Raw genomic sequence first — 57,671 nt, 5'->3', positions numbered from 1 at the left:
CATCATGATTTCGCCGGCGAAGATGAACAAGGGAATGGCGATCAGTGAAGCCGAGCCGGTACCGGCGGAAATCTGCTGGACCAGCACCAGCGTCGGCAGATCCAGGTACCACAGCGTGGCCAGAGCGGCGGCGGCCAGCGCGAACGCAACCGGCACACCGAGCAGCAACAGCACCGCGAACACGGTGAAAAGAATGGTAATACCCATGACTCAGCGATCTCCCTCGGCAACGGCATCGGCCGGCCGTACAGCCAGCGCCATCTGGTTCACGGCGAAGATCGCCATCAAGGCGCCACCGATCGACAGGGGCAGGTAGTTGATGCTCTGCGGCAGGTGGGCGCCGGCGGCCTTGATATCCAGGCCGTCCATCAGCAGCACCGCCGCCCACCAGGCGATGACCACGCCCAGCACGGCCACCACCAGCGCGGTGAACACATCGACGGCGCGGCGCAGGCCCGGGCGCATGTGCGCGGCCAGCAGGAAGAAGCCGAAGTGGCGGCGGGTATGCACACCGGTGGCCGCACCCAGGCTCATCGCCGTGGCCAGCAGCAGCAGCGTGACCGGCTCGGTCCAGCTGGGCGAATCATTGATCACATAGCGGGCGAACACCTGCCAGCCCTGCACCACCACCAGGCCCAGCAGGGCGATGACGGCAATGTAGATCGCCACATCGGCGATGACGTTGAGCAGGCGCTGCGGCGCGGTGGGGGTGATGACGGTTTCGGAAGTCGAGTCGGACATCGCGTCGGGGCCTCAGGCGAAGTCGCGGATGCGACGGGTGAGGGCGGCCAGCTCCGGCTGCTGCAGGTAACGCTGCAGGAGCGGATCGGCGGCCTTGCGGAAGGCCGGCATGTCGACCTCGTTGAATTTGATGCCGAAATCGGCCACCGCCTGGCGGGCGGTGTTTTCCGAGGCATCCCACTGCTCGCGCATCACCTGCACCGATTCACGCGCGGTCTCGATCACCAACGTGCGGTCGGCCGGGCTCAGCGCATCGAAGCTCTGCCGCGACATCAGCAGCACGTCCGGTGCGTAGGAGTGATCGCTCTGCGACCAGTAGTGCGCGGCCTCGAAATGACGGCTGGAGTGGAAGCTGCGCATGTTGTTTTCCGCACCGTCGATCATGTGCGTTTCCATGCCCGAGAAGGTGTCACCCAGCGACATCGGCGTCGGGTTGGCACCGAGCAGGCGCATCAGCTGGATGAAGATGTCCGAGGACGCCACGCGCAGCTTGAGGCCGTGCAGGTCCTTGGGTTCCACGATCGGGTGCTTGGTGTTGTAGAAACAGCGCGCGCCGGAATCGTAGATCGCCAGGCCGACCAGATCGCGGGTTTCAAAGCCCTGCAGAACCGTATCGGCGACGCCGCCATCGAGTGCGCGGCGCATGTGCGCCACCGACTCGAACACGTACGGCAGGCACAGGCCCTGGGTCAGCGGAAACGCGTTGTTGAGCGCGCCGGAGTAGACGCGGGTGATATCGATGGCGCCGAAGCGGGCCATGTCGATCGCCTCGGACTCGCGGCCCAGTTGGCCGGAGTGGTACTGGCGCAGCCGCAGCCGGCCGCCGGTTTTTTCTTCCAGGGTCTGCCCGATCCATTTCACCGCGGTGACGGTGGGGTAATCGGCGACGTGGACATCGGTGGCGGTCAACAGCTGCGCACCGGCCGGTGCGGCGTTGGACGACCGCGAACAGGCTGTCAGCGCGGGCGCGGCAAGCGCGCCCAGACTGGTAGCCAGGAAACTTCTGCGAGTGAACATCTGCGCCCTCCCAAGCGTGCTCGCCATGTCCGCGCGGTTATCCGGCGGCGATGGCCTTGCAGGTAATGTCGCCGTAGCCGACGAAACGGATCAATGCTTGCTGGCCCACGGCGATGTCGTGGATGCCGGTCGCGTTCCCACTGGCGATCAGATCGCCGGCCTTCAACGGCCGCCCACGCTGCGCCGAGCGGCCCAGGGCGAACGCATAGGCGGTGCGCAGGCCACCGGGCAGCAGGGTCGCGCCACCGGTGCCGACCACCTGGCCTTCGATGCGGGTTTCCGCACGCAGGTCGGCGTCATCCAGGCGCGTCCAGTCCGGGATCTCCGGGCCGAGCACCAGGCCGTTGTTGTTGCCGAAGTCCGACACCACCACGCGCGGGCCGAGCTTGTTGATCGTCGCCAGCGGGCTGCTGGCCACTTCAACGCCGATGAAAAGCTTGGCGGCCAGCGCCTCGGCTTCTTCCGGGGTCCAGTGCAGCTTGTCCGCCGGGGCGTCTTCCTGCAGCTGGATCACGTACTCGGCCTCGACCGCGCCGAACCCGCCGACAAACACCGGAATCTCTACTGTTCCACCGGTAGCATTCCAGAGATGACGCGAGAAGATCGGCCCCAGCAGACGGTCGTCGCCGGAGACATCGCGGCGCTCGGCAGCGATGTAGCCGACCTTCCAGCCCACCACCTGGTCGTCCCACAGCGCGATGGCCTGGTCCTGTACCTGGTAGGCGGTAACGAGATCTTCCGGGATGTTTCCCGGGAAGTCCGGCAGGGATTGGCCTTGTTGGCGGGCGCTGACGAAGTGGCGGGCGATCTCGCCCAAACCCTGGTCTGGCAGGTCCTGTTTGCCGTGTTCGTTGCTCAAGCGGGTCTCCCGGAAAAATTGTTGCACTGCCAATCGACAGTGGCTGGATGAGCTGTATATGGTAAACCGGTGTCATTGGCAATGTGCAGCGCATCAGAACGGCTGCCGGTCAGGCACGATGCCTGTTCCCCTGCCCGAAGGACGTACCCGGATGCGCCGCTTCCTCGCGTTGCCCATGCTGACTCTCCTGCTGCTGGCCAGCGGTCTGGTCCACGCCGCCGATCGCCCCGTGCCGGAGACCGAACCGGCCGCGGGCGCCTCCGACCGCATCGCGCTGTGGCCGAACGGCCAGGTGCCCGGCGAAGCCGGCCCGGCCAACGTGCCCAACGTGATCGAGCGCAGCCGCGATCCGGCGCTGCCGGACCGCTACATCGACAACGTCAGTGCGCCCTACCTGGTCGTGTACCGGCCGGCACGCCCGAATGGCAGCGCCCTGCTGGTGGTGCCGGGCGGCGGCTATCAGCGCATCGTGCTGGACAAGGAAGGCACCGCCCTGGTGCCGGCCTTCGTGGAGCAGGGCGGCGTGACCCTGTTCGTGCTGCGTTATCGGCTGCCTGCCGGTCGCAGCGATCGGCAAGCCGCACTGGCCGACGCGCAACGCGCGATGCGGGTGATCCGCGCGGATGCCGCCCGCTGGCAGATTGATCCGGCACGCGTCGGGGTGATGGGGTTCTCGGCCGGCGGGCACGTTGCCGCGCGGTTGAGCAACGGCTTCGATGCACCGGCCTACCCGCATCGCGACGCCATCGATGCGCTCAGCGCGCGGCCGGATGTCGCGCTGCTGATCTACCCGGTGATCGACATGGGCACGCATGCGCATACCGGCTCGCGTACCCGTCTGCTCGGGCCGCATCCGGATGCGGCGCTGCAACGGCAGTTTTCCATGCAGGATCAGGTCCGCGCCGATACGCCGCCGACCTTCCTGGTGCATGCGCAGGACGACAACGTGGTCTCGGTCCACAACAGCCTGGTCTATTACCAGGCGCTGCTGCGCGCCGGTGTCACCACTGAAATGCATCTGTTCCCGTTCGGCGGCCACGGCTTCGGCGTGCGCATCCCGGCCGGTCTGACCGTCGCGCAGTGGCCCGAGCTGGCGCTGCGCTGGATTTCTTCGCGCCACACGGAGCCTGCGCGCCATGACTGATTCCCCCGCCGATCTGCAGCGGCGCCGTTTCCTGCGCGACAGCGCGCGCTATGCGCTGATGCTCGGTGCGACCAGCCTGCCGCTGCTGCCCGCCTTCGCCGGTGTGCCCGGCCCGCGCCACGATGCCGCGCCGCTGGCGCGCGTGCGCAGTGGCCGCGTGCGCGGGCAACTGGAGCAGGGCATCCACGTGTTCCGCGGCCTTCCCTACGGCGCCGATACCGCCGCCCGGCGCTTCCAGCCGGCCGTGCAGGAAGCGGCCTGGCGCGGGGTGCGTGATGCGCTGGCGTACGGCAATGCCGCGCCGCAGGGCGGCAGCGAAGGGCCGGGCAGCGAAGACTGCCTCTACCTCAACGTGTGGACCCCGGCGCTGCGCGATGGCGGCAAGCGCCCGATCGTGTTCTACATCCACGGCGGTGCCTACAACAACGGCTCGGGCAGCGATCCGCTGTACGACGGCAGCGCGTTGTGCCGGCGCGGCGACGTGGTGGTGGTCACGGTCAACCATCGTCTCAACGTGTTCGGCTATCTGTACCTCGCGCAGCTGGGCGATGCGCGTTTCGCCGATTCCGGCAACGTCGGCCAGCTCGATCTGGTCCAGGCGCTGCAGTGGGTTCGCCAGCATGCACACGAGTTCGGCGGCGATGCGGGCAACATCACCGTGGTGGGGCAATCCGGCGGTGGCGCGAAGATCGCCACGCTGATGGCCATGCCCGCCGCGCGTGGCCTGTTCCAGCGCGCGTGGACCATGAGCGGGCAGCAGGTCACCGCCGCCGGCCCGCGGGCGGCCACCCAGCGCGCGCAGATCGCGATGCAGGCGGTCGGGGCGGCCGATGCCGAGGCGCTGCGCACGATGCCAATGGAAGCACTGCTGGCCGCCACCCGTGCGCGCGACCCTTCGCGCGTGGAAAACAGCAGCCTGTATGTCGGGCCGGTGCTGGACGGGCGTTCGTTGCCGGTGCATCCGTTCTGGCCGGAGGCGCCCGCGCAGTCCGCCGGGATTCCGATGGTGATCGGCAACACCCACGATGAAACCCGCGCCTTCCTCGGCAACGACCCGGCCAACTTCGCGCTGACCTGGCAGACGCTGCCGGCCAAGCTGGAAAAAGAACAGTACGTGGACCTGCTGCCCTCGGTGGTGATCGCCGAGTACCGCCGCCTGTATCCGCACTACACGCCTTCGGAGGTGTTCTTCGCGGCCACCACCGCCGGTCGTTCATGGCGCGGTGCGGTGGAGGAACTGGAGGCGCGTGCGCGCCAGGGCGCACCCACCTGGGCCTATCAACTCGATTGGGGCTCGCCGCTGGACGGCGGCAAGTTCGGCGCGTTCCACACGCTGGATATCCCGCTGGTGTTCGATACGACTGATCGCCCCGGCTCACGCACCGGTGACGGCGAAGCCGCGACCCGCGTGGCGGCCACGATGAGCGAGGCCTTGATCGCCTTCGCCCGCCATGGCGATCCGAATCATGGCGGACTGCCTCGCTGGCAGACCTATTCGCTGGCCCGCCGCGAAACGATGCTGTTCGATAGCACCTCGCAGCAGGCTGACGACCCCCGCGGTGGCGAGCGTCGCCTCTATCAGCAGGCCCCCTTCATTCAACGAGGTACGTTCTGATGCGGTGTACGTCCTGGCTGCTGGGCAGCGTGCTGTTCGGCCTGATGAGCGCGGCGCAGGGCGCCGGGGATCCGGCGGTGCTGGATCGCCCGGCACCGCCCCCGATCCGGGCCAGCAAGATCGTGCTGGTCGGCGATTCCACCACGGCCGTGCAGGGCGGCTGGGGCCCGGCGTTCTGCGCCCGGCACGTGACCTCGTTCCTGACCTGCACCAACCTGGCCCGTGGCGGCCGCAGTACCTACAACTACCGCGCCGAAGGCTCGTGGGCGCTGGCCCAGGCGGAGATGCGCACACCCGGCTACGCGCGCACGTGGGTGCTGGTCCAGTTCGGCCACAACGACCAGCCCGGCAAGCCGGGCCGCTCCACCGATCTGCAGCGCGAGTTCCCGGACAACCTGCGCCGCTATGTACGTGAGATCCGGGCCGCCGGTGCGCAGCCGGTGCTGCTGACCCCGTTGACCCGCCGCCAGTTCGCCGATGGCGTGCTGATCGATGACCTGGCGCCGTGGGCCGAGGCGGTGCGCACGGTCGCGCGCGAGATGGAGGTGCCGTTGGTCGATCTGCACGCGCGCAGCCGCGCGGTGGTGCAGGCGCTGGGGCCGGTGGCTTCGATGCCGCTGGCGCAGGCGGCCGCTACGCCCGCCCAGGTCAGCGCGGCGCTGGGCGGGACCACCGTGGGCGCCGCCCCCATGGCCGGCGCACCGGCCGCGCAGAACAACGCCCTCACCGAGCCCATGGGGCAGGCCAAGGTCGCCTTCGATTACACCCATCTGGGCCCGGACGGCGCAGCGTTGTTCGCCACGCTGGTCACCGAGGAACTGGCCCGGCAGGTCCCGTCGTTGCGACCGCTGCTGATTCCCTGATCGATAGGCAGACCCTTCGAATTCTTTCGAATGGATCGCTACGTCGGGGATTGTGGGTCGATTGGATGTGATTCAGGTCAAACACGCTGTTCACCGGGATCGCCTAGACTCGGGGTATGCAAGACCAATGCAACCCGTTTCCTCCGTTCCATGGCCGTGATCGATTGATCGCCGCCGTCGACCATGCCGTCCAGCACGAGCACGCGCACCAGATCGCCGCAACGCTGCGCGCGGCGTTGCGCGAAGCGATCGCCGACAGCCGCATCCAGCTGCCGGCCTGCGTGCATCACCCGATCGAGGATCACTACGCCCGCCGCGAGCTGTACCGCAGCCCGGTGCACGGCTACAGCATCGTCGCGATGAGCTGGGGGCCGGGGCAGGGCACGCCGCTGCACGACCACAGCGGGCTGTGGTGCGTGGAGGGGGTCTGGCTGGGCCAGCTGGAGATCACCCAGTACCAGCTGCTGGAGCGCGACGGCGAGCGTTTTCGTTTCCGCCCGGAGCCACCCGTGCTGGGCGACTGCGGCAGTGCCGGCAGCCTGATCCCGCCGCACGAGTACCACACCATCCGCAACACCAGCGACGATGCGCTGGCGATCTCGGTGCACGTCTACCAGGGCGAGATGACCCGCAGCGCCATCTTCGAGCCCGAGGCCGACGGCTGGTACCAGCGCCGCGTGCAGGTGATGGAAACCGACGCGGCCTAGCGCCGGCGGGGTGCCGGCGCCGAAGCAGCCCTGCATGGCATGGCGCTACTGGTCGAGCGCCACCACGTTGTTGCGCTGGGTCACTTCCGCCGCACCATCGGCCTGCATGACACGCACGCGCAGGCCACCGCGATCCCCGGCCGGCAACGGCAGATTGACGATCGTGGTCTTCGGCAGCAGGTCGCTCGGCGCGGCCAGGCTCGGAATCTCGACGCGGGCCAGCTCACGGCCCTTGGCATCTTCCAGCACTGCCACGCCCACACCGGTGGCGACATGGCCCAGGCTGTGCACGGTCACCTGCACCTGACGCCCGTCCACGCGCACATCGCCCCGCCCGATGCCGAGGTCGGCGCGCTGTTCGACCGGCGTGCCGGCCTGCACCAGCTCGAACTCGAACACCTGGCTCTGGCCCGGCACGAACCGCAGCGTGGTCGAGGCACTGCGCTCCAGGGTGAGATCGCGCGTGGTGGCCTTGCCATCGATCGTGTCATCGCCGTCGCGGTCCACGCCGCTGGTCATCCGCCATTGCCCGGCGGTGACGTTCCAGGTGCTCATCTCCGCATCCACTGCGTGCTTGCCTAGGTTGTAGGCGATCACCTTGAAGCGGTCCGGCGAGGGTGCATGTACCAGCAGCGCGACCTGCTCGGCCGCCTGCGGCTGGGCGAAGCGCCAGCTCACGGTGTGGCCCGGCCAGCTCTGGTTGCGCTTGAGCGCGATGCCGCCCAGGCGTGCACGCTGCAGGAATTCGCTTGGCGCTTCGACACGGTCGGACCACCAGTGGCCTTCGGTGTTCATGTATTCGCGCTGCGCCTTGGCCTGGATGCCATCGGCATGCAGCGCCTCCAGGTACTTCTTGTCGCCGGTGGCCTGCCACGCCATCAGGCTGGCGAAGCCGGTGCTGCCGCTGTCGGCATCGCTGATGAAGCGCGGGTTCCACTCGGCGCCGCGGCCGAGGACCTCGACATAGTTCTCGCCCAGGTTGGACAGCGCCCCCGGCCCCCCACGCTCGACGCGGTAGTCCAGGGCCTTGAGGTATTTGTCATCGCCGGTCCAGCGCCATGCCGCCCAGAAGGTGTGCATGATGTCGCCGCTGCCCGAGCCATTGTTGAGCTCACCGCCGCGGGTTTTGCCAGTTGCCCAGTTGATCTCGTTCGGCAGTGCCCAGCGGCCCTTGTCGTCGGTGTAGGCGTGGGCGAGGTAGCCATCGGCCAGCCCGGTAACCAGCTTGCGGCCGGTCGGATCGGCGTTGTACTGGCCGATCAGGAACGCCGGGTGCAGGACCGGAAAGGAATACGGCTTCTGCCATTGCCAGTTCGGTTCGCGGTAGACCTTGTTGCCGCCGAACCAGTTGCTGGAGAACAGCAGATGGCCCTGCGGGTTGGGCAGGATGATGCGCTCGTCGAACGCCTTCACCGTTTCCATCAGGCGCTCGACGGTGAGCGGATCGCCCCAGTTGAGGTAGAGCATCGCGCTGTTGGTGTTGATGCCTTCCTCGTACGCGTGCAGCTCATCGGTTTCGATGGTGCTCAAGCCGTTGCTGAACATGCCATTGCGGTACACCGCATCGGACAGCGCGATCAGCGAGGCATTGAGCTTGTCCGGCTGCACGCCCATCAAAGCGAGGCCCGGCCACTGCTGGGTCAGATCGGAATCGTCGGAGATGCCGCCGCCGAAATCGCCGTAGGCGATCTGGCGGTTGTCGATCCACCACTCGATGAAGCGGCGCACGTAGGTGAGGTCTTCGGTTTGCCGGAACGCCCACAGCGGCACGCCCTTGGGCGCCTCGGGCTGGGTGAACGGCGGCTTGCCCTGGCTGTTGTAGCTGATGTAGTTCCAGTACAGGCGGCCGAGCTCGTGGTCCGGGTCCACCCGCAGCAGGTCGCTGAGATCGGCGTACACGCGCGCGTACAGGCGCTGGCGCTTGGAGGTGGTGTGCTCTTCGACCAGGAAGCCCCAGTTGTCGCGCACCTGGTTGAAGCGGTCGGCGATGTGTTCTTTCTTCGCCTCCTCGCGGTCCTTGTAGACCATGCGGATTTCCGCACCGTCCAGCGAGGTGGCGTTGAACCCCGGTGCGGCCGACGCGACGGAGATCCACAGGCTGTCGGCGGTCAGGATGCGATCGCGCAGGTCCAGCCACAGCGTGCGCTTCTGGCCCGGCTTGACCGAGACCGACACGTCGATCATGTCGCGCGCCGGCCAGAGCGGGTCCTTGATGCGGATGTTGAGCGGGATCAGGCCGTCATGGGTCGCCGGCAGGTCCAGCTTGGGCAGATCGATCGCGATGCCGTCCAGTCCGTCATGCATGTTCTCCCAGCTGTGCGCCCAGCTGCGGATCAGCGGCTGTGCAGCCGGTGCGTCGCTCACGCCGGAGGGAATCAGTACGTGCACGATCGGCAACGGCTGCGCGGGCAGTGTGTCGGCCGTGCGCTTGCGTGAGCCGGCGCCCTTGGGCAGCGCCATCACCGTGCTGCGTTCGGCCGCCGGGTAGCGGCCGTCGATGTACTCGCGCAGCGCAGCGATGTTGGTGTAGTCCGGCAGGGCCTGGCTGTCGATCAGGTAGCGCTGCTTGACCGTGCCCTCCGGCTCGGCGGCATCGCTCACCTGGTAGGCCCAGATCTCCTGGATCGGGGTTTCCTGCGCCGTGTTGCGGAAGTGCAGCACGCCACCGTCCTGCGCGGGAATCGGGTTGACGCTGCGGACCACGCCCTGCGGACGCTCGAACAGCGCCTGCGCGGGCTGGCCGTCCACGCTGTGGCTCAACCCGCCGAAGGCGGCGCCGCGTACTTCGATGCGGTTGACGGTCTCACCGGCCGGCAAGGTCAGGTCGAGCTGCTGGCCACCATCGACGTACGTGTTCCAGTCGGGCAGCTGGAAGCAATCATCGCGCCCGGCCAGCCGCGAGCGGTTGTACACGCCCGGCCAGGTGGTCTCGGCGATGCCGTCGGTCGCCTTCCACATCCATTGCTTGTGGTCCTTGGTATCGGCGAACTCGATCTTGCGGATCGTGGTGGTCGGCACGGTCAGCGCCGGCGGCGGCGCAGCGTCCCAGCCGTGGCGATGGCGCCAGGCGCGCATCGGGTCCGGTTCGGCTACTGCAGTGCGGGGGGCGGCATTGCGGGCCAGCGCGGCCATGCCGGCCGGGTCGAGCAGGCGGTCATAGACGCGGATCTCGTCAAAATCGCTGCCCCGCAGGAAGTTGTAGCGGCTCTGCACCTGGTAGGGCGCCATCACGCGACCGGCCAGGCCGAGCTGATCCAGTGCGGCGTCGTAGTCGGCGGTGGTCTCCTGGCGGGCGACCTCCTTGCCATCCACGTACAGCCGCACGCCGTGGTTCTCATCCCAGCCGAAGGCGATGTGCTGCCACTGTTGGGGCGAGGGGTTCTGGTCGAGTTTGAACGACACGCGCGTGCGCGCCAGGTTGGCATCGGTGACAAAGGCATCGAAGCCGTGGCCGTTCCAATCGATGCGCAGCCAGGCCATGTCCCAGCTGCTGTGGTCGGCATAGCCGACCCGGAAGATCACGAACGGCGCTTCCCCCACCGCATAGCGCGAGCGCCAGAAGAAGCCGAGCGTGCCACGCTGGGCCTGGATGTTGCCCGGGGCGTTCCACGACAACACGCCATCATCCGCCCATTCGATCGCGCTGCCATGTGCCCCGTTGGGCACCCGCGTCACCTTGTCCACGAAGTTGGGGACCGGGTCGCCCGCGGCGGTATCGGCCTGCAGGCCCTGGTCGGCCGAGACGTGGAACAGCAGCTGCGGCGCGGTCTGCGCCCAGGCGGTGCCACTGCCCGCGAGCAGCAGCGCCAGCAGGCTGGCGGACAGGCGGGAGGGGCGGATCGAGGGGGCGACAACGCGATGCATGAGACCTTCCTTTCGACAGCAGAAACAGTACAGCGGAACCAGCAGCGGGGGTCAGCCGCTCACGGTGGCCTTCCGCCCCGGCACCGCGCCCGCCATCCCGGAGAGAAGGACGGGGACGGGCGCGATAGCGGTGGCGGAAGACGCAGCACGGTCAGAACTTGTAGCGCAGGCCGAGGTAGTACTGGCGGCCGGTGTGGGTGTAGCGGTCCGGCAGCGACAACGCCGAATCGACATAGCGCTCATCGGCGGTGTCGAGCAGGTTGATCGCCTCGAAGGTCAGCGAGAGATTCTTGTTGACCTTGTAGGACATGTTGAAATCCACGTTCTCCACGCTGTACTTGCCCTGCACATCGGCCGTAGCGAACTGGTTACCGTCCAGGTCCCACACGTTCTCCTGCGACAGGATGGTGCTGATGTACGCGTCGCGGTAGCTGGTGGAGACGCGGGCGCTGAAGCGGCCGTCGTCGTAGTACAGCGTGGCGTTGTACGAGTTCGGCGAGAGGTTCAGCAGGTCGTTCTCGGTGTACGTGGTGACGATCGTGCTGCCGGTGCCGGAGCTGAACATGTACTTGATCTTGGACTCGACGTGCGTGTAGTTCAGCTGCACGCCGAAGTTCTTCCAGACGCCGGGCAGGAAGCTGAAAGGCTGCTGGTAAGACACTTCATAGCCCTTGAGCGGGCCGCCCGGGGTGTTGAAGTAGCTCTGCACGTTGAACACCGTGTCCGGGCTGAAGCCGGTCGGCAGCAGATCCAGCGAGTAGCCCATGTCCGCCCACGTGGTGAGCAGGCGGGTGCGCTGCACGTAGCTCTCGATGTCCTTGTAGAACACCGCGGCCGACAGCAGCGCGCCTTCGTCGAAGTACCACTCCGCGCTCAGGTCGTAGTTGGTCGAGCGGAACGGATCCAGCTTGGGGTTGCCCAGGTTGATCGAGTAGCTGCGGTCGTCATCGAAGTACGCGGTGGGACCACCGCTGACGCTCGGCGACAGGTTGGACAGGGTCGGGCGGGCCATGGTCTTGGCCGCGCCGAAGCGCAGCACGAAGGTGTCGCTCAGGTCCCAGGCCAGGTTCAACGAGGGCAGCCAGTCGTCGTACTTGTGGCCGACCCGGGTGCCGACCTGCAGGCGCTCGCCCGGATCGGCGGTGGCGCTGGCCACGCCGAAGAACGGCTCGCAGGCCGAGGACAGATCGTTCGCGTTGGTGGCCGTACACGGCGCATAGCCATCGGCAGTGATGCGGGTCTGCACGTAGCGCACGCCCAGGTTGCCGCGGAACGCGCGGCCCAGCAGGTCGGTGTTGAAGTCCAGCTGCAGGTAGCTGCCGTAGCTCTTCTCGTTGACGTCGAAGTTGTTGTTCGATGCCCCGAAGTGACCGACGCTGGCCAGGCGGTAATCACCGCCGAGCGTGCCGGTGTTGCAGTTGCAGTAGATGTCCAGCAGCTTGGCGATCTGGTTGAAGTCCGGCACCAGCCAGGCGTTGGGCAGGTTGCCGTCCATGCCCTTGCCGAAGCCGCTCAGCGTGTTGCTCAGGTCGCCCACGCCCACACCGGCCGGCAGCGCCTGCGACAGGCGCCCGTAGCTGATGTTGCGGAACTCCTGCGTGCTCATGTCGTAGTCCTTGTAGGCCAGACCGCCGCGCAGGGTGAAGGTGGGGTTGATGTTGAACGTGAGGTCGACCTTGGCCGTATCGAAGGCGTTGTCGACGTACTGCGGGTTCAGACGCACTTCGCTGATGTTGCCGCCGCGCGCGGTGCCGTTGGCATTGACCGGCGTGCTGCCGTAGCCCAGCCACTTCCAGTTATCCACGGCGTTGAGATCGAACGGGAAGGACATCGCCGGCACCTTGCCGTTGCGCATGTCCAGCACGAAGCCATCCAGGTTGCTGTTGTCGAAGCTGACCATGGAGAAGACGGGCCGCGCGTAGTTGGATTCGGAGTGGCCGATCACCGCATCCAGGCGCACCGCGTCGTTGAAGCGATGTTCCAGGTTCAGGCTGAACTGCTTGAACTCGGTGCTCTCTTCGATCGCGGTGGATTCAGTGCGGAAATCCACGTTGTCGAACACGCCGTAGGTCAGGCGGTTCTGCTCATCGGCCTGCGCTTCGCGGACCACGATCTGGGTCTTGCCGCCGTACTGCGCGGTGCGGTGCAGGTTGGCGCCGATGGAATCTTCGCGCACGTTCTTGTCGAGCTTGGAGTACAGCATGTCCAGGTTCAGCTGCGTATCGTCGCTGACCTTGAACTGCAGCGCGCCGGTGACGCCGAGGCGCTCGATCTCGTGTTCGGTGCGGATGTAGCGCGGGTAACGCGGGATCCAGGCGTTGGTCGCGGTCTCGTAGGCGGCGATGTTCTCGGCCGTCGCAGCGGGGCGGTCCAGGCCGGGGCCGCAGTGGGTGGCATCGATGCCGTAGCTGCCCCAGCCATTGCTGCGCGCCTGGTTGGCGGCGCTGCCGACACCGGCGGCGGTCTCATTGGCCAGCGGATTGCGCGGCGTCTGCGGGTTGTAGCCGGCCGGACTGCAGAAGCCGTAGGTGCCGTTGTTGGCCGCGGTGCTCTGGTTGGAGTTGCGGTAGTTGCCGTGCTCCCAGCGGACCGGGTTGTAGCCTTCTTCGAAGATGGTGCGCTTGCTGTAGGCCACCGACATCAACGCACCCACCCGGCCATCGGCCCAGGTGTTGCTGATCAGGCCGGAGATGCGCGGATCCTTGTTCTTGGACAGCTCGTTGTAGCCGTACTGGCCACCGAGCGAGGCCTGGAAGCCCTCGAAATCGAACGGGCGCGAACCGCGCAGATCGACCGTGGCACCGAGCGAGCCCTCGTCGGTCTGCGCCGACTGGGTCTTGTTGATCTTGACCCGGCTGAACAGCTCCGAGGCGAAGGTATTGAAGTCGAAGCCGCGGCTGCGGTTGACGCCGGTGGTGCCGCTGCCGGCGGTGGACAGCGCTTCCAGACCGTTGATGCGCACGCGGGTGAAATCCGAGCCCAGGCCGCGCACGGAGATCTGCTGGCCTTCGCCGCCTTCGCGGTCGATCGAGACGCCGGCGATGCGCTGCATCGACTCGGCCAGGTTCAGATCCGGGAATTTGCCGATGTCTTCGGCGTAGATCGCATCGACCTGTTCAACGCTGTAGCGCTTTTCATCCAGCGACTGCTGCAGGCTTTCGCGGTAGGTCGCCTTGACCTCCACTTTGTCCAGATCCACTGCATTGAGCGAGGCGGCCGCTTCGGGCGTCTGCTGCGCCGCGGCGATGCCGGCCACGCTCTGCAGCGCGAACGCGATCGAGACCGCAAGCAAGGTAACCGGTGTCTTTTTACGGGTGTCGAGTCGATCCATCGTGTGTAACCCCCTCCCAGGGTGCGCCGCCATGCGACTTTGATATTGATGAGTCATGACGTCCGGCCTCCCCCGGAGCGTCTGTCGCGCATTACCGCGTGACACCGCTGGTCATCCGAAACGTAACAAACCCTTCACGGGGCGGCATCTTGCGCCGCAGCAGCGTGCGTGTGCTGGCGAGGGTCGGGGATGGCAACGATGGCGGCGTGCGCGCAGCCGGCGGCGTGATCGCTCACGCCGCCGGTGGGTACTGCCGTTGAATCAGAACTTGTAGCGCACGCCCAGCAGGAACTGGCGGCCGGTTTCGGTGTACTGCAGCGGCAGCTGACCGGTGGCCGGCGAGTAGACCCACTCGTCGGAGGCTTCGTTGGTCAGGTTGATGCCTTCCAGGCTCAGTTCAAGCTGGTCGCTGATCGTGTAGCGGATCGAGGCATCGAGGACCGTGGTGCCGGTCATCCCGTGGTAACCGTCGAGGTTGAAGCCGGTTTCCGTACCCGGTGCCTGGGTCAGGTAGTCATCGCGGTTGGTCGCCGAGACGCGGCCGGAGAAGACCTTGCCTTCGTAGAACAGCGTGGCGTTCCAGGAGGACTTGGACAGACCGGTCAGGTCGGTCTTCATCACCGGCTGGCCCGCGGCGTTGAGGTACTGGATCTGCGATTCCACCCAGGTGTAGTTCAACTGCACGCCGAGGTTGGACCACTTGCCCGGCAGGAAGGTGAACGGCTGGGTGTAGTTCGCTTCCACGCCGTGCAGTTCACCACCCGGGGTGTTGACCGGGCGGCTGTAGGTGAAGTCGTCGGCGGGCGAGGCACCGGTGCCGATCAGCAGCGAGGCAGGCAGGCCGCTGTCGGAGTACGGACGCACTTCGCGGGTGGTCTGCACAAAGCTCTCGATGTCCTTGTAGAACAGGCCGATACCGGCCATCGCGCCTTCGGCGAAGTACCACTCGAAGCCGAGGTCGACGTTGGTCGCGCGGATCGGCTCCAGGTCCGGGTTGCCGCTGGAGATGGTGCGTGCACCACCGGCCACGGCCACCGTCGCGCCCGGGGTCAGGCTGCCCAGACCCGGGCGGCTCATCACCTTGGCCGCGCCGAGGCGGATCAGGAAATCCGGGGTGACTTCGGCCACCAGGTTGAACGAGGGCAGGGTGTCGTTGTAGGTGCGGTTCTCGGTGGTGGAGACCGTACCGGTGGCCAGCGTGGACAGGCCGGTGGAGCTCTGCTTGGTGCGCACGTAGCGCACACCCACGTTACCCGACAACGGCAGGCTGCCCAGTTCGGTGGAGAACTCGCCCATCAGGTAGGCACCACGGTCCTTCTCTTCGACGCTGCGCACGTTGTTGGCGCGCGGGGCGACGGCGAAGATGCCGCTGTTGCTGTAGATATCGAACTGATCGGCAATCGCGTTCAGATCCGGAACCACCCAGTTGGACGGGCTGCCGTTGATGCCCTTCAGCCCGGCCTGCGCGGTCATGTCCACCGGCACGATCTTGGTGCCATCGGCGAAGTTGGGCACGGCCAGTTCGCTGGCACGGCGCAGCTCGGTGGTCTTGAAGGTGTAGTCCTTGGCGAGCACGCCGCCCTTCAGGCGGAAGCCGGGGCTGATGTTCCAGTTGAAATCCAGCTGGCCGGTATCGAAGTCGTTGTCCACGTACTGCGGGCGCAGACGGATCTCGGCCAGCTCCCAGCCCGCCGGGTTGGTCGGGTCGATGCCGTAGTTCAGCGTCGGGAACCGGCTGTTGCCCCGGTAGTCGTAGCTGTAATTGTCGACGTCGTACTTGTCCATGATGATCGTGGTCTGCACCGGGTTCTCGTGCTTGGAGCGCGAGATGCCGACCTTGCCGGACAAGGTGAAGTCATCACCGAAGCGGTGCTGGCCGTTGAGGCTGAGCTGCTTGAACTCGGTGCTCCACTCGTCATGGCGGTTCTCGGTGCGGATATCGACATTGTCGAACTCGCCGTAGACCAGCGCGTTGTTCTCGATCACGCCGTTCTTGACGATCATCGCCGGCTTGCCGACCAGGCGCGGCGTGGTGCTGGTGCCACGGCTGAAGGAGATCGCCTCGATGTAATGCTCGTCGCGGGTGGCGTCGATCTTGGAGTACAGCGCATCCAGCGAGAACTCGGTGGCGTCGCTCGGCTTCCACTGCAGGGTACCGGTCACGCCCAGGCGCTTCTGCTCATGTTCCATCTGCACGTAGCGCGGGAAGCGCGGGTGGTAGACGTTGGCCGAACGCGCCGCAGCGAACGGCGAGGCCGCATTGAAGTTGCCGTTGCTCGGGCCGTTGGCCCAGCGGCCGGTGTTGGAGCCCTCTTCCATCGCCTGGCGCTCGGAATAGGCCACCGACAACAAGGCACCGAAGGTGCCGTCGGCGAAGGTGTTGGAGATCAGCGCGGCCATGCGCGGGTCGGCCTTTTCGGCCATCGCGTTGTAGCCGGCCTGGCCGCTGGCGGCGAAGGTGAAGCCGTCATAGTCGAACGGGCGCGCGGTGCGCAGGTCGACCGTGGCACCCAGCGAGCCTTCCTCGACGTCCGCCGAGGCGGTCTTGCGCACCAGCAGCTGCGAGAACAGGTCCGAGGCGAACACATTGAAATCGAAGCCACGGCCACGGTTGGTGCCGCCGCTCTGGTCACCGGCGCCGACGGTGGTCAGCGCTTCCATGCCGTTGATGCGCACGCGGGTGAAATCCGGGCCCAGGCCACGCACCGAGATGTTGCGGCCTTCGCCGGCTTCACGGGTGATGACCACGCCCGGGATGCGCTGCAGCGACTCGGCCAGGTTCAGATCCGGGAACTTGCCGATATCCTCGGCGACGATGGCATCGACCACGCCGGCTTCGCCGCGCTTGATGTCCAGCGCCTTCTCGACACTGGCGCGGTAGCCGGTGACGGTGACGGTATCCAGGTCGGTGGGGTTGGTGCCCGCATCCTGGGCCAGCGCGGTACCACTCAGCGCCAGGCCGATCGACAATGCGAGCAAGGTAACCGGTGTCTTTTTCTGCGTGTTCTGGACTTGCATGTTTTCCCTCTCCCAAGGTGCTACATGAAACAGCTATCCAACGACATGTCAGTGCAATGACACCGCTGGTCAGGGCGGACGTTAACAGCCCGTTACTGATCCGGCATCTTGCACCGCAGCAGACTTTCAATGTCCCGCAGACGCTTGCAGGACAATGGTTCCGACATTCGGGACAGGTGGACGGGGCGGCGTCCATCGCTAGAATGACACCGCTAGCCATTGCTGCTGGGCGTCCCTGCGGCGTTTGCGGCCCTCACAAGGATCCAGGACCATGAGTCGTGTTGTCTGTTTCGGAGAGTTGTTGCTGCGCATGAGCGCGCCCGGCCGTGAGCTGCTGCTGCAGCAGCCACAGCTGGTGGTCCACGCCGGTGGCGCGGAAGCCAATGTCGGTGTCTCGCTGGCCCACCTCGGGCATGCGGTGGCGGCGGTCAGCACGGTGCCGGCGAACCCGCTGGGCGAGTTCGCGCTGGGCGAGCTGCGCCGCCACGGCGTGGACACCACCGCCGTGCGACGCACCGAGGGCCGGATGGGCCTGTACTTCCTGACCACCGGCGCCGTACAGCGTGCCAGCGAAGTGGTCTACGACCGCGCCGACTCGGCCTTCGCCAACAGCAGCGCCTCCGACTACGACTGGGACACGCTGCTGGCCGGCGCCGACTGGCTGCACCTGTCCGGGGTCAGCCCGGCGCTCAACCCGGCCATGGCCCAGGCCACGCTGGCCGCGGCCCGTGCGGCGTGCGCGCGCGGCGTGAAGGTGTCCTTCGACGGCAACTTCCGCCCGTCGCTGTGGGCGCGCTGGCAGGGCGATGCGCCCGGCATCCTGCGCGAGCTGTTCGCCTGCGCCGATCTCGTCTTCGCTGACTACCGCGATATCGGCGTGGTGCTCGGGGGTGAGTTCAAGCAGGCCGAGGTGCGTGAGCGCGTCGATGCGGCCGCCGCGCAGGCCTTCGCCGCGTTCCCGCGGTTGCAGTGGATGGCCTGCACCCAGCGCACGCCGCACAGTGTGGACAACCACGCCCTCGGGGCGATGCTGATCGGCCGCGATGGCACCCGCGCGGTGGCGCCGACCCGCGAGATGCTCGGCATCGTGGACCGCATCGGCGGCGGTGATGCCTTCGCCGCCGGCATCCTGCATGGCATGATGCGCGGCTTCGCGCCGGACGCGATCGTGCGTTTCGGCCTCGCCGCAGGCTGCCTGAAGCACTCGATCCCCGGCGACTTCAACCCTGTCAGCGAGGCTGACATCATGGCCCTGACGGGCGAGGAGCGATTCGATGTCCGGCGCTGATCCGCGCGTACGCGCAGTCCTGAAACTGGCCCCGGTGATTCCGGTGTTCACCCCGGAAAACGTCGAGGATGCCGTCGAGGTCGCGCGCGCACTGTTCAACGGCGGCCTGCCGGTGATCGAAGTGACGCTGCGCACCCCGATGGCGATGGACGCGATCCAGGCGATGGTCGAAGCGGTGCCCGATGCCGTGGTCGGCGCCGGCACCGTGCTGACCGCCGCGCAGATGGAGAAGGTCAAGCAGGTGGGCGGGCGCTTTGCGGTATCGCCGGGCGCGACCCCGCGGCTGTACGCCGCCGCGCGCGATACCGATCTGCCGTTCCTGCCGGGCGTGGCGACCTCCTCCGAGCTGATGCTCGGTCTGGAGCACGGCCTGGATACCTTCAAGTTCTTCCCGGCGGTGCAGGCCGGCGGCGCGGCCATGCTGTCGGCATGGAATGGCCCGTTCGGCGATGTGCGCTTCTGCCCGACCGGCGGGATCAGCGCGCAGACCGCGCGCGATTTCCTGCACCTGCCCAACGTACTGTGCGTGGGCGGGTCCTGGCTCACCACGCGGGCGCTGCTGCAGGCCAAGGACTGGACCGGTATCGAGCAGCTCGCACGCGATTCGGCGGCGCTGGTCGGCTGAGCCCGCACGGCCTGCCGCCTCAGTGGCGGCGGGCTGTCGCACCAACCCGGCGGTACAGCGTGCTGCGGCTGATGCCCAGCGCGCGGGCCGCTTGGGCGACATTGCCGTTGCTCGCGCGCAGCGCATCGCGCATCGCGGTTTCGGTCATTGCCTCCAACCCTTCCGCGGTGGATGGCATGGCCGCTGCGGGCGCGGTCTGCAGATAGGCTGGCAGCATGCCGTGCCGGATCACCTCACCCGGATCACTCAGCGCCACCAGCGTGCGCAGGCACGAGCACAACTGCCGCACATTGCCTGGCCAGGCATACCCGGCCAGTGCCTCCAGCGCGGCGGACTCCAGTTGCCGGCCCTGGCCAAGGCGTTGCCACAGGCCCTGCACCAGGGCCGCACGGTCGGCATGCTCGCGCAGGGCGGGCAGACGCACGCTGTGATCGGCGATGCGGTAGTAGAGATCGCTGCGGAAGTCACCGGCGGCCATCGCCTGATCGAGATCGCGGTGGGTAGCGCAGATCAGGGCGAAATCCAATTGCACCGGCTTGCCGCCGCCCAGCGGTGACAGCGTACGCTCCTGCAACACCCGCAGCAGGCGCGGCTGCAGCGCCAGCGGCATATCGCCGATCTCATCGAGGAACAGCACGCCGCCCTGGGCTTGGCGCAGCAGGCCGGTATTGCCGCTCTTGCGCGCACCGGTGAAGGCACCTTCCTCGTAGCCGAACAGCTCGGCTTCGATCAGGCCTTCCGGCAGCGCCGCGCAGTTGACCGCCACGAACGGTCTGTCGGCACGCGTGCTGCGCCGATGCAGCTCACGCGCGAAGACTTCCTTGCCGGTGCCGGTCTCGCCCTGCAGCAGCACCGGCAGCTGCGCGTCCAGCACGCGGCAGGCGCGCTCGAGCACCTGCTGCTGGGCGGCGTCGAACAGGGGCGTGGCATCCACCCGCACCGCTGCCGCGGCGGCACGCGCGGGTGTGGCGGGGGCCGGACGCGCGGGCACCGGCGAGCGGACCGTGGCGCCGCCGGCGGGGCTCACGTGGCCGTAGAGCGCGCGTCCCTGGCGATCCACCAGCGCGCCATCATCGTGCAGCCGCGAGAGCGGACCATCGAACAGCGCCTCGTAGGGCGCCCTGCCGATGTCGCCGTGGTCCAGCCCGAACAGGGCCAACCCGGCACGGTTGGCGGCCACCAGGCGGCCATTGCGGAAGCCCAGCACGCCTTCGCGGGCGGTACCAAGCAGGCCGGCGTCGTGATGCAGGCGGACCACCTCGCAATCGCCCAGTCCCGCCTCGAAGTAGCGGTGTTCGATATGCGCTACCGCCTGCCGTGCCAGCACTCGGGCGTGCAGGTGCTGTTGGCGCGCGTCGCCGGAGATGTCGAGCACGCCGACGCGCTGCCCGTAGGGATCGAAGATCGGCGTCGCCGAACAGGTCAGGATCGCGTGCGGGGCGAAGTAGTGCTCGCCGCCACGCACCTCCACCGAGCGGCCTTCGACGATGGCGGTGCCGATCGCATTGGTGCCCACCGTGGTTTCATCCCAACGCACGCCGGGCATCAATGCCACCCGTCCGGCCTTGTCGAGGAAACCCGGGTTGCCCTCCGCATCCAGGATCCAGCCGGCTTCGTCGGTCAGCAGCGCGATGCTGCCGGTCGCCGCGATGTCGGCCGCCAGGCCGTCCAGCTCCGGCCGCGCCAACCGCCACAGCGTTTCCTGGCGCTGGCGCAGCTCGCGCAGGCGTGCGTCCGGCAGCGGCTCGCCCTCCGGCTGTGCATCCACCGAGAGCCCGCCGCGCTGGCAGCGCGGCCACGACTGCAGGATGGTGTCGGGCACGATGCCGACCGGCGCCGCGCCGCGCTCGAAAAAGGAGCGTCGCGCATTGCCGACACGGTGCTGGAGCGGGAGCTGGGACACCTGGATTCTCCAGTGTCGCAATCTGCGACAGTTGTAGCGGGGCCTGTTCCGATAAACACCACACCCGGCGTGACCGCGCAATGACCTGCCGTGGTGCACCGCATCAGTTTCCGAGCCCCGCTCCAATCGGCACGCCGGGTGACGCCTTGCCGCACTGCACCACACGGAACCTGGCATCGTCCTTGCGCCATGGAACAGACCCTTATCGGGCCTGTCCACCGCCATCCGGAGATGCACCATGAATGCCGTCACGTCCGCCAAGCCGCACGCCACCGACCCGCAGTCCATCTTCAAGCCGCGTTACGGCAACTACATCGGCGGGGAGTGGGTGGCGCCGCGCAGCGGCCAGTATTTCGAAAACACCACGCCGGTGACCGGCAAGGTGTTCACCGAGGTCGCCCGTTCCAATGCCGAGGACATCGAAGCGGCGCTGGACGCCGCCCACGCGGCCAAGACCGCCTGGGGCCAGACCTCGACCACCGAGCGCGCCAACATCCTCAACCGCATCGCCGACCGCATCGAAGAGAACCTCGAGCTGCTCGCCCATGCCGAAACCTGGGACAACGGCAAGCCGATCCGCGAAACGCTCAACGCCGACGTGCCGCTGATGGCCGATCACTTCCGCTACTTCGCCGGCGCGGTGCGCGCGCAGGAAGGCAGCCTGTCGGAGATCGACAAGGACACCATCGCCTACCACTTCCACGAGCCGCTCGGCGTGGTCGGGCAGATCATCCCGTGGAACTTCCCGATGCTGATGGCGGCCTGGAAGCTCGCGCCCGCGCTGGCCGCCGGCAACTGCGTGGTGCTCAAGCCGGCCGAACAGACCCCGGCGTCGATCCTGGTGCTGATGGAGGTGATCGGGGACCTGCTGCCCAAGGGCGTGCTCAATGTGGTCAACGGCTTCGGCGTGGAGGCGGGCAAGCCGCTGGCCTCCAACCCGCGCATCGCCAAGATCGCCTTCACCGGCGAGACCACCACCGGCCGCCTGATCATGCAGTACGCCAGCCAGAACCTGATCCCGGTGACGCTGGAGCTGGGCGGCAAATCGCCGAACATCTTCTTCGCCGATGTGATGGCCGAGGACGATGACTTCCTCGACAAGGCCGTGGAAGGCTTCGTGCTGTTCGCCTTCAACCAGGGCGAGGTCTGCACCTGCCCCTCGCGCGCGCTGATCCAGGAATCGATCTACGAGAAATTCATGGAACGCGCGCTCAAGCGCGTGGCCGCGATCAAGCAGGGCAATCCGCTCGATCCCAACACCATGGTCGGTGCGCAGGCCTCCTCCGAGCAGTTGGAGAAGATTCTTTCCTACTTCGACATCGGCAAGCAGGAGGGTGCCGAAGTGTTGATCGGCGGTGAGCAGGCCAAGCTCGAGGGCGACCTGGCCGGCGGCTTCTACGTGAAGCCCACGGTGTTCAAGGGCCACAACAAGATGCGTGTGTTCCAGGAAGAGATCTTCGGGCCGGTGGTCTCGGTGACCACCTTCAAGACCGAGGAAGAAGCACTGGAGCTGGCCAACGACACCCTGTACGGCCTCGGTGCCGGCGTGTGGAGCCGCGATGCCTCGCGCCTGTACCGCATGGGCCGCGGCATCCAGGCCGGGCGCGTGTGGACCAACTGCTACCACGCCTATCCGGCGCATGCCGCCTTCGGTGGCTACAAGCAGTCGGGCATCGGCCGGGAGAACCACAAGATGATGCTCGACCACTACCAGCAGACCAAGAACCTGCTGGTCAGCTACTCGCCCAAGAAGCTGGGCTTCTTCTGAGCCCGCCCCGGGCTTGATCCCGATCAAGGCGCCGGCATGAGGCCGGCGCCACAGTGCAGTGATTGGCAATCCACGGAGATCCACGCATGAACAAGACCATGAAGGCCGCTGTTGTCCGCGAGTTCGGAAAGCCGTTGCGTATCGAGGAAGTCGAGGTGCCGCGGCCCGGGCCCGGCGATATCCTGGTGAAGATCGAGGCCTGTGGCGTGTGCCACACCGACCTGCATGCGGTGGACGGGGACTGGCCGGTCAAACCCAACCCGCCCTTCATTCCCGGCCACGAGGGCGTCGGCCACGTGGTGGCGGTGGGTGCGGGTGTCAGCCATATCCGCGAAGGCGACCGCGTCGGCATCCCGTGGCTGTATTCGGCGTGCGGCTACTGCGAGCACTGCCTGGGCGGCTGGGAAACCCTGTGCGAAGCGCAACAGAACACCGGTTACTCGGTAAACGGTGGTTTCGCCGAGTACGCGTTGGCCAACGCGGCGTATGTCGGCCTGCTGCCCAAGGGCGTGGGCTTCATCGAGGTTGCGCCGATCCTGTGTGCCGGCGTGACCGTCTACAAAGGCCTGAAGGTCACCGATACCAAGCCGGGCCAGTGGGTGGTGATCTCCGGCATCGGCGGGCTCGGCCACATGGCCGTGCAGTACGCCAAGGCGATGGGCCTGAACGTGGCCGCAGTGGATATCGACGACGGCAAGCTCGCCCTGGCCGAGCGGCTGGGCGCGACGATCACCGTCAACGCGCGCAACACCGATCCGGCCGCGTTCCTGAAGAAGGAGATCGGCGGGGCACACGGGGCGCTGGTCACCGCGGTCTCGCCGAAGGCCTTCGAGCAGGCACTGGGCATGGTCCGCCGTGGTGGCACGGTCTCGTTGAACGGCCTGCCGCCGGGCAACTTCCCGCTGGATATCTTCGGCATGGTGCTCAACGGCATCACCGTGCGTGGCTCGATCGTCGGTACCCGTCTGGACCTGCAGGAATCGCTGGAGTTCGCCGAGCAGGGCAAGGTGGCCGCGACGGTCACCAGCGATTCGCTGGAGAACATCAACGACATCTTCGCGCGCATGCAGGCCGGCAAGATCGAAGGCCGCGTGGTGCTGGACATGAGCGCGTAAGCACACGGCGCGCTGCCGACCCATCGGCAGCGCCTGTTTCACGGTAGTGCCGGCCGCTGGCCGGCTCGGAGAGCCCCGATCATGACCGACCTCCCGCTCCAGGTGATGGCCACGCTCCCGGCCCTGCAGCTGATCGAGACACTGCAGGCCCGCCACGGCGACCTGCTGTTCCACCAGTCCGGTGGCTGCTGCGACGGCTCCTCGCCGATGTGTTTCGCCCAAGGCGATTTCATCGTGGGCGACCGTGACGTGCGCATGGGCGAGATCGGCGGGGCGCCGTTCTACATCAGCCCCGCGCAGTTCGAGTACTGGAAGCACACCCAGCTGATCATCGACGTGGTGCCCGGCCGTGGCGGCATGTTCTCGCTGGAGAACGGCGAGGGCGTGCGTTTCCTGGTCCGCTCACGCTTGTTCAGCGATGAGGAGTTCGCCCAGCTCCAAGCCGCCGGCCGGGTCTGAAATTCCCTGCGGCAACCCGTCCATAATGGCGGCTCTCCCGCCGTGACGCCCCTGCCATGCCTGTGTGGTCCGCCCTGAAGAATCCACTGCTGTCCGTGCTGGCGGTCGTGTTCGCATTCGCGGTGATGGTGCTGGTCAACAGCCTCGGCTCTTGGCTGGTGCCGCTGCTGCGCATTCCGCCGGGCGGCGAGCCGCAGCTGGCCTGGGACCTGGCCTGGACGATCCTCAGCGGCATCGCCGCGATCGCCTTTGCCAGCCGTTATGCGCCGACCTGGCCCCGTAGCCACGGCGGCGTGGTGTGGGCGGTGATCGCCGCCGCATCGATCTACACCGCGTGGGATTTCGGCAGCGATTTCCCGTTCTGGTTCGTGGTCATCCTGCTGGTCTCGCTGCCGGTGCAGGCATTCGTGGGCCTGTGGGTGGGCACGCGGTTGCGGCCAGCGCGCGCCTGATCAGCTGCCGGGCAGCACCTGCTTTACCTGCTCGATGCCCGCCCACGGGTCCTGCTTCAACCGCTCCGCGCGCTGCAGCGCCTTCGCCATCGGGAAAGCGTCCGGCGCCGCGATGCGACCCAGTTCTTCCCAACGCAACGGCACCGCCACGCCGGCACCCGGCCGCGCCCGCAGCGACCACGAGCTCACACTGGTGGCGCCGCGCGCATTGCGCAGCCAATCGATGAAGATCACCCCGTCGCGCTTGGCCTTGCTCATCGTCGCCACGTAGCGCTCCGGTGCCTGGGTGGCCATGGCCTGCGCAAACGCCTCGCAGAAATCCTTGGCGTGCGCCCAGTCGGCCTTGGGCTGCAAGGGCACCACCACGTGCACGCCCTTGCCACCGGAGAGCCGGACGAAGCTCTCCAGCCCGGCTTGCTGCAGGCGCGCGCGCACATCGCGTGCGGCGGCCTTGATCTGCGTCCAGTTCACGCCTTCGCCGGGATCCAGATCGAACACCAGCCGGTCCGGGTGCTCGGGATCCTCGATAGTGGCCCCCCAGAGATGCAGCTCCAGCGTGTTCATCTGTACCAGCTGCAGCAGCCCCTCCACATCCTCGATGTAGAGATAGTCCTCGCGCCCGCTCTTCTGCTCCAGCGGGATCGCCTTGACCGCACCGCCCAGCCCGGTGCCATGGTGCTTCTGGAAGAAGCAGGGCTTGTCGACCCCGTCCGGGCAGCGCAGCACCGACAGTGGACGGTGCGCCACCTCGGGCAGGATCCAGCGCGCCATGCGCCGGTAGTAGTCCGCCACGTCACCCTTGGTGATCTTCGCCTTGGCGAACACCACGCGCTCGGGATGGCTGATCGCCACGACACTTTCTTCCTGCGCAGCCGCGGTAGTGACGTTGGCTGCCGCGCCCAGATCCTTCGGCTGTTTATCCTCACGCAGCCGCTTGAAGCTGGCCTGGCGCAGCAACCCCTCCTTGGCCCAACCACGGAAGGCGACTTCCGCCACCAGCACCGGTCTTACCCAGTGCACGCTGCGCGCGGTGAACGGCACATGCGTGGGCAGCTCCACCACCGCGTCCTTCACGGTCAGCGGCGTCAGTTGCTTGGTCAGCGCGCGCAGCGCGGCATCATCGAAGCCCGTGCCGACGCGGCCGACATAACGCAATCCGCCCTTGTCCGGTGTGGCCATCAGCAGCGAGCCGAAACCGCTGCGCGATCCCTTGGGCTCGGTATAGCCGACGATGAGGAACTCATCGGTGTTCTCGTGCTTGATCTTGATCCAGTCGCGCGAGCGTGCGTTGACGTAGGGCGCATCGATCCGCTTGCTGATGATGCCTTCGAACCCGGCCTCGCCACTGGCGGCGAACACCGCCGGGCCATGGTCGCGCACGTGGTCGCTGTAGGCCAGGGTGTCCGGCTTGCTGCCCAGCAGGTCCTTGAGCAGCGCCTTGCGCTCCAGCAGGGGCACCCGGCTGACATCCACACCGGCGATGCCCGGCATATCGAACACCACATAGCGCAGTGGCTGTTTCGCGGTGCCGTCGATGACCTTCTGCAACGCGGTGAAGTCACTGCGGCCCTGCGCATCCAGCACCACCAGTTCGCCGTCCAGACGCAGATCGCGCACCGGCAACCGCTCGATCGCCTGCACCACCTCGGGAAAATCGTCGGTCCAGTTCAACCCGCCGCGCGAGCGCAGCGCAACCACGCCTTCGCGCACGTCGGCGAGCAGGCGATAGCCGTCCCATTTGATCTCATGCAGCCACTGCTCGCCATCCGGCGCGGTGGCACGGTGGTCGGTCAGTTGCGGCTTGAAATCGTGCGGGTAGGGCCTCTCGCGTGCACCTTCAAGCGCGAGCGCGCGTTTGGACCAGCGCGCATCGGCCTTGCGTGCGGCGCGGGTCGTCACCGCCTTGGCGGGGGCGGTTTTCCTGGCCGGGGCGGCCTTCGTTGTGTTGGCAGCGGCGGCCTTCTTGGTGCCCGTGCGCTTGGCGGCCTTCGGTGGCGCCTCCAACAGATCATCGGCCTCCATATCCCTTGCCTCATCATCATCGCGTTTGATCAACAGCCATTGATGCTGCTTGCCCTTCATCGCGGTGCGCACCAGTTTCCAGCCGCCCTTGAGGCGCTCGCCGTGCAGCACGAAGTCCACCTTGCCAGCCGCGATCGCCTCCAGCGGATCGCCATCGCAGGCCCAGGTGCCGTGGTCATAGACATCCACATGGCCAGCGCCGTAGTGGCCGCTGGGGATATCGCCGGCGAACGTCGCATAGGACAGCGGGTGATCCTCCACCTCCACGGCGAGCCGTTTTTCGCCGACACGCAGCGAAGGACCCTTCGGTACCGCCCAGCTCTTGAGCACGCCGTCAGCTTCCAGCCGGACGTCGTAATGGCGCGAGCTGGCATGGTGCAGCTGCACCACGAAGATCGGCCGTCGCGCCGGCGCACCGCGGCGCTCGGCGTCCGGCTCGGGGGTGCCGTCGAAACGGCGTTTACGGCGGTACTCCTGCAGGGACATGCGCGCTTACCCGGCTTTGCGCGCAGGCGCGCGCTTGGTGGTTTTCTTGGTCGCCTTGCCTGCTGTCTTGCTCGCCTTTTTGGCAGCCGTTGGCTTGGCGACCTTGGCCGTGGCCTTCTTCGCCGCTGTCTTCCTGGCAGCCGGCGTGCGCTTCTTGGCATCCAGGCTCTTCTGCAGCAGCGACATGAAGTCGACCACGTTCGTCGCATCGTCCTCGCGCGGGACCGGCTCCTCCTCCACCTTGGTGGTGCCGCCCTTGGCCTTGATCCGCTTCTTCAGCAACGTGTGCAGGCGCTCGCGGAACTCATCGTGGTACTCGTCCGGCTTCCACTCGCCGGACATCGACTCGATCAGCTGCTCGGCCATGGCGGTTTCCTTGCTGTTGATCCGGTACTCGGACAGGCTGCCGCTGGGCAGCTTGTAGTCTTCCGGGTCCACCAGTTCCTGCGGATAGCGCAGGATCATCAGCACCAGCGCATCGCCGTGCGGCATCACTGCGCACAGGTACTCCCGGGTGCGCACAACGACCCGCGCGATGCCGACCTTGCCGGTGCTGCGCAGCGTTTCGCGCAGCAGCACGTAGCCTTTCTCGGCTTTCTTGGCGGGCACCAGCAGGTAGGGCTTCTCGTAGTAGCGCGGATCGATCGTGCCGGCATCGACGAAGGTCTCCACCTCCACCGCCTCATGACTTTCCGGCGCGGCCGAGCGGATGTCGTCCTCTTCCAGTACGACGTAGCTGCCCTTGTCGTACTCGTAGGCTTTGACGATGTCCTTCCACGGCACTTCCTCGCCGGTATCGGCGTTGACGCGCTCGAAGCGGATCGGTTTGCGGTCGCGCGAATCCAGCATCCGGAAGTGCAGATCCACATTGCGTTCGCCGGACATCAGCGACACCGGGACATTGAGCAGCCCGAATGACAGCGTGCCGGTCCAGATCGGTCGGGCCATGGTGGCGCCACTCCAACACCTCAGGGAGGGCAGCTGTACCGCGCAGCACGTGAAACGCCTGTGTCCGGGCTGTGCAGGCCGGCTGCACGCCGCGGCTACTGAAGCAGGCCGTGCACCGCCGCGGCCGGCATGTGGTCCAGCGCCAGCCACGCATCTTCGACCACGGCGCGGGCCTGGTGCCAGCCCAGTCGCGACTGCCCGCGCATCTGTTCCCAGTGCTCGGCCAGCTCGCCATCGGTGTCATCGGCACCGCGCGGCCAGTCCGCGTAGTGCGTGGTCAGTGCGAACGCGTAAGCGGGATAGAGGTCGCGCCAGCTGCGCCGGCCATGACTGCGGCGCTGCTCGTAATCGCTGCGCATGTACTGCAGGTAGTCCTGGGCGACCGCCTGCGCGTCCTCGGCGCGGTCGCGGCGCGCGCGGCGCCCGCTCCGTTCCGGCTGCAGGTAGGCGTTGAACAACGCGGGTGCGGCACGGCGGTCCAGGCGGGGCATGACACGACTCCGACAGCGGTGGGGCAGGCAGGAATAGACCCGCCGCCGTTATCGAGCTGTGACAGATTCGTTGACACAACGGGATTCGCGGCGATTTCACCCGCCGCGCGCTGTAGTGGAGGGCACCGCTACTGGAGAACTCCCATGCCCCGCGATCCCCTGCGCGACGCCACCGCCCCGGCCCCCGGCGAGCAGCGCGCCAAACATGACAACCAGGACGCCGAAGACCGCGGCGCCGGCATGTCCGTGCCCAACGACGAACCTGATCACCTGCCCGTGGCAGTCACCCCCGATCCCGTCCCGCGCGACCGCAAGGATTCAGCAGCCGGCGAGAAGGGCCCGGCCGGTCATCACCGCCGCGAAGATGAATACCAGCGCCGCCAGCGCAAGGAACACGCCAGCGACAACCAGGACGAGGCGCTGGAGGAAACCTTCCCGGCCAGCGACCCGACCTCACCCTTCGTGCCGGCCAAGCCGCCCAGGTAAGTCCATTGGATCAGGGCGCCCACTGCCACTGCAGCCCGACGTTGTAGCGGCGGTCCGGGCCGGGCTCGAAGAAGCGCTGGTTGCCGTCGTTGACGATCACCGAGCCGATGTAGCGCTGGTCCAGGGCGTTGTCGATCCGGGCGAAGGCACGCAGCGTGCCCTGCGCGGTGGTCCAGCGCCGCGATACCTCCAGGTTCAACAGGGCATAGCCCGGCGCGCTATCGGTGGCCAGATCGTTGACCACGGTGTCGCTGGAGGCCACCACCTCGGCGGCCCACTGCCACGGGCCCGGGCGGTAGTGCACCCGCGCGTTCCACTGCCGTCTGGGCACGCCCGGCAGGCGCGAACCAGCCGTCACCGTGTTGCAGCCGGTGGCCGCGCACAGCGCATACGGGTCGCGCACGGTGGCCTCGATCCAGGTGTAGGCCAGCGAAAGATCCGCCTGCGCGCCCAGCGGCTGCACATAGCTGGCCTCCGCGCCCTGGCGACGGGTGCGGCCGATGTTGCGGTAGGTGCTGCGGCCGCCGCTGTTGCTCGCCACGGCCAGCTCGTCATCGGTATCGGCGCGGAACAGCGCGGCTTCGACCTGCGCGCCATTCTGTCCATGCCACTTGCTGCCGACTTCCAGGTTGCGGCTGCGGGCCGCCGAGAGATCCAGCGCCAGCCCGGCCTGGCCATCGGCGCGGTAGCCCAGCTCGTTGAAGGTCGGGGTCTCGAAGCCACGCCCGGCCGAGGCATACAGCCGCCAGGCATCGCTGGCGCGGAACACCACCCCGGCCACCGGCGTGGTCGCTTCGTAGCGACGCGAACCGCTGTCGTCCGGATTACCAGCGGTGATGTAGTGGTCGTTGGAGCGGAAACGGACCGTGCTGTGGCGCACCCCGAGTAACAGCGACCAGCGCGGCGCCCACTGCCACCACGCCTGCGCGAACTGATCCACGTTCTCGACCCGGTCGCTCTGGTCACGGCGCAGGCGGCCCTTGATACCCACCTGGTCACCGACGAAGTTCTCGTAACCGCGGCGATCCTGCTGCTGTCGGTCGGCATTGGCACCGATCACCACATCCAGCGGTCGGCCGGCCCAGTCACCGTGCCACGCCCAGCGCGCGTCGAGACCGCCGTAATCACCGTCCAGATCGATCACCCCGCCGGCATGCAGCGGCGAATTGATCTGCGGCCCCGGCGGGATCGCCAGGTACTGCTCCACGCTGCGCTGGCCGGCATAGCCCATCGCACGCCAGGTCTGCGCGCCCTCGGTTCGGGTGAAGACCAGCCCGGCCTGGGCCTGGCGCACGGATTTTCGGGTGTTGTACTGGGTAGCCACCGCGGTCGCCTGGCGCGGGTTCTCGCGCACCTGGGCGCGGGTCAAGCCGAGTGGATCCTGCGCGTCGGGCGCATCGAAGTAGTTCAGGACCAGATCCAGCTGGCCGCCGCCGACATCCGTACCCAAGCGGGCGTTGACCGATTCGCGCCGGGCCTGGCTGTGATCGCGCCAGCCATCGGTGCGGAAGTGGTTGGCGGCCACGTTATAGCGGATCGGCCCCTGCATGCCACGCAGCTGGACGCCGGCGCTGAGGGTGTTGTCGCTGCCGGTATCCAGCCGCAGGCGCCACGGGTCGCCCTCGGCGCCGTCCGCGCTCCACACCTGCACCACGCCCCCAGAGGAGTTGCCGTACAGCGCCGAGAACGGCCCGCGCAGCACCTCCACGCGCTGCGCCGAGAGCAGGCTGGCGTGGGAGAGCTGGCCCTGGCCGTCGGGCATGGTGGCCGGCACACCGTCCACCAGCACCCGCACGCCGCGCACGCCGAACGTCGAGCGCGCACCGAAGCCACGGATCGAGAGCTGGGTGTCCTGCGCATAGTTCTGCCGATCGCGGGCAACCACCCCGGGAATGCCGCTGAGGGCCTCGGAGAGCTGGGCCAGCGGCCCGATGCGGTCCTCGTCCACCCAGACCGTCGTCAGCGAGGCCGGCAGATCGATATCGGCCACCTGCGCCACGCGCGCGGCCTGGACCTGGACCGTGGGCAGCCGCTCGATCGAGGCAGCGGGGGCGGGGGTGTTCTGGGCCTGCGCCAACGAGGGCAGCAACACGGCCGAGGCCAGCGCACAGTGACGGGCCAGCGGGGTAAGACGGAGCATGCGGGGCGGGATCCTCGGTGAATGGGCGTGCCGCACGCCATGGTACGGAAGGCGACGTGACGACGGCCTCGGCGCCCTCGGCAGGGCTTTGTTACGATGGGTCGGTTTTGGCTGATTCTGCCGCCAAATCCGCGTCGCGCCACCCTCCCCCTTCCGTCATCCGAATGAGTACCGCCGTGTCCTTCTTTGCAAATGTGGAACTGGTCCCAGGCGACCCGATCCTGGGCCTGACCGAGGCTTACAACGCCGACAGCCGCCCGATCAAGGTCAACCTGGGCGTGGGCATCTATTACGACGAGAGCGGCCGCATCCCGCTGCTCCGCGCCGTGAACAAGATCGAACAGCAGCTGGCCACTGACGCCAAACCGCGCGGCTACCTGCCGATCGACGGTCTGCCGGCCTACAACCAGGCCACCCGCGAGCTGGTCTTCGGCAAGGATTCGCCGCTGCTGGCCGCCGGCCGCGTGGCCACCTCGCAGACCATCGGCGGCAGCGGTGCGCTGCGCATCGGCGCGGACCTGCTGCACAAGCTGCTGCCGCACGCCACCATCGCCATCAGCAACCCGAGCTGGGAAAACCATCGCGCGGTGTTCGGCGCGGCCGGCTTCGACGTGGTCGATTACACCTACTTCGATGCCGCCACCCATGGCGTGGACTTCGACGGCATGCTGGCCGACCTCGGCAAGCTGCAGCCGGGCACCGTGGTGCTGCTGCACGCGTGCTGCCACAACCCGACCGGTGCCGACCTGACCGTCGCGCAGTGGAAGCAGGTGGCCGAGCTGCTGAAGGATCGCCAGCTGTTCCCGTTCATCGACATGGCCTACCAGGGCTTCGACAAGGGCATCAGCGAAGACGGCGCCGCCGTGCGCATCATCGCCGAGGCCGGCATCGACAGCTTCGTGGTCGCCAACTCGTACTCCAAGTCGTTCTCGCTGTATGGCGAGCGCATTGGCGCGCTGTCGGTGGTCGCCCCGGACGCGAACGCGGCCAAGGCCGTGCAGTCGCAGGTCAAGCGCATCATCCGCACGATCTACTCCAGCCCGTCCAACCACGGCGCTGCGCTGGTGGCCGGCGTGCTCAACAGCGTTGAGCTGCGCCAGGTGTGGGAAGCGGAACTGACGCAGATGCGTGAGCGCATCCACGCCCTGCGCCATGGCCTGGTGGAGAACCTGGTCGCCGCCGGCGCACCGGAATACGCCTTCATCAACGACCAGGCCGGCATGTTCTCGTACTCGGGCCTGAGCCGCGCCCAGGTGGACCGCCTGCGCGACGAGTTCGCGATCTACGCCGTCGGTACCGGCCGCATCTGCGTGGCCGCACTCAACCAGGGCAACCTGGCATACGTGGCCAACGCAGTGGCGACCGTCAGCAAGGGCTGAGCGGTATTGCCCCTGTGACGCAGAACGGCCGCCATGCGCGGCCGTTCTGCTATGCGGTGCCGCCCGCGCCTCGTAATGGCTCCGGCGAAGGGCGACAATAGGTGCCTCTCCTCTGAAGGCCGCCTGATTCCATGTCCCAGACGTCGCTGACCCGCTATCTGATCGAAGAGCAACATGCCGGCCGCATCAACGCCGATCTGCGCCAGCTGATCGCTGTTGTCGCCCGCGCCTGCACCAGCATCTCCATCGCGGTCAGCAAGGGCGCGCTGGGCGGTGTGCTCGGCGAAGCCGGTACCGGCAACGTGCAGGGCGAAGCGCAGAAGAAGCTGGACGTGATCAGCAACGAGATCCTGCTGGAAGCCAACGCCTGGGGCGGCCACCTCGCCGCCTGCGCCTCGGAAGAAATGGATCACTGCCAGCCAGTGCCCGACACCTACCCGCGCGGTGACTTCCTGCTGCTGTTCGATCCCCTTGATGGCAGCTCCAACATCGACGTCAACGTGTCGGTCGGCACCATCTTCTCGGTGCTGCGATGCCCGCCGGGCACCGAGCAGCCCAGCGATGCCAGCTTCCTGCAGCCGGGCACCGCGCAGGTCGCGGCCGGCTACTGCATCTACGGGCCGAGCACGCAGATGGTGCTCACCGTCGGCCACGGCACCCACGCGTTCACCCTGGACCGCGAGAAGGGCGAGTTCGTGCTGACCACGACGGACATGCAGATCCCGGCGGACACCCAGGAATTCGCGATCAACATGTCCAACCAGCGGCATTGGGAAACCCCGATGCAGGGCTACGTGCAGGACCTGCTGGCCGGCAAGGAAGGCGCGCGCGGCAAGAACTTCAACATGCGCTGGATCGCCAGCATGGTCGCCGATGTGCATCGCATCCTGACCCGCGGCGGCATCTTCATCTACCCGTGGGACACGAAGGATCCGTCCAAGGCCGGCAAGCTGCGCCTGATGTACGAAGCCAACCCGATGGGCCTGCTGGTCGAACAAGCCGGCGGCGCCGCCACCACCGGTCGCGTGCGCATTCTCGACATCCAGCCCGATCAGCTGCACCAGCGCGTGCCGGTGTTCCTCGGCTCGCGCAATGAAGTGGAAGAAGCCACCCGTTACCACCGCGAACACGACAGCGCAGCGGGTTGATTCCTGACACAGGGCTGGCCGCTTGGTCAGCCCTGTTGCTACGTGGCAACGGCGTGACATCGGCCACGGCAGCGGTCACCATCGGCCATTCGTGCCCACGGATGACCCCATGACTGCCGACGCGCCGCTCGATTTCATCGAAGTAATCCACAACGCCGTCCCCAACGAGGTCTGCGCGGCCCTACAGGCCCAGATGCGATCCAGTGCGCAGTTGCAGCCGGGTGAAGTGGGTAGCGGTGTATTCCCGGAACTCAAGCACAGCAAGGATCTTCGCATCAGCGGGCGCCCCGAGTGGCGGCAGGCCGAAGCGGTGCTGCAGCAGGCGGTTTTCAAGGGTTTGCTGACTTATCTACGCCGTTATCCACAGGCCCTGATCTCGCCACTGATGTTGCAGATCCAGGACAGCGACGGCCAACCGCGCCGGTTGGCCGCCGAGGATTTCCCCGACATGGACGACGCCACGCTGTCCGACCTGGCCCGCACCTGCCTGCGGCCCGGTGCCATCAATCTGCAATGGTATGCCGCGGGCGAGGGTGGCTATCCGTACTGGCACTGCGAGCTGTATCCGCGCGATCCGGCCGGCGAAACGCTGCACCGCCACCTGCTGTGGACGCTCTACCTCAACGACGATTTCGATGCCGGCGAAACCGAGTTCCTGTTCCAGGGCCGCAAGGTTGCGCCGCGCACGGGCAGCCTGTTGATCGCACCGACGGCGTTCACCCACACGCATCGGGGCAACCGGCCGCAGCGTGGGGACAAGTTCATTGCGACGAGCTGGATTCTTTTCCAGAGTGCGCAGAAATTGTTTGGTGGGAATTGATCAGCGCGCCCACACCAGCAACACAGCACCAACTACCACCACCACGGCCAACACCATCACCGTGATCAGCACATTGCGCCCGGTGCGCTTCGCTTTCGCCTTCAACCCGGCCAGCACGTCCAGATCCAGATAGAGACGATCAGCGCCCGAATCGCGGATGACGCCATTGTCGCGGTAGTACGTCAGCGGCGCATGGAGTGCAGGGTCGATGCTGTCCGCCGCGATCGCGCTCTGCGGAGACAGCGCCTGATGGCCGGTGAAGTGTGCGATCACCGCGTCGCGCTGCTGCTGCACCGCTGCGGTGATGGCAGCGTTGATCGCGATGTTGGCCGCGTTCGATGCGGCCGAGGTGGCTGCCGATGACATGGGGTTCCCCCTGGATATCCGATGTGGACCTCAGGCCACCGCGGCGCGGTGCCTTGGCCCGATTGTTGGTCGGGCGCGCCCTAAAGTCCATCGGGGGCTGATCAGAACAACGAGCCCTGCGGTGACTCCACCCGCGGCGGCAACGGCCGCAGGAAGCGGGTGCAATCCAGTTTCGGCCAGTGGCTGTGCTGCGCATCGAAGCCCAGGCGCTTGCGGGCCAGCTTGAAACGGTTGGACAGCAGATCGGCGTAGACCCCTTCGCCGCGCATGCGCGTGCCGAACTGGCTGTTGTAATCCTTGCCGCCGCGCAGCTGGTTGATGGTGCTCATCACGTGCGTGGCGCGGTCTGGATGGTGGGTGTCGAGCCAATCGCGGAACAGCGGCGCCACTTCCAGCGGCAGGCGCAGCAGCACGTAGCCGGCGGTGGTGGCACCGGCATCGTGGGCGGCCTCGAGCACGGCTTCCAGTTCGGCATCATTGATCCACGGGATCACCGGCGCGACCATCACCCCGACCGGGATGCCGGCATCGCTCAGGCGACGCATCGCGCGCAACCGTGCATGCGGGGCCGAGGCGCGCGGCTCCAGCTTGGCGGACAGGTGGGGGTCCAGCGAGGTCACCGAGAAGTGCACGCTGACCAGCTGCTTTTCCGCCAGCGGCGCGAGCAGGTCGATGTCGCGCTCGACCAGCGCGTTCTTGGTGATCAACGAGAAGGGGTGCTGGGTTTCCAGCATCACCTCGATCAGCTGGCGGGTCAGTTTGAGCTTGCGCTCGATCGGCTGGTAGGCGTCGGTGTTGATGCCCAGCGCGATCGGCTGCGGCACGTAGCCGGGGCGCGAAAACTCCTTGCGCAGCAGTTGCGGCGCATTGGTCTTGGCGAACAGCTTGGTCTCGAAGTCCAGCCCGGGCGAGAGATTGAGATAGGCGTGCGAGGGTCGGGCGAAGCAGTACGAGCACCCATGCTCGCAGCCGCGGTACGGATTGACCGACTGGCTGAAGCCGACGTCCGGCGACTTGTTGCGGCTGATGATGCTGCGGGCGGTCTCGGCGCGCACTTCCGTGCGCAGACGCGGCGCGGCGAACTCCTCGCTCTCGTCCGGCGCCCAGCCGTCGTCCATCGCTTCGCTGACGGTGACCTCGAAGCGGCCCGCCAAGTGCGTGCTGGAGCCTCGGCCTTTGATCGCAATACCCATGCTCAAAGGCTATCGCCGCGAGGTCTCAGGGAATGAGACGTCGTGGCGTCGGAACGGCGGAGATAGGAGATTTCCATGGTTAGTAGTATTACTAACCACAGGGGCAATTGGAAGTGAAACCCGCGCCGGGCAAGGGTCGCCGGGGGTGGGGGCCGATTTGATCCCCAAAATTATCCACAGGGGCAGGGCGGGTGCTTGGCGTGCCATGTCACCAGGCGGCTGAGCCGACCAACGGTCGGCTCCTACCGGATGCGGGGGGCCTTATGTGGCAGGGATATGCGCCTCATCAGAGCAGCCGCAGATATCCTTTCACCGTGGCATCCAGCCCGTCGTACAGGGCTTCGCTGATCAGGGCGTGGCCAATGGAGACCTCCAACACGTCGGGCACCGCCTGCAGAAACGCCGCCAGGTTGTCCTGCGACAGGTCGTGCCCGGCGTTGACGCCCAGGCCGGCCGCCTGGGCGCGGCGGGCGGCATCGGCGAACACCGCCAGCATCGCGGTGGCGTCACCGGCGGCATGCGCCTCGGCGTAGGGGCCGGTGTAGAGCTCCACGCGGTCGGCACCGATGGCCGCGGCTTGGGCGATGTCGGGGTTGCCTGCGTCCACGAACAGGCTGACCCGGCAGCCGTACGTCTTCAACTCGGCGATCAGCGGGCGCAGGCGCTGTGCATCACGGCCGAAATCAAAGCCGTGGTCGGAAGTGAGCTGGCCGTCGCTGTCCGGCACCAGGGTGGCCTGGGCGGGGCGGGTCTGCGCGCACAGCGGCAGCAGCCCGGGGTAGCCCTCACGCGGGGGCGCGAACGGGTTGCCCTCGATGTTGAACTCCACGCCTCGCTCGGCCGTCAGCGCGGACAGCGCCAGCACGTCCTCGGCATGGATGTGGCGGCGGTCCGGGCGCGGGTGCACGGTGATCCCGTGGGCGCCGGCATCCAGGCAGGCCCGGGCGGCCTGCAGCACGTCCGGGTCGGTGCCACCCCGCGAGTTGCGCAGGACGGCGATCTTGTTCACGTTGACGCTGAGTTGGGTCATGGCACTACGAGGGGTCGGATTCACCCTGAGCGGTCGGGGTGCGCGCCTGGAGGGCGAGCTCCCGCAGCCGACGGAGTTCGTTGGGATCGGTGATGGCTGCGCGGGTGGGCTGCACATCGCCGAAGCGGGCCACGTAGAGGCCGCGGACCCACGCCAGCAGGAACACCAGGGTGCCCAGCAGCGACAGCGCCATCAGCCCCATGTGGGGGGTCTTGAGCGCCATGCCGAAACAGGCCAGCGCGAACAGCAGAAACAGCCAGTACATGTCGTTCTCCCCGATTGACCGGGCCAGTGTAGCGCTGGCGCCGGGTGCGGTTCCACGGGGAGCAGTGGCTACAGCAGCGGCGAGGCCAGGCGGGCGAACGCCTCCGGAACACGGTGCCGCCACAGCGAACGCTGGCGGTCGTTGTAGACGGGCGCGGCGCTGCTGTATTCGGCCAGCAGGATCTCGGCCAGCGCGGCAACGCGGCCGGTATCGCTGATCATCATCGAGAGCTCGAAGTTGAGCCGGAAGCTGCGGTGATCGAAGTTCGCACTGCCGACGATGCAGACGTCGTCATCGGCGATGAAGGCCTTGGTGTGCAGCATGCGCGGGCCGTATTCGTAGATCTTGACCCCGGCCTGCAGCAGCTCGTCGAAGTAGGAGCGCGCGGCCTGGGTGACGAACCAGGAGTCGCTCATCTTGGGCACCAGCAGGCGCACGTCCAGGCCACCGAGTGCGGCCGAGGTCAGTGCCATGCGTGCGGCTTCGCCGGGCACGAAGTAGGGCGTCACCAGCCAGACGCGCTCCTTCGCTTCGTGGATCGCCGCCACGTGCAGCCGGTGGATGGTCTCCCAGGAGGAATCCGGACCGGACACCAGCACCTGCGCATTGATGCTGCCCTCGCTGCGGCTGGGCATGGTCTCCGGCCACAGCTGGGCGATGTTGAAGCGCGCCGGCTCCTGGCCGGTGGCGTAGATCCAATCCTCGATGAAGACCAGCTGCAGGCTGCGCACTACGTGGCCACGCAGCCGCATGTGCAGGTCGCGATACGCATCCGGGCGGACGCTCTCGTCCTCCTCATCGGTGATGTTGATGCCACCTGTGAACGCCTGCAGGCCATCGATGATGACCAGCTTGCGGTGCGTGCGCAGATTCAACCACGGCCGCTTGAACGGCTTGAGCAGCTGCCGCGGATGGAACCAGACCACCTCGGCACCGGCCTCCAGCAGCGGCTGCAGGAAGCGCTTGCGGATGGACGAAGAACCGACCGCATCCAGCAGCAGACGCACACGTACGCCGGCGGTGGCCCGCTCGGTCAGCGCATCGCGCAGCGCGGTGCCGGCGTGGTCCGGGTTGAAGATGTAGTACTCCAGGTGCAGGTGATCCTGCGCCTGGGCCACGGCGGCCAGCAGCGCGCTGTAGGTGGCCGCGCCATCGACCAGCCACTCCACTTCAGTAGCCGAGCTTGGCGCCAGGCCAGTCGTGGCCTGGGCGATCTTGGCCAGCTCGGTGCAGTCCGCGTCCGGTGGGCAGACGCTGCTGTAGTGCTCCATGCCCGAGCGCGAACGGCCACGGCGCAGGCGCTGCCGCTTCACCTTCTGCGGGCCGAGCAGGTAATAGATGAACAGGCCCAGATAGGGCAGGGCGGCCAGCGACAGGATCCAGCTCAGCGTGGCGACCGGCTCGCGCTTCTGCAGCATGATCCAGCCGGTCAGCCACAGCAGATAGAGAATGTAGGCCGCCACCATCAGGGGGCGCAGGTGGGGGATGGCATCGAGCCAGTCCCCGAAGACGTCGAAGGTTGCGAGCATGGCCGGATGATAGCGGGCGGCGTGGCGCTGGCGCGTATCCACGGCCGGCGGCACAAAAAAAACGCCCCTGTTTCCAGGGGCGTTTTCCAGTCGCGTCATGACTGCGTCTTGCGTATTACTGCTGTACGAAGCCGATCTTCTTCATCTGAGCATTCTTCGCGGCAGCCAACACCTTGGCCATCACGTCGTACTCGGAGTCCGGGCTGGCATCGATGCGCAGTTCCGGCTGGTTGGTCGGATCGCGCTGCACTTCCTGTTCCATACGCTGCTGCAGTTCGCCCACAGCCACCGGGCTGTTGTTCCACGACACCTGGTTGCTGGCGTCCACCTTCAGCTCGATCGGCGGCGGCGGTTCGACCGTCACCGGCGGTGGGTTGAGCACGCGCTGCGGCAGGTCAACGGCGATCGGGTACGTCATGATCGGCGCGGTGACGATGAAGATGATCAGCAGCACCAGCATCACGTCCACCAGGGGCGTGACGTTGATGTCGGCCATGGGGCCTTTGTTACCACCAGTACTGAACGCCATGGCTTACTGCCCCTTTACTTTGGTGGCGACGAAGCCCACGTCGAGCATGCCCTGTTCCTGCGCGACCTTCGTCATCTCATTGATGACGCGCATCTTGGTGGTGCGATCACCACGCAGGTTGAGGGGCGGCTGCGGGGTCTGCTGGGCGGCGGTCGCCAAGCGCGACTCAAGAGTCTGCTTGTCGATTTCCTCGTCGTTCCAGTAGATCGAGCCGTCTTCCTTGACTGCCAAGGTGATCGGGCTCGCCCGCTTTTCAGCGTCTTCCGGATTCTGCACCAGGTTGGCCTCAGGCAGATCCACCTTGACCTTGTGGGACATCAGGGGCGCCGTGATGATGAAGATGATCAGCAGCACCAGCATCACGTCCACGAGGGGCGTAACGTTGATGTCGGCCATGGGGCCGCCGCTGTTACCACTACTGAAAGCCATAACGGGCTCCGTCTAGATCGTGTTGACTACGTTCTCGCTGGGTGACGCGCGTCGCTATTAGCGAACGCGCGAACCGGTGGCGAAGAAGTCGTGCAGGTCGTGAGCGAACGTATCGAACTTGCTGATCGTGGCGCTGTTGATCTTGCTGAAGAAGTTGAAGGCGAACACGGCCGGGATAGCCACGAACAGACCGATGGCGGTCATGATCAGTGCTTCACCCACCGGGCCGGCAACGGCGTCGATCGAGGCGGAACCGGTGGCACCGATCTTGATCAGCGCGCCGTAGATGCCCCACACGGTACCCAGCAGACCCACGAACGGAGCGGTCGCGCCGACGGTGGCCAGCAGGGTCATGCCCGACTGCAGGTTGTTGCTTTCGCGGGTCACGGCCTGACGCAGGGCGCGATCGACGAACTCCGAACGGCTCAGGTTCTCACCCAGGCCACCCGAGGTGCCGCCTTCCGAACGCTGGTGGTGCGCAGCAGCCTGTGCAGCGTCCAGAGCGATCTTGGAGAAGGGCTCCGAAGCCGGCTGTTCTTCCATCGCACGGATGGCGTCCTGGGCGTTCGGGGTATCCCAGAACAGGCTCACGACCTTGTCGGCAGCAGCCTTCAGACGGGTGGCGCGGAAGATGTTGATGACGGTCCAGTACCAGGACATGGCCGACATGATGATCAGGGTCAGCAGCACGACCCAGGAGACGGCGAAGTCACCCGGCTGGGTGGTCATCTCGTGGATCAGGTGCTCGAAGCCCATCTGCGACAGGGCGTTGGAGTTGCCCCCGGCAGCAGCGGCGATGAAAAGTTCCTGCAGCATGACGCTTACCTTTGTTGTGTGTGGTGATAAAGGGTATTGCTAGAAATAACCGCTAGGGGCGGTGGCCGGCGGGCCACCGGCCACTATCAGTTCAGCGCAAAGTTGACCGGGACGCGAACGCGACCTGCGACCTTCTTCCCGCCCGATTCCGCGGAACGGAAGCTCCACTTGCGAGCTGCGTCCATGGCGGCGCGATCGAGGTCACGGTTACGGCTGGACTTCTCGACCGACACATTGGTGACGTTGCCATTGGCATCGACGTCAATGATCAGGATGACTTCACCCTGGATACCAGCACGGAACGCGGCCGGCGGGTAACGCGGGGGGTTCATGTTCTTCGACGAGATGTCGACGCTTGCCTCAATGGTGCTCGGCGGCTGCGGCGGCGACGGCGGCGAAGGCGGTGTGACGATGTCGGTCGGACGCGGGTCCGGGATATCGACCACAGGAGCCTGCGGCGGCGGCGGAACCGGGGACGGCTTCGGCGGCGACAGGTTCTTGACCGGCGGCGGCGGGGTGTCATCCGGCGGCGGCGGCGGCGGCGGCGGTGGTGGCGGCGGCGGAGCGTCGACCAGGGTCACCATGATGTTGCGTTCTTTCTCCGCCACGGCCTTGGGAGCCACAGCCGGGATCAGAAGCATCATGAAGGCGGCGAGATGCAGTGCGATTACAAAAGCGATACCCACGATACGCGGCCAGGAGAGGCCGGTGTCATCGCGTTGTTCGTACCTGTGAACGACTAGTTGTTCCGTCATGCGCCAAGAGCTCATTAGTGGGGCCGGGATACCCGGGGACAGGTAGCCCATGATCAGCGGTGCATGACACCGCAGGAACCTCCAAGCTTATACCAATCCTGAGCGCCTGCGCATCACTTATGCAGGCGTTCAGGCGTTATTCCTACTTACTTCAGGTTGATGATTTTCTTGGCATCCGCCTGGTTCTTCACACCCTTCGCCAGCGCTTGCTGGGCGGCCTGCCTGGCCTCCGGAATGCGACCTTCCGAATGCAGCACGCGTGCCAGATTCAGGTAGGTCTCGCCGTCCTTGGAAAGCGGGGCAGCCTTCTGCCACGCCTCGATCGCCTTGTCCGCCTGCTGCGGGTCGGAGTAGTAGTACGCCTGGGCCAGTGCCAGGTATACCTGATAATCCGGCTTCAGGATGTTTTTCTGCAGGCCATCATTGATAACGGCAATGACGTCCTTTTCTTTGTTCTCGCTGTTGGCGTAGATCGAGTAGAGCTGCTTGTACTCGCGCTCGTCGGTCAGCTGGCCGGCGGCGTACAGCTTGGCCATGACCGCGCCGGCCTGGTCCATCTGGTCGGCCTGCATGTACATGCTGGCCAGGTTCAGCTGGGCCTTCTTGTCGTTCGGGTTCTTGGCGGCCAGCGCTTCGGCCTGCTTGACCGCTTCACCGGTCTGGCCGGCTTCGGCCATGGCAGCCATCAGCAACTGGTTCCAGTTGTCCTTCGGCTCGGGCGAGCCGGCGATGGCCTGCTGCAGCACCGGGATGGCCTCGGCGTAGCGCTCGGCCTGGTACAGCGCCTGGCCCTTGGCGATCAGCTCTTCGGGCTTGTTCGACTTGGTCTCGGCGAAGTACTTGTCCAGCGTGGCCAGGCCTTCGTTGATCTGGTCGTCCTGCAGCTGCAGCTGACCGAGCATCAGCATCGACTGGTAGTGGCCGTTGTTGTCCAGGCCGCCGAGCTGCAGCACCTGCTCCAAATACTTCTTGGCCGAGGCAACGTCGTCCAGCTGGTAGGCGGCCTGCGAGGCGAGCTGCGCGGCCAGCGACTTGTCGTAGGCGTTGGCAGCGGGATTGGCCAGGATCTCGTCGGCCTGCGCGCGCGTCTCCGGGAACTTCTGGTCGTTGTAGCTGTCAATCATTTTCTGCAGCTTCGGGCCGACCTTGGCCGAGGACTTCTGCTCCGGCTCCTGGCGGGTCGCCTGCGGGTAGAGCACTTCGGCCTTGGCCTGCTTCTTCCCGCCACGCGCGCCACGCTCCGACGAGCGGGCCTGGGCGAAGGCATCGGTGATCATGGCGCCACTTACAGCGGTCGCGATGAGGACGGAAAGGACGGCTTGCTTGTGGTTGCTGAAAATCATCTTTCACCTCGATCGAACCGCCGCAGCGGCATCAAAACGGACTGTCAGAAAAATCTGAGCCGCCAAACGTATCAGAAACTGATGGCGTGAGAAATCGTTTCCGATGCTGCAATACAGCATCTTTTAGTCGTATCCGGACGCGTCAGCCGCACTTTGGCCTGCGCCCGGCCGCCTGGGCCTGTTGGTATACACCACTCAGGGACGGCGCGTCTCGCTGAAGTTCACGGATACGGTTGGCAGGATCGGGGTGGGTGGAGAGCCATTGGGGCGAACGACCACCGCTGGCGGCCATCATGTTCTGCCACAGATCCACGGCCTGGGCGGGGTTGAAACCGGCCTCGGCCATCAGCCGTTGGCCGACGATATCGGCCTCGCTTTCCTGGGTCCGGGAGCCGGGCAGCAGGAACGCGGCCTGCGCACCGGCACCGCCAAGCTGGCTGACGGTACTGGCCGCGCCCTCACCGTAGGCTGCGCCGGCAAGTGCCCCGAGCACCGATAGGCCGGTCTGCGCGCCCATCTGGCGGGTGATGCGTTCTTCGTGGTGGCGGGAGATGACGTGCCCGATCTCGTGGCCGATCACTGCGGCCAGCTGATCCTGGTTTTTGGCGACCGTGAAGATGCCGGTATTGACCCCGACTTTGCCGCCGGGCAGGGCGAACGCGTTGGGCTCCTTGTCGACCATCAACGCCGTTTCCCACCGTACGCCACGGTACTGAGGCGGCAACTGGGCGACCAGCGCATTGACCACGCACTGCACGTACGCGGTCTGCTTCGGGTCCTTGCTGAGGGTTCCCTTGGACTTGGTCTCGGTGAACGCCTGCGCGCCCAGTTGGTCCAGTTCCGCCTGCGAAACACCGCCGACCATCTGGCGGCGGCCGGTAGGTGAGGTCGTGGTGGCGCACGCGCTCACCAGCATGGCGATGGCAATTCCCAACAGCACTGGTTTCATGTGCGATCCCCCGTGTTCATGTGCGCAGTGTGGAACGCGGCGACGTAAATTTTCGTCAAGCCGCGTGATCGATCAATGGATGCCCAGGAACATCAGCGCGACCAGGGCGATGCCGTTGTTCAAGGCATGCGCGGCGATCGGCGCCCACAAGGTTCCGGTGCGTTGGTAGAGCCAGGCGAAGGCCGCGCCCATGCCGCCATAGACAAGCCATAGCTGTGCGATTTCCCACGGGCCGTTGGCACTGGTCCCGGGGATTTCATGGACCAGGGCGAACGCCAGGCTGCTCAGGACGATGCCCAATACCGGGCGACCGGCCTGCCACAGGCGACCGAACAGGACACGGCGGAACAACAGCTCTTCATAGGCCGGCGCGAGCACCACGGCAAACAGTGCGAGGAACCAGGGGAAGCGCGTGATCGCCTGTTCCATCAGGGCCAGGTTGGTCGGCACCGGTTCGATGCCCCCCTGCTTGGCCAGCCATGCGATCAGATTGCTGCCGATGATCACACCGGTGGCGACCAGCAGCGTCCACCCCCACGTCGAGGGGCGGCGTGCCGCCTGGAAGGACAGCGCCCGTTCGGCGGGCGTGGCCCGGCGACGGAAGAAATACAGCACCAGCGCAGCGCCGCCGGTGGCGACCAGCGCCATCAGGATCTGGGCGAGGGCACCGGGTTGGCCCAACTGCTGGGTGAGACCGGCCACGGCCGACGCATCCGCGCCGTCGCGGGCGGCCTGGTAGCCAACGATCGCCCCGCGGTACAGCCCCCAGACCAAGCCGCTGATCAGGCTCAGCGACAGCAGCACCAGCACGCCAATGCCCAGGTCGATGAAGAAGCCCGCGAGCGGGGAACCCGGCTTGCGCGGCGATGACGGGACGGCAGGGGGCAGCGGAGGCGTCATGGACGCCGGGGAGGTAGCGGACATCGGATTCCTGGCATCGGGGGGCGATGGCCGGCCAGGGTGCAGGTCGCACCCGGCCGGCCCCGTTCCCGATTGTGTCAGATATCCAGGTTGGCGACCTTCAGCGCATTGTCTTCGATGAAGTCGCGGCGTGGTTCGACCACATCGCCCATCAGCGTGCTGAAGATCTGATCGGCGGCCACGGCGTCCTCGATCCGCACCTGGAGCAGGCGACGGGTGTCGGGATTGACCGTGGTGTCCCAGAGCTGCTCGGGATTCATTTCACCCAGACCCTTGAATCGCTGGATCTGGCGGCCCTTCTTGGCTTCGTCCAGCAGCCAGTTGCGTGCTTCGGCGAAGCTGCCGATCTCGGCAGACTTGGCACCGCGGCTGATCTTCGCACCGGCACGGACCAGACCGTGCAGCAGCAGCGAGGACTGGTGCAGGGCACGCAGTTCACCGGTTTCAAACGCACCCAGCGGCAGCACCTGGATCAGCTGTTCGCCCATGTGGCGACGCGTGACCAGCACGGCGGCCGGACGCTCGTCGGTGGGTTCCTGCAGTTCCAGCGTGTAGCGCGGCGAACCCAGGCTGCCCTGGTTGAGGCGGGTCGCCAGTGCGGCGAGGCCTTCATCGGCGCCGGCCTTGCGCAGGTGCTCCAGATCCATCGGGGTGAAATCGATCAGTGCTTCGAGCACCTGGCGATCATAGCGATGGCCGTTGCGCGCAATGGTTTCCTGCGCCGAAGCATAGGACAGCAACAACTTCTCCAGCGCTACGCCTTCGATGCCCGGTTCGCTTTCGGCCGGGATCAACGAAGCGTTCTCCACCGCGCTGCTGGCCAGGTAGGCATCCAGCGCCGGGTCGTCCTTCAGGTACAGCTCCTGCTTGCCCTGCTTGATCTTGTACAGCGGCGGCAGGCCGATGTAGATGTGGCCACGCTCGATCAGTTCCGGCATCTGACGGTAGAAGAAGGTCAACAGCAGCGTACGGATGTGCGCGCCGTCGACGTCGGCATCGGTCATGATGATGATGCGGTGGTAGCGCAGCTTGTCCGGGTTGTACTCGTCCCGGCCGATGCCGGTGCCCAGCGCGGTGATCAGCGTACCGACCTGATCGGAGGCGAGCATGCGGTCGAAGCGGGCACGTTCCACGTTGAGGATCTTGCCGCGCAGCGGCAGCACCGCCTGGTTCTTGCGGTTGCGGCCCTGCTTGGCCGAGCCACCTGCCGAGTCACCCTCGACGATGAACAGCTCGGACAGCGCCGGATCCTTTTCCTGGCAGTCGGCCAGCTTGCCCGGCAGGCCGGCGATATCCAGCGCGCCCTTGCGGCGGGTCAGATCGCGCGCCTTGCGCGCCGCTTCACGTGCACGCGCCGCGTCCACGATCTTGCCGGCGATCGCCTTGGCTTCGTTCGGGTTTTCCTGGAGGAATTCTTCCAGGCGCTGGCCGAAGGCACTTTCCACCGCCGGGCGCACATCCGAGCTGACCAGCTTTTCCTTGGTCTGGCTGGAGAAGCTCGGGTCCGGCACCTTCACCGACAGCACCGCGATCATGCCTTCGCGCATGTCATCGCCGGTCAGGTTGATCTTGGCCTGCTTGGCGATGCCGTTCTGCTCGATGTAGTTGTTGAGCACACGGGTCAGCGCGCCGCGGAAGCCGGCCAGATGGGTACCGCCGTCCTTCTGCGGAATGTTGTTGGTGAAGCAGTACATCGTTTCCTGGTAGGAATCGGTCCACTGCAGCGCCACGTCCACCACGATGCCGTTGGATTCGCCGGTCACCGAAATCACGTTCGGGTGCAGCGGCGTCTTCAACTGCGCCAGATGCTCCACGAAGCTGCGGATGCCGCCTTCGTAATGGAAGTCGTCGCGGCGGCCATCGCCGCGCTCGTCGACCAGCACGATCTTGACGCCGGAATTGAGGAAGGAGAGCTCGCGCAGGCGGCGGGCCAGGATGTCGTAGTGGAACTCCACGTTGTCGTGGAACGCCTTCACCGACGGCCAGAAGCGCAGGGTAGTACCGCGTTTGGTGCTGGCTTCGACCTGCTTGAGCGAGTTGACCGCAGCACCATCAGCGAATTCCTGCTGGTAGTGGAAGCCGCCTTGGTAGATATCCAGCAGCAGCTTCTGCGAGAGCGCGTTGACCACGCTGACGCCCACGCCGTGCAGACCGCCGGAGACCTTGTAGCTGTTGTCATCGAACTTGCCGCCGGCATGCAGCACCGTCATCACGACTTCGGCTGCAGAGACTTCGCGATCGAGCTTCTTGCTCATCTGCTCGTGCTTGCCGGTCGGGATGCCGCGCCCGTTGTCCGACACCGAGACCGAGCCATCGGCGTGGATCATCACCGACACATGGTCGGCGTGGCCGGCCAAGGCTTCGTCGATGGAGTTGTCGACGCCCTCGAACACCATGTGGTGCAGACCGGTGCCGTCATGGACGTCGCCGATGTACATACCAGGACGCTTGCGGACAGCCTCGAGGCCTTCCAGGGCGGTGATGCTGTTGGCGTCGTAGTTGCCGCTGTTTGCGGGGATGTTCTGTTCTTCAGTCATTGCGCTTGCCGTAGGCTCCGCAGGTCGGTCCGCCGCGGTGAGGCGGGGCGCCGAGTAATAAGGGGTTGCAACAGCAATTATACCAGCCGGGCACTGTGGCCCCTGGGGGACCACTATGGCACAGGCAGGACCTGTCCATGTTCCACGTGGAACCGGGTGATATCTGTCGCGTCCACCAGCGCCGCCGGTACCTCGGTGGCGGTGATGAAGATCTGTGCCGGGCCGGCCTTGAGCCGTTCCAGCACCCGCGCCTGGTGATGGCGATCCAGCTCTGACGACAGATCGTCCAGCGCTATCACCGGCCATTCGCCGCGCTGCTCGGCATAGTCCTCGGCCTGCGCCAGCAGGCAGGTGAGGGCGGTCAGCTTGGCCTGGCCGCGCGAGAGTGCATCCCGGCCCGGAATGGTCTCGAATCCGACGCTCCAGTCCGCCCGGTGCGGGCCGACCGAGGTATAGCCGGCCATTCGGTCACGTTCCCGGGCCAGCAGCAGGGCATCGGAGAGTGAAACCTCCTGTTTGCGCCAACCGGGGCTCAAGCTCAGCGACTGGATCCCCAGATTGGGCGCCAGTACGGCGGCCAGTTCCACGGTCCGTTCCTGGAGCCGTTCCAGGTAATGCTGGCGGCGGGTGGTCAGCGGTTCGCCGGCCTCGGCGAGCTCCCGGTCCCACGCATCCAGCGCGTGCGGGTGCCCGCCTTGCTTGAGCAGGGCATTGCGCTGTTTCAGGGCCCGCGAGTACCGACGCCACAGACCCATGAAGTCTGGTTCCACGTGGAACAAACCCCAATCCAGGAATCGTCGGCGCGGCTCGCCGCCGCCGCTGACCAACGCATGGCTACCGGGCTCGAAGGTGACGACTGCCAGTGCGGCGCAAAGCGTCCCCAGCTGAGCGACATCTTCCCCGTCCAGTCGGCCTTTCCATTCCTGGCCGCTGTGGCGAAGCCCGGCCTTGCGACGGGTCGGGGTATCGGCACCTTCGCGCTGCTCATCCCATTCCACAAACACATCGAGCGCCTCCCGGCCTTGGCGCACCAGGCCATCCCGAACACGGCCGCGAAAACTGCGCCCATACGCCATGACGTGCAGCGCCTCCAGGACACTGGTCTTGCCGGCGCCATTGTCACCGGTGATCAGGTTGATGCCCGGTTGTGGTGCCAGTTCGACGGTATCGAAGCGACGGACCTGGTGCAGGGACAAACGGCGGATGTGCATGCGGACGATCAACGCCGCACGGGGCGGCAGAGGGGTAGGGGGAATCGATCAGCTTACTGCATTGGCCAGGTTCCACGTGGCCGCATGCCCCGCGCGCCGCGGGTGGGCACCTGACCCGTCGCCGAGCGCGGAAGGAGCCGGTCGGTCGTCCGTCTCGGTGTTCAGCGCCGTGGCGGCTCGCTCTACCATGCGGCCATTTCCGGTGGCGCCTACGGTCATTGGGCCAGACAAGCGCGATGTCGGCCACCGACGTCAGCGCCGCGGCCAGAACCGCCACGTGAAACCTCCGCTTTCCGCCCCATGGCCAGCAAGAGGGGGTCTGAATTTCTTCAAATCTGAGGCGCACGCAGCACTGAGGTACTGCAGATTTCAACGAATTCGCGCCGTTTTTTTACCCGCTTTACGAACCAGGACGCGGCAGGAGCGCAGTTTTTTTAAATCTGAACGTTGGCTCGAATCGACCCAACGTAGAACCCGAGCAACGCGCGCAGACCCAAACGAGACTGTCCACACCCGCTCTGTATGGCTTATGCACAGCCTATGGGCAATCTGTGGATAAAAAAGGCCTCTAGAACGGCCTCGAAAGATATCCACAGGATCACCCCCAGGCTCAGACCCTGTTTTACCGGGGGTTTCGAGCCTATATTCCTCTTTAAAACCAAACACTTAACCTACTTTTCAACCAAATCTGGCCCTACCACCACCACCAAGCTTTAGATTTATATACAGTTTTTAAAAGCATAGAGCTGTGATCCAGCCGTTGAAAAGCCGGGTACCGCAGCTCTTCGGAGCGGTCGAGCAATTCGCGCAGTTCGCTCGGTTGACGCATGCAGAATCGACTAGCGCGGCAGCGGTCCGTCGCCATTCTTGCGCTGACCCCGTCGGGTGCCGCACCAACCGAAGCCCCCGGGGCGCAAAACGCGGTCATCACCTCGTGGGCTCGTTTTCCAAGCGCAGGCGCGCTGCTTGGCATCGGGCTCACGAGAGTCGGGCTGCGTCGGCAAGGATCAGACGAGCGGTACGGCTACAGCCAAATCCCAACCGCAAAACAAATGCTCCACGTGGAACATCGTTCTCCCGCCCAAAAAGAAACCCGGCAATGCCGGGCTTCTCATAACCACTCGGTTCCACGTGGAACCTGCACGTCTCAGGTCACAGACGCAGCGGCATCACCACGTGACGTGACTTCTCACTGCTCGCCTCACGGACCAGGGCAGAGGAGTTCGAATCGCGCAGCTGGATCACGACGTGCTCGTCGCGCAGTGCGGACAACGCGTCCAGCAGGTAGTTCACGTTGAAGCCAATGGCCAGATCGCTGACCGTGGTATCGGCCTCGATCTCTTCCTGGGCTTCTTCCTGCTCCGGGTTGTGCGCGCTGATCTTCAGGTTGCCCGGCGAGACTTCCACGCGGATGCCGCGGTACTTCTCGTTGGACAGAATCGCAGCGCGCTGCAGCGAGGCACGCAGGGCTTCGCGATCCACCTTCACTTCGCGGTCGGCACCGATCGGGATGACAGCCTCGTAATCCGGGAACCGGCCGTCGATCAGCTTGGAGGTGAAGGTCACATCGTCGCGCTTGACGCGAACGTGGCTGCGGCCGACTTCCAGCTCGATCTCGCGATCGCCGCTTTCCAGCAGGCGCTGCAGCTCGGTCACGCCCTTGCGCGGCACGATGATCTGACGCTTGGCGCCGCTGGCTTTTTCAAGCTCGGTTTCGCACAGCGCCAGGCGGTGACCGTCGGTCGCCACGGTACGCAGGGCATCGCCACGCAGGTCGAACAGCAGGCCGTTGAGGTAGTAGCGCACGTCCTGCTGGGCCATCGCGAACGCGGTGCGCTCGATCAGCTCCTTCAGGGTCGCTTCGCCGATGGCGACGCGCTCGGTCGCTTCGACTTCGTCGACAGACGGGAAGTCGTTGGCCGGCAACGTTGCCAAGGTGAAGCGGCTGCGCCCGGCCTGCACGGTGATCTTGTCACCGGTCTGCGAGACGGTGATCCGGCTGCCGTCGGGCAGGGCGCGGATGATCTCGAACAGCTTGCGGGCGGGGATGGTGGTCTCGCCGTCCTGGGCATCTTCCACCGCGATCCGCGACACCATTTCCACTTCCAGATCCGTGCCGGTCAGCGACAGCTGTCCGTTCTGGACCTGAACCAGGAAATTAGCCAGAACCGGCAGGGTCTGGCGGCGTTCGACCACGTTGACGACTTGTGCCAACGGCTTGAGAAAGGCTTCGCGCTGCAGTGTGAAACGCATGTGGTTCCGTGCCCCTATGCTTTAAAAAAATGTGGAATAAATCAAAAGCTTGGTGGTGCTGGTAGGGCCAGAATCGCGGGAAAACACGACTAAGCCCTTGTAAACAATAGGGTTTTTGACCGCGAAACCCTCTGCATTACTAGCCCCCAAGGGGTGGGGAAAGGTGTGGATAACTTTACCGTCGAATCGAGCGGCTTTTTTATCCACAACCTATACCTCGCTTACTACCGGATTCTGCACCGTTTTATGCGATGACGCCTTAGCGGCGTACATGCATCATTCGCTCAACTTCCGGATCAGCTTGTCCCAGTCTTCCCGCAACTTGCCGTCCGCTTCCATCAACGTCCGGATCTGCCGGCAGGCATGCAGCACCGTGGTGTGGTCCCGGCCGGCAAAGGCGTCGCCGATTTCCGGCAGGCTGTGCTCGGTCAGTTCCTTGGTCAGGGCCATGGCAACCTGACGGGGACGGGCCAGCGACCGGGTCCGACGCTTGGACAGCAGATCCTTGATCTGCAGCCCGTAGTAGTCGGCCACGGTTTTCTGGATGTTGGGAATGCTGATCGCCTGCTGCTGGGCGCGAAGCAGGTCGCGCAGGGTTTCCTGGGCGAAATCAGTGGTGATCGCACGGCCGGTGAAGTTGGCGCGTGCGGCCAGGGTATTCAACGCACCTTCGAGGTCGCGGACATTGGAGCGCATCTTCTTGGCAATCAGAAACGCCACATCGTCGGGGATATCGGTGCCACGCTCGCGGGCCTTGGCCAGCACGATCGCCGCGCGCGTCTCGAAGTCCGGCGGCTCGATCGCCACCGACAGGCCCCAGGCCAGTCGCGACTTCAGCCGTGCTTCCAGGCCCTCGACTTCGCGCGGGTACCGGTCGCAGGTCAGGATGATCTGCTGCTTGCCGTCGAACAGGGCGTTGAACGTGTGGAAGAACTCTTCCTGGGTGCGGTCCTTGCCGGCGAAGAACTGGATGTCATCGATCAGCAGCGCGTCCACCTGCTGGAACTGGCGCTTGAACTGGTCCATGGTTTTTTCCTGCAGCGCACGGATCATCGCGCTGAAGAACTGTTCCGAACGCAGGTACAGCACCTTGGCCGCCGGGTTGGCCTGACGCATCGCATTGCCGGCCGCGAACATCAGGTGGGTCTTGCCCAGGCCGGTCCCGCCGTACAGCAGCAACGGGTTGTGGGCCCGGTCGCCCGGCTTCTGCGCCGCTTGGAACGCCGCGGCCAGACCCAGCTGGTTGCTGCGGCCTTCCACGAAGTTGGCGAAGGTGTAGTGCGAATCCATGTTGCCGGCGAACGGCACCAGGGGTTCAGCCGGCGCCGCCGGTGCGGACAGGCCCGGAATCGGCGCGATCTGCGCCTCTACCGGACGCGGACGCGAGCCGATTTCAAGAAAAACGTCGCCGAAACCGGCGAAGTGCGCCAGCAGTTCCTTGATGCGCGGCAGATACAGCTCGCGCACCTGGTCGACGATGAAGGCGTTTGGCGCATAAAGCACCAGGCTGTCCGCGCGCAGATCTGCCTGCAGCGGCTTCAACCAGGTGTGAACATCCTCGGGCGGAAACTCCGCTTCGAGGCGTTCGAGAGAACGAGACCAGGCATCCATCGGCAATAATCGTCTGGGGCCAGCGGATAGGCGAACAAAAGCGCCGCACCGCAGGCCGGAAGGGGGGAAGAATGGATGGCGCAGACTACCACCGACGAGGGGGGCCGGGAATGGTTGTCCCAAAGTTATTCACAAAACGATCCACAGCTATTGCACAGCCCGGTGAATTCCCGTAGTGACAGACACTTGACGGGACCTCAATGAGGTCTATAGAATTTCCGGTTCTTTCCGTCCCCTTCATATAGAGGCCCGCATGGCCACCAAGCGCACTTTCCAACCCAGCAACCTCAAGCGTAAGCGCGACCATGGCTTCCGTGCCCGTATGAAGACCGCTGACGGCCGCAAGATCCTGTCGCGTCGCCGCGCCAAGGGCCGTAAAGTCCTGAGCGCTTGATTGCAATGCCGCTTTCCGCGGCAGACGCAATCCTGACTGTGAGCAGTTCCGACCCGCGCAAGCGATTTCCTCGCTCTGCGCGGGTTCGTACGCGTGCCGAATATACAACGGTCTTCAACGGCGCCCGCCGTGTGTCCGATCCGCTGATGACCCTGCACTGGCTGAAGAGCGATACGCCAGCCAGGTTGGGTCTTGCGGTGTCGCGCAAAGTCGATCCCCGAGCCGTGGGTCGCAACCGAGTGAAGCGTGTGCTGCGCGATGCCACACGCCACGTACGGCCGTGGATGAGTGCCGGCGATTACGTCGTCGTTGCCCGTAGTGCCGCCCGTACCGCCAGCAATTCCGAACTCCGCCAGGCCTTTGAACGCCTGCTGCGCCGCCTTGGCGCATTGCCCATGCCGGGCGCGGACGGCACAATGCCGCCGCCCCTGGGCGTTGCACCCCTTTCCCAGTCCGAGCCGGCATTGCGTGCCGGCCCCGTCGAGCCTGCACGCTGATGAACCAGACCCGCGTTTTCCTGATTTTTGCCTGGCTGATGGTGGCCGTGTTGCTGTGGATGGAGTGGGGCCGCGATAAAGCCGCGCCGCCGACCCCGGCCGTGGCCACCCAGACCACCCAGGCCAGCGTGCCGGGTGCGGCTGCCGGGAGCATCCCCGGTGCGCCCGTGCCCCAGGCTGACGGCTCCCTGCCGGCGGCACAGCCGGCCGCCCAGGCCGAGGCCGGTCCGGCCCGCGTGACCATCACCACCGACGTCCTGCGTCTGGTGCTGGACGGTGGCACGGTGCTGGATGCCGAGCTGCTGCAGTTCCCGCAGACCAAGGAAGAAGGCAGCCCGCCGGTCCGCCTGCTGACCGAAGAGGCGACCCACCCGTACCGCGCGGTGAGTGGCTGGATCAGCGAAGACAAGACCATGCCGGTGCCGGCCGCCAACGGCTTCAAGCTGGTCGGTGACAACCACGACTTCGTGCTGGCCAAGGGCCAGGACGAGGTCACGGTGCCCTTCGAATGGACCGGCCCGAACGGGGTGACCATCCGCCGCACCTACTCGCTGGGTCGCAACGAGTACGCGATCACCGTCAAGGATGAGGTCGTCAACGGCGGCAGCGCCCCGTGGAGCGGCTACGTGTTCCGCACCCTGGACCGCACCCCGACCATCCTCTCGCGCAGCATGACCAACCCGGACTCGTTCAGCTTCAACGGCGCGACCTGGTTCAGCCCGCAGGACGGTTACGAGCGTCGCGCGTTCAAGGATTACCTGGACGACGGCCATCTCAACCGCACCATCACCGGCGGCTGGCTGGCGATGCTGCAGCACCACTTCTTCACCGCGTGGATTCCGCAGGCCGACCAGGCCGCGCAGTACTCGCTGGCGCAGAACAACGGGCGCGACCAGATCGAAGCGCGTGGCCCGGCCTTCACCGTGGCCCCGGGCCAGCAGGTCAGCACCGAAGCCCGCCTGTGGGTCGGTCCGAAGCTGGTCAACCTGATCGCCAAGGAAGACGTGAAGGGCCTGGACCGCGTGGTCGACTACAGCCGCTTCTCGCTGATGGCGATCATCGGCCAGGGCCTGTTCTGGGTCCTCAACCAGGTCCACAAGGTCGTCAACAACTGGGGCTGGGCGATCGTCGGCCTGGTGGTGCTGTTGAAGCTGGTGCTGTATCCGCTCTCGGCGGTGCAGTACAAGTCCGGTGCCAAGATGCGTCGCTTCCAGCCGCGCATCGCGCAGCTCAAGGAACGCTATGGCGATGACCGCCAGAAGTTCCAGACCGCGATGATGGAGCTGTACAAGAAAGAGAAGATCAACCCGATGGGCGGCTGTCTGCCGATCCTCATCCAGATGCCGATCTTCTTCGCGCTGTACTGGGTGCTGGTGGAATCGGTGGAACTGCGCCAGGCCCCGTGGCTGGGCTGGATCCAGGATCTGACCGCACGTGACCCGTACTTCATCCTGCCGGTGATCAACGTGGCGGTGATGTGGGCCACCCAGAAGCTGACCCCGGCGCCGGGCATGGACCCGATGCAGGCCAAGATGATGCAGCTGATGCCGCTGGTGTTCGGCGTCATGATGGCCTTCATGCCGTCCGGTCTGGTGCTGTACTGGGTCGTCAACGGTGGCCTGGGCCTGCTCCAGCAGTGGTGGATGACCAAGCGTCATGGCAGCGATCCGCTGCCGGTCGTCACCGCCAAGAAGTAAGCCACACAGGAGACCCGCCGCAAGGCGGGTTTCCTGCATCTGCGGCCCGGCCAACCGTGCGGTCCGTAGAATGCCCCCTGATTCCCCGCACGCTGCAGTGAGCCCGACATGACCCATGCCCCCGACACCATCGTGGCCATCGCCACCGCGCCTGGCGCGGGCGGCGTCGGCATGCTGCGGCTGTCCGGCCCGCAGGCGCGGCCCATCGCCGAGGCGATCGGCGTGCGTGCGATGCAGCCACGCCATGCGCACTACGCGCGCTTGCGCGATGCGGCCGGCGAGGTGATCGACGACGGCATCGCGCTGTGGTTCCCGGCGCCGAACAGCTTCACCGGCGAAGAGGTGGTGGAACTGCAGGGGCATGGCAGCCCGGTGGTGCTCCAGCAGCTGGTCGCGCGCTGCATCGCACTGGGGGCCCGGCAGGCGCGGCCCGGTGAGTTCAGCGAGCGGGCCTTCCTCAACGGCAAGCTCGACCTGGCCCAGGCCGAGGCGATCGCCGATCTGATTGCCGCCAGCGACACCCGCGCAGCGCGCGCGGCCCGCCGCTCGCTGGACGGGGTGTTCTCGCGCCGCGTGGACGAGGTGGCAGAACAGCTTGTTCTGCTGCGGATCCACGTGGAGGCGGCGATCGACTTCGCCGACGAACCGCTCGATACCCTCGGTGGCGCGCAGGTCCGCAGTGGCCTGGTCACCGCGCTGCAGGCGCTGATCCGGCTGCGCGAGGATGCCGAACGCGGCCGCAAGTTGCGCGACGGGCTGCACGCCGTGCTGGTCGGGCCGCCGAACGCCGGCAAGAGTTCGCTGCTCAATGCGCTGGCCGGCAGCGAGCGGGCGATCGTCACCGACATCGCCGGCACCACCCGCGACACCCTGCGCGAGACCATCCGCATCGATGGCCTGGAACTGACCCTGGTGGACACCGCCGGTCTGCGCGAAGGCGGCGATGCGATCGAGCGCGAGGGCATGCGCCGCGCCCGAGAAGAAATGCAGCGCACCGACCTGGCCATCGTGGTGGTCGATGCGCGCGATCCCCAGGCCGGCCGCGACGCAGTGGGCGACAGCATCGCCGACGTGCCGCAGCAGCTGTGGATCCACAACAAGAGTGACCTGCTGGCCGCGATCCCGTCCGACGCCCCGGCGGACGTGGTGCATGTCTCGGCCGCGACCGGCCTCGGCCTGGATCAGCTGCACGCACGCCTGCGCGCGCTGGCCAGCGGCAGTGCCGGCGACAGCGTGGACGGTGAATTCTCCGCGCGCGCCCGCCACGTCGAGGCGATCGGCCAGGCCATCGGCCATGCCGAACGCGCCGAATCGGAGCTGGTCCACGAGCACCTGGAGTTGGCGGCGGAGGAATTGCGCCTGGCCCACGAGGCGCTGGGCGAGATCACCGGGCGGATGAGCGCCGATGATCTGCTCGGGCGGATTTTCTCGAGCTTCTGTATCGGGAAGTAGGCACGCGGCCTTTCTTCGCGCTGTCACACCCTTGCAGCAGACTGACCGTGATCTTTATCGACAGGGATTTGCAGTGTCCAAGCAGTTGTGGGGATGTGTGTTGCTGGTGTCGCTGGCCGTGGCACCATCGGTGGCCATGAGCGCTGAATCGTCTTCCTCCACGCCGGCCAAGGCCGCCGTCTACGGCCACCGCGGCGCCAGTGCGCTGCTGCCCGAGCACACGCTCGCCGCGTACGCGCAGGCCATCGCCGACGGCGCCGACTACATCGAGCCGGACCTGGTGATGACCAAGGACGGCGTGCTGGTATCGCGGCACGAGAACGAGATCGGCGGCACCACCGATGTGGCCGCGCACCCCGAGTTCGCCAGCCGCAGGACCGTCAAGACTATCGACGGTGAGCGCATGGAAGGCTGGTTCACCGAAGATTTCACCTTGGCCGAGCTGAAGACGCTGTACGCCCGCGAGCGCCTGCCGCAGCTGCGCAGCACCGCCTTCGACGGCCAGTTCCGCATCGCCACGCTGGACGAGATCATCGCCTTCCTGGTGCAGCAGGCCGGGCGCGCCAACCGCGGCATCGGGCTGGTGCCGGAGATCAAGCACGGCACCTACTTCACGCGCATCGGCCTGCCGATGGAAGACAAGGTGGTCGCCGCGCTGCAGGGCAACGCCTATACGCGCGTGGCACCGGTGACGATCCAGTCCTTCGAGGTCGGCAACCTGCGTTACCTGCGCGGCAAGCTCGGCCGCGACAGCAACATCCGCCTGCTGCAGTTGCTCGGCGATCCCAAGCAGCAGCCCGGTGACGTGCTGGCCGCCAAGGGCAACCAGCGCTATGCCGACCTGATCACCCCGGCGGGACTGCGCCAGGTCGCAACCTACGCCGACGGCATCGGCCCGAGCCTGCGCATGGTCATTCCACTGGATGCGCAGGGGAAGCTCGGCACCCCGACCTCCCTGGTGCGTGATGCGCATGCGGCCGGGTTGATGGTGGTGCCGTATACGTTCCGGCCGGAGAACTACTTCCAGGCCGCGGAGTTCCGCAGCGGCGAGCCGAATGCCCGCAATGCCGAAGGCTCGGTCGCGGAGATGCGCGCCTACCTGGCCACCGGCATCGATGCGTTCTTCACCGATGACCCGGCGCTGGGCCGGCGTGCGGTGGATGGGGATGGCGTGGCGGCGACCCCGTAGGGCCCCCCCGTTGGTC

The 57,671-nt window shown here is 66.3% G+C and carries 47 protein-coding genes (1 of these 47 cut by a window edge); 19 read left to right on the top strand and 28 right to left on the bottom strand.

What is annotated here, in order from left to right:
• The 4 genes in view from ACE026_RS13955 to ACE026_RS13940 are tightly spaced (at most 37 nt apart) and all read right to left on the bottom strand, a layout consistent with a single transcriptional unit that may run on beyond the window.
• A protein-coding gene (locus ACE026_RS13955) for a TRAP transporter large permease (protein WP_486039440.1) crosses the window boundary here: on the bottom strand, positions 1-207 show its 5' end (the start). The gene continues 1,077 nt to the left of window position 1, outside the view; only the first 207 of its 1,284 coding nucleotides appear in the window; it begins with the start codon at positions 205-207; its stop codon lies beyond the left edge, outside the window.
• Positions 208-210: 3 nt separating this feature from the next.
• Positions 211-741: a TRAP transporter small permease gene (locus ACE026_RS13950; protein WP_486039439.1), complete on the bottom strand. Its 531-nt coding sequence runs from the start codon at positions 739-741 to the stop codon at positions 211-213.
• 12 nt (positions 742-753) lie between these two features.
• Entirely contained in the window at positions 754-1,758 is a 1,005-nt protein-coding gene (locus ACE026_RS13945) for a TRAP transporter substrate-binding protein (protein ID WP_486039438.1), read from the bottom strand.
• A gap of 37 nt (positions 1,759-1,795) precedes the next feature.
• Positions 1,796-2,617, bottom strand: a complete 822-nt coding sequence (locus ACE026_RS13940; protein ID WP_486039437.1) for a 2-keto-4-pentenoate hydratase — start codon at positions 2,615-2,617, stop codon at positions 1,796-1,798.
• Between the two features lie 175 nt (positions 2,618-2,792).
• On the opposite strand from ACE026_RS13940, the gene ACE026_RS13935 reads away from it, so the two are divergent.
• From ACE026_RS13935 to ACE026_RS13920, 4 genes are all read left to right on the top strand, one after another.
• Entirely contained in the window at positions 2,793-3,761 is a 969-nt protein-coding gene (locus tag ACE026_RS13935) for an alpha/beta hydrolase (RefSeq protein WP_486039436.1), read from the top strand.
• Entirely contained in the window at positions 3,754-5,376 is a 1,623-nt protein-coding gene (locus tag ACE026_RS13930; protein ID WP_486039435.1) for a carboxylesterase/lipase family protein, read from the top strand. Before ACE026_RS13935 ends, ACE026_RS13930 begins: the two co-directional genes overlap by 8 nt.
• Positions 5,376-6,239: a rhamnogalacturonan acetylesterase gene (locus ACE026_RS13925; RefSeq protein ID WP_486039434.1), complete on the top strand. Its 864-nt coding sequence runs from the start codon at positions 5,376-5,378 to the stop codon at positions 6,237-6,239. The genes ACE026_RS13930 and ACE026_RS13925 overlap by 1 nt, the downstream gene beginning before the upstream one ends.
• Positions 6,240-6,355: 116 nt before the next feature.
• On the top strand, positions 6,356-6,946 hold the full coding sequence (locus tag ACE026_RS13920; protein ID WP_486039433.1) for a cysteine dioxygenase family protein: 591 nt from the start codon (positions 6,356-6,358) through the stop codon (positions 6,944-6,946).
• A gap of 45 nt (positions 6,947-6,991) precedes the next feature.
• Here the strand turns inward: ACE026_RS13920 and ACE026_RS13915 are convergent, their stop codons facing one another.
• The 3 genes from ACE026_RS13915 to ACE026_RS13905 all read right to left on the bottom strand — a co-directional run bounded on the left by ACE026_RS13915 (position 6,992) and on the right by ACE026_RS13905 (position 17,159).
• Positions 6,992-10,810, bottom strand: coding sequence for a LamG-like jellyroll fold domain-containing protein (locus ACE026_RS13915; protein WP_486039432.1), 3,819 nt, complete (start codon positions 10,808-10,810; stop codon positions 6,992-6,994).
• Between the two features lie 151 nt (positions 10,811-10,961).
• Complete coding sequence (locus tag ACE026_RS13910; RefSeq protein WP_486039431.1) at positions 10,962-14,141, bottom strand: TonB-dependent receptor; 3,180 nt, start codon at positions 14,139-14,141, stop codon at positions 10,962-10,964.
• A 261-nt stretch (positions 14,142-14,402) separates the two neighbouring features.
• On the bottom strand, positions 14,403-17,159 hold the full coding sequence (locus ACE026_RS13905; protein WP_486039430.1) for a TonB-dependent receptor: 2,757 nt from the start codon (positions 17,157-17,159) through the stop codon (positions 14,403-14,405).
• A 271-nt stretch (positions 17,160-17,430) separates the two neighbouring features.
• Between ACE026_RS13905 and ACE026_RS13900 the strand changes: the two genes are divergently transcribed.
• Together ACE026_RS13900 and eda are read left to right on the top strand one after the other, a co-directional pair.
• Positions 17,431-18,447 carry a sugar kinase gene (locus ACE026_RS13900; RefSeq protein ID WP_486039429.1) on the top strand — a complete coding sequence of 339 codons (1,017 nt, stop codon included), beginning with the start codon at positions 17,431-17,433 and terminating at the stop codon, positions 18,445-18,447.
• Positions 18,434-19,072 (top strand): bifunctional 4-hydroxy-2-oxoglutarate aldolase/2-dehydro-3-deoxy-phosphogluconate aldolase, encoded by a 639-nt coding sequence (gene eda, locus ACE026_RS13895; protein WP_346493611.1) that lies wholly within the window; start codon positions 18,434-18,436, stop codon positions 19,070-19,072. Before ACE026_RS13900 ends, eda begins: the two co-directional genes overlap by 14 nt.
• A gap of 19 nt (positions 19,073-19,091) precedes the next feature.
• Here eda and ACE026_RS13890 read toward each other — a convergent pair whose 3' ends face one another.
• Entirely contained in the window at positions 19,092-20,975 is a 1,884-nt protein-coding gene (locus tag ACE026_RS13890; protein ID WP_486039428.1) for a sigma-54-dependent Fis family transcriptional regulator, read from the bottom strand.
• Between the two features lie 238 nt (positions 20,976-21,213).
• Between ACE026_RS13890 and adh the strand changes: the two genes are divergently transcribed.
• The 4 genes from adh (at position 21,214) to ACE026_RS13870 (ending at position 24,769) form a co-directional block, all read left to right on the top strand.
• Positions 21,214-22,743 (top strand): aldehyde dehydrogenase, encoded by a 1,530-nt coding sequence (gene adh / locus ACE026_RS13885; RefSeq protein WP_486039427.1) that lies wholly within the window; start codon positions 21,214-21,216, stop codon positions 22,741-22,743.
• Positions 22,744-22,829: 86 nt separating this feature from the next.
• On the top strand, positions 22,830-23,858 hold the full coding sequence (gene adhP / locus ACE026_RS13880; RefSeq protein ID WP_046272245.1) for an alcohol dehydrogenase AdhP: 1,029 nt from the start codon (positions 22,830-22,832) through the stop codon (positions 23,856-23,858).
• Positions 23,859-23,939: 81 nt separating this feature from the next.
• Positions 23,940-24,317, top strand: coding sequence for a DUF779 domain-containing protein (locus ACE026_RS13875; RefSeq protein WP_121043783.1), 378 nt, complete (start codon positions 23,940-23,942; stop codon positions 24,315-24,317).
• Positions 24,318-24,373: 56 nt separating this feature from the next.
• Positions 24,374-24,769: a hypothetical protein gene (locus tag ACE026_RS13870; protein WP_486039426.1), complete on the top strand. Its 396-nt coding sequence runs from the start codon at positions 24,374-24,376 to the stop codon at positions 24,767-24,769.
• Here ACE026_RS13870 and ligD read toward each other — a convergent pair whose 3' ends face one another.
• The 3 genes from ligD to ACE026_RS13855 form a co-directional block, all read right to left on the bottom strand.
• Positions 24,770-27,277 (bottom strand): DNA ligase D, encoded by a 2,508-nt coding sequence (gene ligD, locus ACE026_RS13865; protein ID WP_486039425.1) that lies wholly within the window; start codon positions 27,275-27,277, stop codon positions 24,770-24,772.
• A 6-nt stretch (positions 27,278-27,283) separates the two neighbouring features.
• Positions 27,284-28,225 (bottom strand): non-homologous end joining protein Ku, encoded by a 942-nt coding sequence (gene ku, locus ACE026_RS13860; RefSeq protein ID WP_486039424.1) that lies wholly within the window; start codon positions 28,223-28,225, stop codon positions 27,284-27,286.
• 95 nt (positions 28,226-28,320) lie between these two features.
• Positions 28,321-28,716, bottom strand: a complete 396-nt coding sequence (locus ACE026_RS13855; RefSeq protein WP_121043771.1) for a hypothetical protein — start codon at positions 28,714-28,716, stop codon at positions 28,321-28,323.
• A 144-nt stretch (positions 28,717-28,860) separates the two neighbouring features.
• Between ACE026_RS13855 and ACE026_RS13850 the strand changes: the two genes are divergently transcribed.
• Positions 28,861-29,202 carry a hypothetical protein gene (locus ACE026_RS13850; protein WP_455947989.1) on the top strand — a complete coding sequence of 114 codons (342 nt, stop codon included), beginning with the start codon at positions 28,861-28,863 and terminating at the stop codon, positions 29,200-29,202.
• A gap of 10 nt (positions 29,203-29,212) precedes the next feature.
• Here the strand turns inward: ACE026_RS13850 and ACE026_RS13845 are convergent, their stop codons facing one another.
• A complete protein-coding gene (locus ACE026_RS13845; RefSeq protein ID WP_486039423.1) occupies positions 29,213-31,342 on the bottom strand; it encodes a TonB-dependent receptor family protein in 2,130 nt (709 codons plus the stop codon).
• 176 nt (positions 31,343-31,518) lie between these two features.
• On the opposite strand from ACE026_RS13845, the gene ACE026_RS13840 reads away from it, so the two are divergent.
• From ACE026_RS13840 to ACE026_RS13830, 3 genes are all read left to right on the top strand, one after another.
• Entirely contained in the window at positions 31,519-32,721 is a 1,203-nt protein-coding gene (locus ACE026_RS13840; protein ID WP_486039422.1) for an amino acid aminotransferase, read from the top strand.
• A gap of 131 nt (positions 32,722-32,852) precedes the next feature.
• The gene (locus tag ACE026_RS13835) at positions 32,853-33,869 is read left to right on the top strand and encodes a class 1 fructose-bisphosphatase (protein ID WP_486039421.1); all 1,017 of its coding nucleotides are present in this window, start codon (positions 32,853-32,855) and stop codon (positions 33,867-33,869) included.
• Positions 33,870-33,978: 109 nt separating this feature from the next.
• Positions 33,979-34,689 (top strand): 2OG-Fe(II) oxygenase, encoded by a 711-nt coding sequence (locus ACE026_RS13830; protein WP_486039420.1) that lies wholly within the window; start codon positions 33,979-33,981, stop codon positions 34,687-34,689.
• Here ACE026_RS13830 and ACE026_RS13825 read toward each other — a convergent pair whose 3' ends face one another.
• The 16 genes from ACE026_RS13825 to dnaA form a co-directional block, all read right to left on the bottom strand.
• Positions 34,690-35,055, bottom strand: coding sequence for a hypothetical protein (locus ACE026_RS13825; RefSeq protein WP_486039419.1), 366 nt, complete (start codon positions 35,053-35,055; stop codon positions 34,690-34,692).
• 101 nt (positions 35,056-35,156) lie between these two features.
• The gene (locus ACE026_RS13820) at positions 35,157-36,248 is read right to left on the bottom strand and encodes a PA0069 family radical SAM protein (RefSeq protein WP_486039418.1); all 1,092 of its coding nucleotides are present in this window, start codon (positions 36,246-36,248) and stop codon (positions 35,157-35,159) included.
• 286 nt (positions 36,249-36,534) lie between these two features.
• Entirely contained in the window at positions 36,535-37,278 is a 744-nt protein-coding gene (locus tag ACE026_RS13815) for a pyridoxine 5'-phosphate synthase (protein WP_486039417.1), read from the bottom strand.
• 4 nt (positions 37,279-37,282) lie between these two features.
• Complete coding sequence (locus tag ACE026_RS13810; RefSeq protein ID WP_019184059.1) at positions 37,283-37,543, bottom strand: hypothetical protein; 261 nt, start codon at positions 37,541-37,543, stop codon at positions 37,283-37,285.
• Positions 37,544-37,611: 68 nt separating this feature from the next.
• Entirely contained in the window at positions 37,612-39,072 is a 1,461-nt protein-coding gene (gene cls / locus ACE026_RS13805; RefSeq protein WP_486039416.1) for a cardiolipin synthase, read from the bottom strand.
• A gap of 115 nt (positions 39,073-39,187) precedes the next feature.
• On the bottom strand, positions 39,188-39,601 hold the full coding sequence (locus ACE026_RS13800) for an ExbD/TolR family protein (protein WP_046272258.1): 414 nt from the start codon (positions 39,599-39,601) through the stop codon (positions 39,188-39,190).
• A gap of 3 nt (positions 39,602-39,604) precedes the next feature.
• Positions 39,605-40,030 (bottom strand): ExbD/TolR family protein, encoded by a 426-nt coding sequence (locus tag ACE026_RS13795; protein ID WP_046272259.1) that lies wholly within the window; start codon positions 40,028-40,030, stop codon positions 39,605-39,607.
• Between the two features lie 57 nt (positions 40,031-40,087).
• On the bottom strand, positions 40,088-40,846 hold the full coding sequence (exbB, locus tag ACE026_RS13790) for a TonB-system energizer ExbB (protein ID WP_019184055.1): 759 nt from the start codon (positions 40,844-40,846) through the stop codon (positions 40,088-40,090).
• Positions 40,847-40,932: 86 nt separating this feature from the next.
• Positions 40,933-41,601 carry an energy transducer TonB gene (locus tag ACE026_RS13785; RefSeq protein ID WP_088435269.1) on the bottom strand — a complete coding sequence of 223 codons (669 nt, stop codon included), beginning with the start codon at positions 41,599-41,601 and terminating at the stop codon, positions 40,933-40,935.
• A gap of 146 nt (positions 41,602-41,747) precedes the next feature.
• Positions 41,748-42,944 carry a tetratricopeptide repeat protein gene (locus tag ACE026_RS13780; protein ID WP_486039415.1) on the bottom strand — a complete coding sequence of 399 codons (1,197 nt, stop codon included), beginning with the start codon at positions 42,942-42,944 and terminating at the stop codon, positions 41,748-41,750.
• Positions 42,945-43,086: 142 nt separating this feature from the next.
• Positions 43,087-43,893, bottom strand: coding sequence for a M48 family metallopeptidase (locus tag ACE026_RS13775; RefSeq protein WP_313211272.1), 807 nt, complete (start codon positions 43,891-43,893; stop codon positions 43,087-43,089).
• 72 nt (positions 43,894-43,965) lie between these two features.
• Positions 43,966-44,817 carry a CPBP family intramembrane glutamic endopeptidase gene (locus tag ACE026_RS13770; RefSeq protein WP_486039414.1) on the bottom strand — a complete coding sequence of 284 codons (852 nt, stop codon included), beginning with the start codon at positions 44,815-44,817 and terminating at the stop codon, positions 43,966-43,968.
• 74 nt (positions 44,818-44,891) lie between these two features.
• Complete coding sequence (gyrB, locus tag ACE026_RS13765; protein WP_486039413.1) at positions 44,892-47,351, bottom strand: DNA topoisomerase (ATP-hydrolyzing) subunit B; 2,460 nt, start codon at positions 47,349-47,351, stop codon at positions 44,892-44,894.
• Positions 47,352-47,464: 113 nt separating this feature from the next.
• Positions 47,465-48,562, bottom strand: coding sequence for a DNA replication/repair protein RecF (gene recF / locus ACE026_RS13760; RefSeq protein ID WP_259260735.1), 1,098 nt, complete (start codon positions 48,560-48,562; stop codon positions 47,465-47,467).
• A 1,152-nt stretch (positions 48,563-49,714) separates the two neighbouring features.
• Positions 49,715-50,815, bottom strand: a complete 1,101-nt coding sequence (gene dnaN, locus ACE026_RS13755; protein WP_019184048.1) for a DNA polymerase III subunit beta — start codon at positions 50,813-50,815, stop codon at positions 49,715-49,717.
• A gap of 276 nt (positions 50,816-51,091) precedes the next feature.
• Positions 51,092-52,426, bottom strand: a complete 1,335-nt coding sequence (dnaA, locus tag ACE026_RS13750) for a chromosomal replication initiator protein DnaA (RefSeq protein ID WP_046272260.1) — start codon at positions 52,424-52,426, stop codon at positions 51,092-51,094.
• Between the two features lie 253 nt (positions 52,427-52,679).
• On the opposite strand from dnaA, the gene rpmH reads away from it, so the two are divergent.
• From rpmH to ACE026_RS13725, 5 genes are all read left to right on the top strand, one after another.
• Positions 52,680-52,820, top strand: a complete 141-nt coding sequence (gene rpmH, locus ACE026_RS13745) for a 50S ribosomal protein L34 (RefSeq protein ID WP_006404565.1) — start codon at positions 52,680-52,682, stop codon at positions 52,818-52,820.
• Between the two features lie 5 nt (positions 52,821-52,825).
• On the top strand, positions 52,826-53,317 hold the full coding sequence (gene rnpA, locus ACE026_RS13740) for a ribonuclease P protein component (RefSeq protein ID WP_313211276.1): 492 nt from the start codon (positions 52,826-52,828) through the stop codon (positions 53,315-53,317).
• Positions 53,317-55,014 (top strand): membrane protein insertase YidC, encoded by a 1,698-nt coding sequence (gene yidC / locus ACE026_RS13735; RefSeq protein WP_486039412.1) that lies wholly within the window; start codon positions 53,317-53,319, stop codon positions 55,012-55,014. Before rnpA ends, yidC begins: the two co-directional genes overlap by 1 nt.
• Positions 55,015-55,122: 108 nt before the next feature.
• Entirely contained in the window at positions 55,123-56,466 is a 1,344-nt protein-coding gene (gene mnmE, locus ACE026_RS13730; protein WP_486039411.1) for a tRNA uridine-5-carboxymethylaminomethyl(34) synthesis GTPase MnmE, read from the top strand.
• Positions 56,467-56,602: 136 nt separating this feature from the next.
• Positions 56,603-57,655, top strand: a complete 1,053-nt coding sequence (locus ACE026_RS13725; protein WP_486039465.1) for a glycerophosphodiester phosphodiesterase — start codon at positions 56,603-56,605, stop codon at positions 57,653-57,655.
• The last annotated feature ends 16 nt before the right edge of the window (positions 57,656-57,671 follow it).

The sequence above is a fragment of the Stenotrophomonas sp. AGC87 genome (genome assembly GCF_057333975.1).
The sequence above is the reverse complement of the archived record's forward strand: the minus strand, read 5'-3'. Positions and strand labels throughout refer to the sequence as shown.

What these genes read in the sequence shown, in the direction of transcription:
- ACE026_RS13945 (WP_486039438.1), bottom strand. Translation starts at nt 1,758, where the DNA reads ATGTTCACTCGCAGAAGTTTCCTGGCTACCAGTCTGGGCGCGCTTGCC.
- dnaA (WP_046272260.1), bottom strand. Translation starts at nt 52,426, where the DNA reads ATGGATGCCTGGTCTCGTTCTCTCGAACGCCTCGAAGCGGAGTTTCCG.
- ACE026_RS13850 (WP_455947989.1), top strand. Translation starts at nt 28,861, where the DNA reads ATGCCCCGCGATCCCCTGCGCGACGCCACCGCCCCGGCCCCCGGCGAG.
- ACE026_RS13820 (WP_486039418.1), bottom strand. Translation starts at nt 36,248, where the DNA reads ATGGGTATTGCGATCAAAGGCCGAGGCTCCAGCACGCACTTGGCGGGC.
- ACE026_RS13800 (WP_046272258.1), bottom strand. Translation starts at nt 39,601, where the DNA reads ATGGCGTTCAGTACTGGTGGTAACAAAGGCCCCATGGCCGACATCAAC.
- ACE026_RS13920 (WP_486039433.1), top strand. Translation starts at nt 6,356, where the DNA reads ATGCAAGACCAATGCAACCCGTTTCCTCCGTTCCATGGCCGTGATCGA.
- rnpA (WP_313211276.1), top strand. Translation starts at nt 52,826, where the DNA reads ATGCCGCTTTCCGCGGCAGACGCAATCCTGACTGTGAGCAGTTCCGAC.
- ACE026_RS13930 (WP_486039435.1), top strand. Translation starts at nt 3,754, where the DNA reads ATGACTGATTCCCCCGCCGATCTGCAGCGGCGCCGTTTCCTGCGCGAC.
- ACE026_RS13835 (WP_486039421.1), top strand. Translation starts at nt 32,853, where the DNA reads ATGTCCCAGACGTCGCTGACCCGCTATCTGATCGAAGAGCAACATGCC.
- ACE026_RS13780 (WP_486039415.1), bottom strand. Translation starts at nt 42,944, where the DNA reads ATGATTTTCAGCAACCACAAGCAAGCCGTCCTTTCCGTCCTCATCGCG.
- ACE026_RS13825 (WP_486039419.1), bottom strand. Translation starts at nt 35,055, where the DNA reads ATGTCATCGGCAGCCACCTCGGCCGCATCGAACGCGGCCAACATCGCG.
- gyrB (WP_486039413.1), bottom strand. Translation starts at nt 47,351, where the DNA reads ATGACTGAAGAACAGAACATCCCCGCAAACAGCGGCAACTACGACGCC.
- ACE026_RS13915 (WP_486039432.1), bottom strand. Translation starts at nt 10,810, where the DNA reads ATGCATCGCGTTGTCGCCCCCTCGATCCGCCCCTCCCGCCTGTCCGCC.
- ACE026_RS13935 (WP_486039436.1), top strand. Translation starts at nt 2,793, where the DNA reads ATGCTGACTCTCCTGCTGCTGGCCAGCGGTCTGGTCCACGCCGCCGAT.
- ACE026_RS13810 (WP_019184059.1), bottom strand. Translation starts at nt 37,543, where the DNA reads ATGTACTGGCTGTTTCTGCTGTTCGCGCTGGCCTGTTTCGGCATGGCG.
- ACE026_RS13950 (WP_486039439.1), bottom strand. Translation starts at nt 741, where the DNA reads ATGTCCGACTCGACTTCCGAAACCGTCATCACCCCCACCGCGCCGCAG.
- ACE026_RS13910 (WP_486039431.1), bottom strand. Translation starts at nt 14,141, where the DNA reads ATGGATCGACTCGACACCCGTAAAAAGACACCGGTTACCTTGCTTGCG.
- rpmH (WP_006404565.1), top strand. Translation starts at nt 52,680, where the DNA reads ATGGCCACCAAGCGCACTTTCCAACCCAGCAACCTCAAGCGTAAGCGC.
- ACE026_RS13770 (WP_486039414.1), bottom strand. Translation starts at nt 44,817, where the DNA reads ATGTCCGCTACCTCCCCGGCGTCCATGACGCCTCCGCTGCCCCCTGCC.
- ACE026_RS13785 (WP_088435269.1), bottom strand. Translation starts at nt 41,601, where the DNA reads ATGACGGAACAACTAGTCGTTCACAGGTACGAACAACGCGATGACACC.
- eda (WP_346493611.1), top strand. Translation starts at nt 18,434, where the DNA reads ATGTCCGGCGCTGATCCGCGCGTACGCGCAGTCCTGAAACTGGCCCCG.
- ACE026_RS13795 (WP_046272259.1), bottom strand. Translation starts at nt 40,030, where the DNA reads ATGGCTTTCAGTAGTGGTAACAGCGGCGGCCCCATGGCCGACATCAAC.
- ACE026_RS13900 (WP_486039429.1), top strand. Translation starts at nt 17,431, where the DNA reads ATGAGTCGTGTTGTCTGTTTCGGAGAGTTGTTGCTGCGCATGAGCGCG.
- ACE026_RS13925 (WP_486039434.1), top strand. Translation starts at nt 5,376, where the DNA reads ATGCGGTGTACGTCCTGGCTGCTGGGCAGCGTGCTGTTCGGCCTGATG.
- ligD (WP_486039425.1), bottom strand. Translation starts at nt 27,277, where the DNA reads ATGTCCCTGCAGGAGTACCGCCGTAAACGCCGTTTCGACGGCACCCCC.
- ACE026_RS13830 (WP_486039420.1), top strand. Translation starts at nt 33,979, where the DNA reads ATGACTGCCGACGCGCCGCTCGATTTCATCGAAGTAATCCACAACGCC.
- yidC (WP_486039412.1), top strand. Translation starts at nt 53,317, where the DNA reads ATGAACCAGACCCGCGTTTTCCTGATTTTTGCCTGGCTGATGGTGGCC.
- ACE026_RS13815 (WP_486039417.1), bottom strand. Translation starts at nt 37,278, where the DNA reads ATGACCCAACTCAGCGTCAACGTGAACAAGATCGCCGTCCTGCGCAAC.
- ku (WP_486039424.1), bottom strand. Translation starts at nt 28,225, where the DNA reads ATGGCCCGACCGATCTGGACCGGCACGCTGTCATTCGGGCTGCTCAAT.
- adhP (WP_046272245.1), top strand. Translation starts at nt 22,830, where the DNA reads ATGAACAAGACCATGAAGGCCGCTGTTGTCCGCGAGTTCGGAAAGCCG.
- ACE026_RS13855 (WP_121043771.1), bottom strand. Translation starts at nt 28,716, where the DNA reads ATGCCCCGCCTGGACCGCCGTGCCGCACCCGCGTTGTTCAACGCCTAC.
- adh (WP_486039427.1), top strand. Translation starts at nt 21,214, where the DNA reads ATGAATGCCGTCACGTCCGCCAAGCCGCACGCCACCGACCCGCAGTCC.
- exbB (WP_019184055.1), bottom strand. Translation starts at nt 40,846, where the DNA reads ATGCTGCAGGAACTTTTCATCGCCGCTGCTGCCGGGGGCAACTCCAAC.
- ACE026_RS13775 (WP_313211272.1), bottom strand. Translation starts at nt 43,893, where the DNA reads ATGAAACCAGTGCTGTTGGGAATTGCCATCGCCATGCTGGTGAGCGCG.
- ACE026_RS13875 (WP_121043783.1), top strand. Translation starts at nt 23,940, where the DNA reads ATGACCGACCTCCCGCTCCAGGTGATGGCCACGCTCCCGGCCCTGCAG.
- ACE026_RS13905 (WP_486039430.1), bottom strand. Translation starts at nt 17,159, where the DNA reads ATGCAAGTCCAGAACACGCAGAAAAAGACACCGGTTACCTTGCTCGCA.
- recF (WP_259260735.1), bottom strand. Translation starts at nt 48,562, where the DNA reads ATGCACATCCGCCGTTTGTCCCTGCACCAGGTCCGTCGCTTCGATACC.
- ACE026_RS13845 (WP_486039423.1), bottom strand. Translation starts at nt 31,342, where the DNA reads ATGCTCCGTCTTACCCCGCTGGCCCGTCACTGTGCGCTGGCCTCGGCC.
- mnmE (WP_486039411.1), top strand. Translation starts at nt 55,123, where the DNA reads ATGACCCATGCCCCCGACACCATCGTGGCCATCGCCACCGCGCCTGGC.
- ACE026_RS13870 (WP_486039426.1), top strand. Translation starts at nt 24,374, where the DNA reads ATGCCTGTGTGGTCCGCCCTGAAGAATCCACTGCTGTCCGTGCTGGCG.
- cls (WP_486039416.1), bottom strand. Translation starts at nt 39,072, where the DNA reads ATGCTCGCAACCTTCGACGTCTTCGGGGACTGGCTCGATGCCATCCCC.
- dnaN (WP_019184048.1), bottom strand. Translation starts at nt 50,815, where the DNA reads ATGCGTTTCACACTGCAGCGCGAAGCCTTTCTCAAGCCGTTGGCACAA.
- ACE026_RS13725 (WP_486039465.1), top strand. Translation starts at nt 56,603, where the DNA reads ATGAGCGCTGAATCGTCTTCCTCCACGCCGGCCAAGGCCGCCGTCTAC.